The 57,671-nt window shown below is 49.0% G+C and carries 49 protein-coding genes and 2 tRNA genes (1 of these 51 only partly in view); 27 read left to right on the top strand and 24 right to left on the bottom strand.

Going from position 1 to position 57,671, the window contains the following annotated elements:
• Nucleotides 1-94 precede the first annotated feature (94 nt).
• Nucleotides 95-1,474: a tetratricopeptide repeat protein gene (locus MMG03_RS07130; RefSeq protein ID WP_101479185.1), complete on the top strand. Its 1,380-nt coding sequence runs from the start codon at nt 95-97 to the stop codon at nt 1,472-1,474.
• Nucleotides 1,474-2,727 (top strand): hypothetical protein, encoded by a 1,254-nt coding sequence (locus MMG03_RS07125; protein WP_249505969.1) that lies wholly within the window; start codon nt 1,474-1,476, stop codon nt 2,725-2,727. The genes MMG03_RS07130 and MMG03_RS07125 overlap by 1 nt, the downstream gene beginning before the upstream one ends.
• A gap of 125 nt (nt 2,728-2,852) precedes the next feature.
• On the opposite strand, the gene MMG03_RS07120 is transcribed toward MMG03_RS07125, so the two are convergent.
• Nucleotides 2,853-9,638 (bottom strand): VWA domain-containing protein, encoded by a 6,786-nt coding sequence (locus MMG03_RS07120; RefSeq protein WP_249505968.1) that lies wholly within the window; start codon nt 9,636-9,638, stop codon nt 2,853-2,855.
• 132 nt (nt 9,639-9,770) lie between these two features.
• On the opposite strand from MMG03_RS07120, the gene MMG03_RS07115 reads away from it, so the two are divergent.
• The 4 genes from MMG03_RS07115 (at nt 9,771) to ruvB (ending at nt 13,701) form a co-directional block, all read left to right on the top strand.
• Complete coding sequence (locus MMG03_RS07115; RefSeq protein WP_088658755.1) at nt 9,771-10,691, top strand: hypothetical protein; 921 nt, start codon at nt 9,771-9,773, stop codon at nt 10,689-10,691.
• 83 nt (nt 10,692-10,774) lie between these two features.
• Nucleotides 10,775-11,542, top strand: coding sequence for a lysoplasmalogenase family protein (locus MMG03_RS07110; protein ID WP_249505967.1), 768 nt, complete (start codon nt 10,775-10,777; stop codon nt 11,540-11,542).
• Between the two features lie 466 nt (nt 11,543-12,008).
• Nucleotides 12,009-12,626, top strand: a complete 618-nt coding sequence (ruvA, locus tag MMG03_RS07105) for a Holliday junction branch migration protein RuvA (RefSeq protein WP_073161062.1) — start codon at nt 12,009-12,011, stop codon at nt 12,624-12,626.
• Between the two features lie 4 nt (nt 12,627-12,630).
• Nucleotides 12,631-13,701, top strand: coding sequence for a Holliday junction branch migration DNA helicase RuvB (gene ruvB, locus MMG03_RS07100; protein WP_249505966.1), 1,071 nt, complete (start codon nt 12,631-12,633; stop codon nt 13,699-13,701).
• Nucleotides 13,702-13,746: 45 nt separating this feature from the next.
• Here ruvB and MMG03_RS07095 read toward each other — a convergent pair whose 3' ends face one another.
• Nucleotides 13,747-15,228 (bottom strand): BamA/TamA family outer membrane protein, encoded by a 1,482-nt coding sequence (locus MMG03_RS07095; RefSeq protein WP_249505965.1) that lies wholly within the window; start codon nt 15,226-15,228, stop codon nt 13,747-13,749.
• 138 nt (nt 15,229-15,366) lie between these two features.
• Between MMG03_RS07095 and MMG03_RS07090 the strand changes: the two genes are divergently transcribed.
• The 5 genes from MMG03_RS07090 to MMG03_RS07070 all read left to right on the top strand — a co-directional run bounded on the left by MMG03_RS07090 (nt 15,367) and on the right by MMG03_RS07070 (nt 23,097).
• Nucleotides 15,367-17,715 (top strand): MMPL family transporter, encoded by a 2,349-nt coding sequence (locus MMG03_RS07090; RefSeq protein ID WP_170932290.1) that lies wholly within the window; start codon nt 15,367-15,369, stop codon nt 17,713-17,715.
• Entirely contained in the window at nt 17,696-18,889 is a 1,194-nt protein-coding gene (locus tag MMG03_RS07085) for a pyridoxal phosphate-dependent aminotransferase (RefSeq protein WP_249505964.1), read from the top strand. The genes MMG03_RS07090 and MMG03_RS07085 overlap by 20 nt, the downstream gene beginning before the upstream one ends.
• A gap of 98 nt (nt 18,890-18,987) precedes the next feature.
• Nucleotides 18,988-21,036: an ATP-binding cassette domain-containing protein gene (locus MMG03_RS07080; RefSeq protein WP_249505963.1), complete on the top strand. Its 2,049-nt coding sequence runs from the start codon at nt 18,988-18,990 to the stop codon at nt 21,034-21,036.
• Nucleotides 21,033-22,538, top strand: a complete 1,506-nt coding sequence (locus tag MMG03_RS07075; protein WP_073161046.1) for a serine/threonine-protein kinase — start codon at nt 21,033-21,035, stop codon at nt 22,536-22,538. Before MMG03_RS07080 ends, MMG03_RS07075 begins: the two co-directional genes overlap by 4 nt.
• Before the next feature lie 148 nt (nt 22,539-22,686).
• On the top strand, nt 22,687-23,097 hold the full coding sequence (locus MMG03_RS07070) for a YraN family protein (RefSeq protein ID WP_073161043.1): 411 nt from the start codon (nt 22,687-22,689) through the stop codon (nt 23,095-23,097).
• 4 nt (nt 23,098-23,101) lie between these two features.
• Here MMG03_RS07070 and MMG03_RS07065 read toward each other — a convergent pair whose 3' ends face one another.
• Nucleotides 23,102-23,500 carry a hypothetical protein gene (locus MMG03_RS07065; protein WP_073161042.1) on the bottom strand — a complete coding sequence of 133 codons (399 nt, stop codon included), beginning with the start codon at nt 23,498-23,500 and terminating at the stop codon, nt 23,102-23,104.
• An 80-nt stretch (nt 23,501-23,580) separates the two neighbouring features.
• Here MMG03_RS07065 and MMG03_RS07060 point away from each other — a divergent pair, with 80 nt between their 5' ends.
• A complete protein-coding gene (locus MMG03_RS07060) occupies nt 23,581-24,180 on the top strand; it encodes an L-threonylcarbamoyladenylate synthase (RefSeq protein ID WP_073161039.1) in 600 nt (199 codons plus the stop codon).
• A 136-nt stretch (nt 24,181-24,316) separates the two neighbouring features.
• Here MMG03_RS07060 and MMG03_RS07055 read toward each other — a convergent pair whose 3' ends face one another.
• The 4 genes from MMG03_RS07055 to MMG03_RS07040 all read right to left on the bottom strand — a co-directional run bounded on the left by MMG03_RS07055 (nt 24,317) and on the right by MMG03_RS07040 (nt 26,479).
• Nucleotides 24,317-24,607, bottom strand: a complete 291-nt coding sequence (locus tag MMG03_RS07055) for a GIY-YIG nuclease family protein (protein WP_249505962.1) — start codon at nt 24,605-24,607, stop codon at nt 24,317-24,319.
• 190 nt (nt 24,608-24,797) lie between these two features.
• A complete protein-coding gene (locus tag MMG03_RS07050; protein WP_073161033.1) occupies nt 24,798-25,301 on the bottom strand; it encodes a 3-hydroxyacyl-ACP dehydratase FabZ family protein in 504 nt (167 codons plus the stop codon).
• Nucleotides 25,270-26,253, bottom strand: a complete 984-nt coding sequence (locus MMG03_RS07045; protein ID WP_249505961.1) for a UDP-3-O-acyl-N-acetylglucosamine deacetylase — start codon at nt 26,251-26,253, stop codon at nt 25,270-25,272. Before MMG03_RS07045 ends, MMG03_RS07050 begins: the two co-directional genes overlap by 32 nt.
• On the bottom strand, nt 26,228-26,479 hold the full coding sequence (locus MMG03_RS07040) for a hypothetical protein (protein ID WP_249505960.1): 252 nt from the start codon (nt 26,477-26,479) through the stop codon (nt 26,228-26,230). The genes MMG03_RS07045 and MMG03_RS07040 overlap by 26 nt, the downstream gene beginning before the upstream one ends.
• Between MMG03_RS07040 and MMG03_RS07035 the strand changes: the two genes are divergently transcribed.
• The gene (locus tag MMG03_RS07035) at nt 26,464-27,849 is read left to right on the top strand and encodes a TrpB-like pyridoxal phosphate-dependent enzyme (protein ID WP_249505959.1); all 1,386 of its coding nucleotides are present in this window, start codon (nt 26,464-26,466) and stop codon (nt 27,847-27,849) included. The two genes, MMG03_RS07040 and MMG03_RS07035, sit on opposite strands and share 16 nt — an antisense overlap.
• A 132-nt stretch (nt 27,850-27,981) precedes the next feature.
• On the top strand, nt 27,982-28,746 hold the full coding sequence (locus MMG03_RS07030; RefSeq protein ID WP_073161022.1) for a co-chaperone YbbN: 765 nt from the start codon (nt 27,982-27,984) through the stop codon (nt 28,744-28,746).
• On the opposite strand, the gene MMG03_RS07025 is transcribed toward MMG03_RS07030, so the two are convergent.
• The 11 genes from MMG03_RS07025 to MMG03_RS06975 all read right to left on the bottom strand — a co-directional run bounded on the left by MMG03_RS07025 (nt 28,725) and on the right by MMG03_RS06975 (nt 43,298).
• Nucleotides 28,725-30,929 (bottom strand): DUF6055 domain-containing protein, encoded by a 2,205-nt coding sequence (locus tag MMG03_RS07025; RefSeq protein WP_249505958.1) that lies wholly within the window; start codon nt 30,927-30,929, stop codon nt 28,725-28,727. The two genes, MMG03_RS07030 and MMG03_RS07025, sit on opposite strands and share 22 nt — an antisense overlap.
• Nucleotides 30,930-31,099: 170 nt before the next feature.
• Nucleotides 31,100-31,852: a flavodoxin family protein gene (locus MMG03_RS07020; RefSeq protein WP_249505957.1), complete on the bottom strand. Its 753-nt coding sequence runs from the start codon at nt 31,850-31,852 to the stop codon at nt 31,100-31,102.
• Nucleotides 31,853-31,911: 59 nt separating this feature from the next.
• Nucleotides 31,912-32,760 (bottom strand): patatin family protein, encoded by an 849-nt coding sequence (locus MMG03_RS07015; protein ID WP_073237233.1) that lies wholly within the window; start codon nt 32,758-32,760, stop codon nt 31,912-31,914.
• Nucleotides 32,757-33,488: a 1-acyl-sn-glycerol-3-phosphate acyltransferase gene (locus tag MMG03_RS07010; RefSeq protein ID WP_249505956.1), complete on the bottom strand. Its 732-nt coding sequence runs from the start codon at nt 33,486-33,488 to the stop codon at nt 32,757-32,759. Before MMG03_RS07010 ends, MMG03_RS07015 begins: the two co-directional genes overlap by 4 nt.
• Before the next feature lie 8 nt (nt 33,489-33,496).
• Nucleotides 33,497-33,949, bottom strand: coding sequence for a 3-hydroxyacyl-ACP dehydratase FabZ (gene fabZ / locus MMG03_RS07005; RefSeq protein WP_073161010.1), 453 nt, complete (start codon nt 33,947-33,949; stop codon nt 33,497-33,499).
• On the bottom strand, nt 33,946-34,677 hold the full coding sequence (locus MMG03_RS07000) for an SDR family NAD(P)-dependent oxidoreductase (RefSeq protein ID WP_073161008.1): 732 nt from the start codon (nt 34,675-34,677) through the stop codon (nt 33,946-33,948). Before MMG03_RS07000 ends, fabZ begins: the two co-directional genes overlap by 4 nt.
• 22 nt (nt 34,678-34,699) lie before the next feature.
• A complete protein-coding gene (locus MMG03_RS06995; protein WP_249505955.1) occupies nt 34,700-37,096 on the bottom strand; it encodes a beta-ketoacyl-[acyl-carrier-protein] synthase family protein in 2,397 nt (798 codons plus the stop codon).
• Between the two features lie 28 nt (nt 37,097-37,124).
• A complete protein-coding gene (locus MMG03_RS06990) occupies nt 37,125-37,367 on the bottom strand; it encodes an acyl carrier protein (RefSeq protein WP_073161004.1) in 243 nt (80 codons plus the stop codon).
• 136 nt (nt 37,368-37,503) lie between these two features.
• Entirely contained in the window at nt 37,504-38,400 is an 897-nt protein-coding gene (locus MMG03_RS06985) for a hypothetical protein (protein WP_073161002.1), read from the bottom strand.
• Between the two features lie 16 nt (nt 38,401-38,416).
• Nucleotides 38,417-41,848, bottom strand: a complete 3,432-nt coding sequence (locus MMG03_RS06980) for an MFS transporter (RefSeq protein WP_249505954.1) — start codon at nt 41,846-41,848, stop codon at nt 38,417-38,419.
• 70 nt (nt 41,849-41,918) lie between these two features.
• On the bottom strand, nt 41,919-43,298 hold the full coding sequence (locus tag MMG03_RS06975; RefSeq protein ID WP_249505953.1) for an aminopeptidase P family protein: 1,380 nt from the start codon (nt 43,296-43,298) through the stop codon (nt 41,919-41,921).
• 112 nt (nt 43,299-43,410) lie between these two features.
• Between MMG03_RS06975 and MMG03_RS06970 the strand changes: the two genes are divergently transcribed.
• The 6 genes from MMG03_RS06970 to MMG03_RS06945 all read left to right on the top strand — a co-directional run bounded on the left by MMG03_RS06970 (nt 43,411) and on the right by MMG03_RS06945 (nt 47,780).
• Nucleotides 43,411-43,716, top strand: a complete 306-nt coding sequence (locus MMG03_RS06970; RefSeq protein ID WP_073161095.1) for a hypothetical protein — start codon at nt 43,411-43,413, stop codon at nt 43,714-43,716.
• 16 nt (nt 43,717-43,732) lie between these two features.
• Nucleotides 43,733-44,707: a PhoH family protein gene (locus MMG03_RS06965; protein WP_073160996.1), complete on the top strand. Its 975-nt coding sequence runs from the start codon at nt 43,733-43,735 to the stop codon at nt 44,705-44,707.
• Nucleotides 44,708-44,723: 16 nt separating this feature from the next.
• The gene (locus MMG03_RS06960; RefSeq protein ID WP_249505952.1) at nt 44,724-47,009 is read left to right on the top strand and encodes an HD family phosphohydrolase; all 2,286 of its coding nucleotides are present in this window, start codon (nt 44,724-44,726) and stop codon (nt 47,007-47,009) included.
• A 376-nt stretch (nt 47,010-47,385) separates the two neighbouring features.
• A complete protein-coding gene (locus MMG03_RS06955; RefSeq protein WP_073237252.1) occupies nt 47,386-47,586 on the top strand; it encodes a hypothetical protein in 201 nt (66 codons plus the stop codon).
• A gap of 18 nt (nt 47,587-47,604) precedes the next feature.
• Nucleotides 47,605-47,679, top strand: a tRNA-Val gene (locus MMG03_RS06950).
• 25 nt (nt 47,680-47,704) lie between these two features.
• Nucleotides 47,705-47,780, top strand: a tRNA-Asp gene (locus tag MMG03_RS06945).
• Between the two features lie 255 nt (nt 47,781-48,035).
• On the opposite strand, the gene MMG03_RS06940 is transcribed toward MMG03_RS06945, so the two are convergent.
• Nucleotides 48,036-49,223 carry an RICIN domain-containing protein gene (locus tag MMG03_RS06940; RefSeq protein WP_249269344.1) on the bottom strand — a complete coding sequence of 396 codons (1,188 nt, stop codon included), beginning with the start codon at nt 49,221-49,223 and terminating at the stop codon, nt 48,036-48,038.
• Between the two features lie 147 nt (nt 49,224-49,370).
• On the opposite strand from MMG03_RS06940, the gene MMG03_RS06935 reads away from it, so the two are divergent.
• The 3 genes from MMG03_RS06935 (at nt 49,371) to MMG03_RS06925 (ending at nt 52,003) form a co-directional block, all read left to right on the top strand.
• Nucleotides 49,371-49,772 (top strand): DUF4398 domain-containing protein, encoded by a 402-nt coding sequence (locus MMG03_RS06935; protein ID WP_073160991.1) that lies wholly within the window; start codon nt 49,371-49,373, stop codon nt 49,770-49,772.
• Nucleotides 49,772-50,893 carry an OmpA family protein gene (locus MMG03_RS06930; RefSeq protein ID WP_249269345.1) on the top strand — a complete coding sequence of 374 codons (1,122 nt, stop codon included), beginning with the start codon at nt 49,772-49,774 and terminating at the stop codon, nt 50,891-50,893. Before MMG03_RS06935 ends, MMG03_RS06930 begins: the two co-directional genes overlap by 1 nt.
• Nucleotides 50,894-51,004: 111 nt before the next feature.
• On the top strand, nt 51,005-52,003 hold the full coding sequence (locus tag MMG03_RS06925; protein ID WP_088658766.1) for a class II fructose-bisphosphate aldolase: 999 nt from the start codon (nt 51,005-51,007) through the stop codon (nt 52,001-52,003).
• A 261-nt stretch (nt 52,004-52,264) separates the two neighbouring features.
• Here MMG03_RS06925 and MMG03_RS06920 read toward each other — a convergent pair whose 3' ends face one another.
• Nucleotides 52,265-52,528, bottom strand: a complete 264-nt coding sequence (locus tag MMG03_RS06920) for a hypothetical protein (RefSeq protein WP_176421852.1) — start codon at nt 52,526-52,528, stop codon at nt 52,265-52,267.
• Between the two features lie 163 nt (nt 52,529-52,691).
• On the opposite strand from MMG03_RS06920, the gene MMG03_RS06915 reads away from it, so the two are divergent.
• The 4 genes from MMG03_RS06915 (at nt 52,692) to MMG03_RS06900 (ending at nt 54,120) form a co-directional block, all read left to right on the top strand.
• Nucleotides 52,692-53,042 carry a DUF3990 domain-containing protein gene (locus MMG03_RS06915; RefSeq protein WP_088658767.1) on the top strand — a complete coding sequence of 117 codons (351 nt, stop codon included), beginning with the start codon at nt 52,692-52,694 and terminating at the stop codon, nt 53,040-53,042.
• Nucleotides 53,035-53,472 (top strand): hypothetical protein, encoded by a 438-nt coding sequence (locus tag MMG03_RS06910; protein ID WP_073160983.1) that lies wholly within the window; start codon nt 53,035-53,037, stop codon nt 53,470-53,472. The genes MMG03_RS06915 and MMG03_RS06910 overlap by 8 nt, the downstream gene beginning before the upstream one ends.
• Before the next feature lie 139 nt (nt 53,473-53,611).
• The gene (locus tag MMG03_RS06905; protein WP_101479202.1) at nt 53,612-53,809 is read left to right on the top strand and encodes a hypothetical protein; all 198 of its coding nucleotides are present in this window, start codon (nt 53,612-53,614) and stop codon (nt 53,807-53,809) included.
• On the top strand, nt 53,806-54,120 hold the full coding sequence (locus tag MMG03_RS06900; protein ID WP_112132236.1) for a zeta toxin family protein: 315 nt from the start codon (nt 53,806-53,808) through the stop codon (nt 54,118-54,120). Before MMG03_RS06905 ends, MMG03_RS06900 begins: the two co-directional genes overlap by 4 nt.
• A gap of 157 nt (nt 54,121-54,277) precedes the next feature.
• Here MMG03_RS06900 and MMG03_RS06895 read toward each other — a convergent pair whose 3' ends face one another.
• From MMG03_RS06895 to MMG03_RS16070, 4 genes are all read right to left on the bottom strand, one after another.
• Nucleotides 54,278-54,643 (bottom strand): hypothetical protein, encoded by a 366-nt coding sequence (locus MMG03_RS06895; RefSeq protein ID WP_139260292.1) that lies wholly within the window; start codon nt 54,641-54,643, stop codon nt 54,278-54,280.
• Between the two features lie 93 nt (nt 54,644-54,736).
• Entirely contained in the window at nt 54,737-56,080 is a 1,344-nt protein-coding gene (locus MMG03_RS16075; protein WP_112132237.1) for an RHS repeat-associated core domain-containing protein, read from the bottom strand.
• Nucleotides 56,081-56,387: 307 nt separating this feature from the next.
• Nucleotides 56,388-57,089 (bottom strand): hypothetical protein, encoded by a 702-nt coding sequence (locus tag MMG03_RS06885; RefSeq protein ID WP_112132238.1) that lies wholly within the window; start codon nt 57,087-57,089, stop codon nt 56,388-56,390.
• A protein-coding gene (locus MMG03_RS16070; protein WP_249505951.1) for an RHS repeat-associated core domain-containing protein crosses the window boundary here: on the bottom strand, nt 57,073-57,671 show its end. It continues 1,174 nt past the right edge of the window; only the last 599 of its 1,773 coding nucleotides appear in the window; the start codon falls outside the window, past its right edge; it ends in the stop codon at nt 57,073-57,075. Before MMG03_RS16070 ends, MMG03_RS06885 begins: the two co-directional genes overlap by 17 nt.

The raw sequence follows: 57,671 nt of genomic DNA, 5'->3' as shown, positions 1-57,671 counted from the left end.
AAGAAAAAAATACAAAAAACGAAGTGTAAAAAACTAATGAAGTATATTTATTGTAAGAATAATGTTATCTTTGTAGCAAAATTGGAAAACAAAGATGATTTCATTCAAAACTAAGAAATTCGTGCTTGCAGCAGCACTGGCAACCGCTTTGGGTGTGGCGGGTTGCAACTTGTTCAACCCTACTGAAGATGCGAACATCAAGTCTGGTGATGCCGATGCCATGACTTACGAAGGTTACATCAAGTTCAGAAACAACGAGTACACTCTGGCTGCCGATTATTTCAATCAGGCAATCGCTGCAGATTCAACTCACTCCGAGGCTTGGTATGGATTGGCCAAGGCCAAGTTGAACATGCAGGACTTGAATACCTTCGAACTTTTGAAGTACGTGAATATTAGCGGCGGAGCTGAACGACTGGCCTTGCTGGATATGGAACAGTCCGTGGTCGACAAGTACGAAGCCGGTATCGATACGGTGGTTACGCTGTTGAAGGAGTTTATCGCCCGCGACACCACAGGTCGATTGGATGGCAAGATTACCTACAGGACCATTTCTGAAAGCTATATGCTTTTGAACATGTTGCAGACATTGTTCGTGCTCCGCGATGCGACCAAACTGGTTGTCGGTTGCGGTATGGTGGATCCTAATACCGGAAAGTATAGCTGCGATGTGGGTGCTGTCCTCAATACCTTGAAAAGAAACAAGGATGGCGAGTCTACTGCCGCTCTGCACGAAGTCTTCAGCACATGCGAAAGTAATCCTGAAACCATGTCCTCTGTGGCTGGTCAGGCAATCCCCGTCTTTGACGAATGGCTGACCGATAATTCCCAGACTCAGGTGGCATCCACCATGTGTGGCGTCCTTGCCGACATTACCGAACCATCTGAAGATGCAGATGCAATCGATATGTCTGTCAACAGCATTATTGCAGTTACTGGCAAGAGCACAATCATGGATGACGATGGTGATGGCTGTTATGATGAAGAAATTATGGACGGCATGGACAACGATGGCGACGGTGAAGTTGATGAAGATTTGCGTGACGTAAATGCTGAATTTTCCCTTGACCTGGCAACGCAGACAAAGAATATTGCTGCCGGCAAAACACAGACCAAGGACCGTGTGGTCTATTCCTCTTTCGGCCCCAACGAAAAGTACATGAATGTGGATATTGACCGTGACGGCAAACTCTGCACCGAAGAGAATTGCGGTGAATGGGAATATATCTATCCCTCTTATGCAAAGCGTGAAAGCAATGGCCAGAATTATTTGTTGAAGTTTGCCAAGAAGATTAAGTTCAACCCCATGGGCTTGTCCCCCGAAGAATTCAAGGCCCTCAAGAAGAGAGTGGCTCAGGATTATTCTGGAAGGATCTACAATTTGAAGGCACGCCAGGATAGCGTGGGTGGATGCTGGGTGAACTATACCGAGGAACAGTTTAGAATTTGGGTTAATGAGTGGGAGAATTTTTAATGAATTTTTGTAAGTCCTTTTTGATGCTGGCGACTTCGCTTGCGGCATTGTCCTTTGCTGCCAAGGCGCCTACACACCATTCTCTGCGTGCTGAAGCTATGGGTAATGCCCATGTGGCTGTTGTAGATGATAAGGAAGCTATTTATTTTAACTACGCAGGCCTTTCTCAGATTGACAGACTGGGAAACTACAAGTTGCGTCCGGAGCAGGGGTACTACCCCCGTAACATAGGCGACATGCGTTTGAATCTTGGCGGAGCAGGCCCTTTCGAAACTTACTTCTCCACCTATAACGTAGCCAAGGATCTTCAGAAGATCTACAACGACGCCAATAATACGGCGAAACTTTTGGGCTTATCTTCTTCGAAGGTTCTCATGGACTCCCTGGCGGCTCATCCGGAACTGATCCACAAGATCAACAATTATGACCATAAGTCGCTGACCATGAAAATCAAGATGGATGCTGAAATGGCGTTCCATGGTTTTGGTGGTGCCATTTGGGTTGACGGTAATATTTCTCCCCATTTGGATGGCGGTCTGATTATCCCCTACCTGGCTGTGGATACGTTCTACGTGGATGGTGTGGCTCAGGCGGGAGTGGCATACGGTTTTACCGACAACCTGTCTGTGGGTGTCGGTGTAAAGGCTGCAAAGCGTCACAAGGTCGAAATGATGACCTTGGATATCATGAACTATGCAACCCTGCAGGATACTCTTGAAGATCGTTACCACGACGCTACCGACCATATTCTGGATTTCAGTTCCATTTCTATGGGTATGGATCTGGGTGTGCTGTATCAGTTGACTCGCGAAGTTCGTCTGGGTATGTCTCTTAGAGATGTCTACTTCAAGGATCTTGCTGGCGATAAGATCACTCCGAACCTTTCTGCCGGTTTTAACTATAGCCCCCGTTTCTTTAACAAGAATACCGCCTATGGCCGTAAATTCAATTTCGCCTGCGACTATGCCGACGCCTTTGGCAAGGGGAACAACTATAAGCCCCTTTCCCATGTGAATTTCGGTCTGGAAGTGGAACAGAATATCTTGGCCTGGCCCGGCTATAACAACGCCCTCCGTGCCTTGGCCTTGCGAGTTTCTGGTGGCTTCAAGGGTGGCTACCCTACTGCCGGTATTGCTGTAGAAGCACTTCGTTTCTTTACCTTGGAAATTGCCACCTGGGCTGAAGAACTTGGATATTACACCGGTCAAGATGAAGAACGTGTCTATATGGCTGAGTTAAGTATCGGTTTCTAATGTTAGACCGTTAAACAATTAAATCGCACATATAAAACGCAATAAAGAATCCCGCCAATTCACAGTGATGTGTGGCGGGGTTCCTTTTTTTTGAGGAGTATTCTAGGTCGAACTTTCGGGAATGCTTACCGTTTTACGCCGGTCTGCAGGATTCTGTATTCGGCATGTCCGTCTTCGAACTTGAAGTCGATTCGCCAGATATACACGCCTGTACCCACCTTGCGGCCATCGCTGGATCTCTGGTTCCACTTCAGGAATCCCACCTTGTAGTGGTTCTTGTCGTTACCGCGGATTTCCTGTTCCATTTCGCCCTTATGGCCAAAGTCCTTCTGGAAGGAGGTGACAATGTGAGAGAGCCCGTCGTAAATGGTGATGAAGGCGTGGAAGGGGGCTATGGTCTGGAACCTGACGCTAGAAATGGTGTCGGGCTGAACTTCCCACTGGTCGCCCTTTTCGGGGATCCACTTGGCCTTCTTGCCCAAACCGCTGATGGCGGGGTTGCCGGCCACTTCATACAGGTAGACACTGCCATCCTTACCCGTCACGTCGGTTCCGCCGCGGCCCATGGGGTTCTTGGAACGGTCTACGTAGTTCGCTGCGGGGTTGGTCCTGATGCAGTTGTCCACAGAAATGTTGTAATCCTTGAGAACGAAGGTCCAGACGGTTCCGGTGGAATCGATGGTGGGAGCCTCGGCGTTAATGGAATGGGTTGCTGTATCGCTGCAGCTCTTGCTGTAACGGAACAGCTTCTTCCAGGCGGCGCTGTCGCCAACGTTCTTGATGGGTTCAGAAAGGGTAATGACCAGAGTATCGGGCGGAAGCTTGTCGGATGCATCCAGATATTCAGAAATAGTCATTTCGCCAGGATGCTTTACCGCTTCAACAGGTACGGCGCCGATATGATCCTCGATAAACATCTTCTGCATGATATCGCCCTTGCTCTTGGTCAGCTGCAGGTAGGGCTTGGCAGAAGTGTCTATTGCGGTCTTTCCATATTCGAAAGGCTTTTCTAGCTTGACGTGAATCCACTTGTTGTCGCTTTCCAGGACAATTTCAGATTTTTTGACGCTACGCCATTCGTCGCCGGCCTTATTCCAGTAGAGGGTATCGATACTTTCAATCTTGGCGGTAATAGCCTTCTTATAGTGAATGCGGATAGAGTCGGCTTGTCCGTCCAGGTCGCTGTCGTACAGTTCTGCCAATTCAGCGCCGACGTAATCGGAGTTCACGATCAGGTAGTCGCGAGTCTTCAGGTTGGACTTGTCGGACTTTACTTCAGCCTGGATCTTGATGCGGTTGGATTCCCCGTCAAAATTCAGGACGGCATCCAGTACAGTATCCTTCTGGGCCTTCTTTTCGCTTACATAAGTAAAGTATGCATTCTTTACCTTGAATTCAGAAGTGTACTTGCCTGTTTCAACAGCCTTTACCTTCAAGGTGTCGCCGGTGTTGCTAAACAGGATTACGTCAAGAGTGTCAGCCTTGTCCAAGGTGGGGCTTTCCATATTGATGACCAGGCAGAACGGTGCTGTAGAAGAAGTGAGTACAGAATCCAGGTCTTCGTAGCACTTACTATCCATAAAGCGGTATTCAATACCTTCCATGGAACTGATTGCGGCGGAGTCGGCCACGGTGGTTCCGAACATGGGATCCTTGTAGGAAACCACGATGGTGTCGGCTGCGGTACAGGAAAGACGTCCGTCGTTGCGCTTGGCGTTGCGTTCATCCTTCTTCATGTCGTTAAGCAGCTTGTACTTGCCCGAAGAAGTCTCCACCATTTTCAGGTTTTCTTCCATGTCGCCGGAAACAAGGCAAGAAAGGTTCACCAGCACGGTATCCACTCCGCGGGAGAAGTCTTCTGTGGTGAGGGTCGCCGAGATGACTTCTGTTTCGCGGGCAATGGCCTCGTTCTTGTTAGAGACGTTTACCAGGGCGATAGAATCCTTGACTTCTCTGATGGTCTTTCCGTCCTTACAGGCGGGAACGGATGCATTCTTGAACTTATTCCAGCGTGCAGAAACTCCTTTATTGTCTAGGGCTCGGACATAGAATTCTACTTCGCTGTCCACAAAGTAGGATGTAGGAATTTCGGCAAACCAGAGGTTCTTATCGCCTCTATCCTGCATGAAGTTTTGGGTTTCGAACACGACGCCAATATCATTCTTGTAATACAGGATAACCTGATTAATACCATCGGTATCGGAAACCTGGAAATCAAAGATTCCCTTACCGTTGGTCGTATCGATACAGGCTTCGACAAGAGATGTAATTTTAGGTACGTTGTTCTTTACGGGAATGGTATAAGGTTCCTTAGCCGGATTCGGAACAGAGGGACTCTTGCCCACAAGTCCGTCGACATCGGTGGCCACCACATAGAAATCTATACCCGGAGCGACCACACTGCTTGCAGGTATGGTATAGCTCCATAGACTATCCTTAACCTGGGTCATGGCGTGAGACACCATAGGTGTATTCTTTAGGTCTGATGTCTTGGTATAGATGTAAACAGAACCAATATTCTTCTTGGATTTTACAATAACCTTAATGGTGATTGCCACTCCTTCAGATTGTTGATAACCAATCAGACGCTTGGTAGAATCGGTCAAGGTCACGACTGGGGGCAAGAAGCTTTCGTCCCAGTAGGCGGTATCGCGGCTAACCTTGTTCAGGAAGGTGCCCTTGATGACCACCTGGTGGGTATCTCCATCCAGAACGGCGTCGGGGCTGTTGTAGCAAAGCACATATCGAGCCTGCACGGCACTGCGGATGCTTGCATAGATGTCTGCCAATTGGTCGGCAGAGGGGGCCATGGTAAAGGAACCTCCAGTACTTTCGGCAAGAGTCTTTAGGGGTTCTTCAGAATCACATTCCACGGCGATGGAATAGATTGTTGTATTCATGCCATTGGCCTGAGCAACAACAGAACTAGTCTTTCTCTCGTCATCACTAGCGTCATAACCATCAGAGAAAACAATCACTGCAGTGGCATTAGTTTCGCCCACCAGCTGATCAAGGCCTTTGGAAATGCCATCGTTGATGTAGGTTCCGCCTCGAGCGCTCAAATTATTAACGGCATTAAGGAGGGCATCCCTGTCGGAAGTCATGGCCTGGTGTACACGAATAGTATTTTCAAAACCGACGATAGCCGTCCTGTCGTAAGGTCCCATCTCGTTAATGAATTGACGGATGGAATTTTTGGCGCTAGTCATTTTTGTAGAACCCATGGATCCACTTTCGTCTACCACAAGAACCACGGAAACGCCACCGATTTTTTCTACAGAGGAGATCTGAATGGGAACGGATTTTTTGTCTTGATGGAGGACAAAGTCCGTTGAATCCAGACCTGGAATAGCGCGACCGGAATTTTCGTCTACCACAGATACGGTTGCGCATACGCCCGGGTGGTTGTTCAGATCCAGACTATTGATGGTCAACTTGGGCTGAACTGTAAAGTCTAACGAATATGTAGCCTCTACGATACATTGAGCCGTAGTAGGCTTCATTCTAGTCCTAGAACTATTTTTATTGTCAATGGTAACAGACCCCTTTCTGGTTACCCAGGAATCAAAGGTATAACCGCCATAGGGAATGGCGTAAATCAGGGTATCCATTCCTGGAGCCAGAGCCACGTCACCGGCGGGATTTGTGTAACCCTTAGACGGAGAGTTTACAGTAAGCACATAGGGTGTTGCCACCAAGGCCGAGAACTCTGCATTGCTAAAGTTATTGGTGGTGCTGGATACGAACTTCCAGTACTGCGTTTCGCCCTTTTTGCCGGGCTGGAAACCCTTCTGGAAATTGGAAGTGATCGTGGAATAGCTAACGGAGTTGGAGAACGTGGAGTCGTTACCATAGAAGTACAACGTGCCGCTAATCGATTCGCTAAACACAAAACTGATCATACGCCAGGACGTATCGGGTGCAGTCCACTTAAAGTAAATGGACGATCCTGTGTAATCACTAAAGTAATTGTGCATGAAGGAGAACTTCTGTTCCTTGGTGGTCAAGGTTTCGATGGTTCCCTTCTTATAGGTTGCTTTTACCTTTGCAGAATCCTTTGTAGAAACTACGGTATTTTTGGCCAGGGTATCGGCAATGTTGGCGTTGCCCGAAAGCACTCGCCACTTGTTGAATCTGTATCCGCTGTCGGCCGATGCCGAAATGGGGTAAGCCACATTAAGCCAGGCAGAGGCATATCCGGTATCGGGAGTCACATGGCCGCGAATGTCGGAAAGAACGGTGATAGAGCCTTTATCTGCGGAGGAATAGCTAATCCAGAACGGTAAATTCCTTGCGTAAGATGAACTGTAGTTCTGGAATTTGTAATAGACAGTATCCCCTGCATTAACCGATATGGAATCCACGACGACGTTGGCCTTGTTCCTACTGGCGGTATAGGAAGAGAACGAACTGGAACTATATCGATACAGATATAGGGTGTTTTCGTAGTAGCTGGAGCTGACTTCTCTTGTTGCCGCAATAATGTAGATGCCGGTCTTGGGAGCCACAAAGCGGAATCGAACTTCACTGTTATAATTGTCGAGATAGTAGTGCTTGTCAACAGTGTAGGCAGTGGGAGTCTGGGTAATGTTGTAGATGATACCATCAACAAATACGGCACGGACATTGCAATCCCCCTTCAGGCGGGCGTAAGTCGTTGACAAGGTGGAATCAGAAATCGTGCAGGATCCAGAAACACGTTCCCAGTGAGAGAACTTGGATGTATTCCTACTGTAGGCCCTAAGCCGGATGGAATCCCCGCTCACATAGGTAGAGTCGTAGTTCCTTGAATTGGTTCCCACGTAGACATAACCGTATCCTGCGGTATCGCCACGCACCTTGACCGTCTTGAGAACCTTTACCTTGAAACTGTCATTTACTGTGATGGAATAGGGTGAGATAAGGAAATATAGACTATCTCCCACATTACTCATGTTGAACATAATTTTTGATGTTCCGGAATATGCGTAATCATAGTCTTTGTAGTTAGATCCGAATGTATTATAAGAGTATTTGTAGACGTAGGTGGTCTGATTTGTATTCGTCACCAGGGCGTAAGTTCCAGTATCCGGGGCTACGAATACGGTACGCACTCCGTATTTATAGGATTTGCTGCCGTACTTGAAATAGTCGAAGGTTGATTCCTTGCTGGAGATTGTATAGACCTTAGCGGAATCTACATGGAAATTGATCTTGATGGAATCCGATGAGGGAATGAACTTGGCTGTCATGGAAGTGGAATCCAGGAACTTACCGGAACCGTATTCCACATACCATCCGCCAAATCGAGTGTCCTGAGCGGTGTTTGCTGTAACAGTTAAGGTGTCGCCCAATGCAACTGTGTCTGGATAAGACTTGTTGGGAGATTGTATGAGGGCTGCCTTCTTGGCTACAATGTAAACGGAATCGCTGAAATAGCTAGAGTAGTTAGACGTAAGGGTATAAAAGAACTTGTCTCCTGCATTGACCTTTATGTACTGGGTAACGGGAGATGAGTAGGAGAATGAGTTACGCCTTTTGTAACTAGTTGCGGTGGAATCATTGCCGTAATCGTTGAAGTAGTGTGAATAACTCTTGGAGGTGGCTCTGATGGCATAGATTCCGGCAGATAGAGCTGTATAACGGAATCGTATACCATACTCCGGAGAACGGTCATAGAAATCGTTTATGAAGGTATAGCCCTTTTTCTGGGAGGTAATGTCGTAGTATTTGCCGGCAATACACTGCAGCTGGTATTTTGTATCGGTATTGATGGTGTCGCTAATGGTGTAAGCGGTACTGTCGTAAAGTTTTTTATCGCCAGTCAGCACTTTCCAGCCGTTGGGGCGGTAACCCACCTTGCTGTAACCCGTATAAGAAACAATTTGACCAGGCAAGGCTGTGTCCAGGGCCACAGCGGTAGAACAATTAGCCGATGCGCTGGTCAAGGAAATTGTATTTGTCTTGATGGTGGAATAACTGATAGAGAATGTCTTGTTGGAGTCGCGAGTGTTATAGGATCTGACACTATAAAACAGGGTGTCGCCTGCACTGACCAACATGGAATCGCTCATGTCATAACCGCTGTAGTCATACCAGGCGGTGGTCGCGAATGTGGAAGTGACATGGCGGTAGAAATAGAAACGATCGTTGTTTTTCGGAGAAACGGTAACGCGATAGCCGCCACTCTTGGGGGCTATGAGGTAAAAACGGACCCCGTTTGTCGCCGATCCGGAATAATAGTTGGCCGCAGGGCTATATTCTACTGGTGTGGTGGTAATCTTGTACATGACGGCATCTGTGAATTCGGCGGTCACTTTGCAATTCCCATTAACGGCGAGGGTTGTGGTTGCCTTGGTTGCGTCGCCGATGGTGCAAGTACCCGAAGAAACTTTCCACTTGCTGAACTTGTGGTCTTTATCGCCAGGAGCGTAGATTGAAACGGTGTCTCCAGCCAGGTAAACAGAATCGGAACTGGCTTTGTCGGCCTTGAGGTTTTCAAAAGTGACTTTGGCCCCGTCCTTGGCGACTACCTTACGGGTATCAGAATTATAGGAAGAGGTATAAGGTTCTATCCTGAAATAGAATTCCTCTCCAGCTGAAGTGGCTGTTATACCGAAATTTTCAGTATAGCCAGAGTACAGAACCTTATGCGCAGAATAAGAACTAAAAGAGTTATCGGACCCGTAGTAGTAAAGTTCATCTTTTCCGCTAACAGTAGAGAACTTAATGATGTAACTCCCTGCCTTGGGAGCTTTAAAGCAGAATCGGGTTCCGTTGGACGTTGATGAGTAATAGTCTTTTGTGTGATTAAAGCTTAATTCCGTTTCGGTAATGTTAAGTACAGTACCCGAGGCAAAAGCCATAGAGCAAACGAAACACAAAAAAGCCATTACGATGCGAAACGCACCAAAATCGCTCTTCAATTTCATGAAGAACCTCCTAAGAAATCATCCCAGTGACGTGAAATATAGAAAAAAAATTCTTTCTTCAGCGCAATTTTGTAAGAAAAAAAAGCTATCTTTGGCCGCGGTTGGATAAGGAAGTTAGGAGAAATGAAAGCTATGTCACGCATTTTTGCCAATTGCAGTAAGATTGCATTTCTAGTCGTTGCAATTTCCGTCGTCAGTTTCGCCATGGAAATTCGCCCGGGTTTCGGTTTTTTGACCCCCGCATCTGTCACGATCGAGAATAACGATGACGGTGTGAAGTCTGAAAGAAAACAGAAAACGCAATTTATGTATCAGGGCGACCTGGAATTTTTGTTCACTGCCCAGTACGCCCCCATTCGTTATGGTCTAGGTCTTGGCTATAAGAGCAAGCAGACTCGCGATGGAATCGATTTCACTCCGGCTACCCTCCCCCTTTGGCTGAACCTTACTTTCGGCTCTATTTACGACGAAAGTATTTTTGACCCCTATGTTGTAACCCGTCTAGGTTATGTTATGCCGTTGGATTTCGACGATCCCTGGTGGGAAATGCCTACTGATTTTATGGTATACATCGGTGCAGGCTGTGTATTCCCCTACCGTATCGCCCTGGAGGCGGGCTACGATTACACCTCCATTCTTAAGTCTTTCGAATGGAAGAAGCAAAAGTTTAGAATTTCTTCGGGGCGCATTGCGATTCGTCTCTCGGTTGGCTTTGAATTTAGTCATAGAAGAAACGAACGTCGTACGATTATCCGTAATGCCGATGATGAAGACGATGAATACGAAGTTGGTCCTGCCAACTCTGGCGATGGTTCTTCCTTTGAAGAGAGTCTTCAGGTTTTCGAAGACAGTCTGACTGTCGTAAATGCTCAAAAGAATGCCAAAATAGCTTCTGAGGAGCCGTCTGCTCTTGAAAAACAGTCGGAAAATGGCAAATCTGTTGAAATGTCTAGTGAAATTTCTGAATCGACTGGCAAAAAACGCAAGGCTAAGGTGAAAAATACCAAGCCCAAGAAGACTAGCTCTAAAAAGAGTGCCAAAAACAAGAAGTAATGGCGGGTAGACTATTTGCATTAAAGTAATGTTTACACGTTAAAAGCTTCTTTCGCAATAAATATTTTTTTATTATTTACGCCATGATTCTTCCAAAGCGTATCAAGGTCCTTCTGGGCGTTATTACAGTCCTTTTTGTATTCTATTTTATTAGAGACTGGTTTGTTTTTTACCAGTGCGGGGCTGTTGAACAATGCTTGGCAGATTCAAGCTATGTGCAGCACTATACCAAGTTCGCAACGACAGTGCTTGTCGCTATTTTAGCCATTGCTATTGGTAAGGATTGTCTAGGCAGGCGCGACCATCGTCTGTTGTTGACCGCCATGGGTGCGGCTTTTTTGGCCGATATCTGCTTTAAGCTTCTGCATAACGCTAAATCACTCGCTCAGTTCAGCGTGGAATTTATGCTCATGGGTGTCTGTTTCTTTATTGTGTTCCAGTCTATTCTCATTTATCGATTTACCCGTAAGAACGAGACTGACGATAGCATTCCGTGGATTATCCTGGTTCCTTTCGCCTCTGTGCTGGTCCTCTTTGACCTTCGTCTTCTGGGAGTGTTTGAAACCGGTCTGGTTCCCACTATCATTGTCTATGGAACATTCTTGACTTGCGCCCTTTTCGAAGGTCTTCGCGTGTCCAGGTACGGTTACTTCCCCCAAAAGAATGCCTCTCTTATTAGGCTTGGCATGATACTTTTCTACTTGGGCGATGTCTGCGTGGGATTTTCCTTGGCAACTGGAGACGACCATAGTACTCAGGAAGTCGTTGCTACCGTTGCCAATAACTTGGTTTGGTTCTTCTATGTTCCTGCGTTGCTCATGTTAGTATTGAGTGGAATCCGCAAAAAATAAAAAGCAAACCATGAAAATGAGAATGCCGGCCATAAAGGTCGGCTTTTTTTGATAAATCTCATGTCCTAAACATACTACGAAAACTTATTTTTTGCTGACGGTAATATTAACATTTCCTATTTTAGAGAAAAAGGTTTGTTATAAAGCGATCATTCAGTTTTTCTCGGGTTAGCGCAGCTTGGAGTGCTTTAACCCTGTTTATGCGCCTCTCCCTTGTTGAACAGGATGCATTCAGTCGTGTTAGCCACGAGGATTCTGACACAAGACTTTTCTCCGTCCGTTGCATAAAGGACTCCAATTAATAAACGGACTTCTATCCAGTTAGAATGTAAAGGAACCCGCTGGCAAAAGCTGGCGGGGTTCTTTTTTTATAAGACCTGCACTTTTGTGTACGAAACGACTTGACAGAGCCCGTACGGGAGTGTATATTTGTGCAGTAAGTTTTTTATACTGCACATTTGGAACTATGATCGAACAAGTCAAAGGTTGTCTTATAGAAAAGTCCCCCACTTTTATTGTGGTGGATGTAAATGGAATTGGCTATGGAATCAATGTTTCGGCCCACACGGCTGGAAAATTGCCTGAAGTTGGCGATGGTAACACCCTAGTGACCATCTATACAAACTTGGTCGTTCGTGAAGATTCCATGACGTTATTCGGTTTTGCCGACAAGACGGAAAAGGACACCTTCCTGATGTTGTTGGACGTCAATGGCGTTGGACCTAAGATGGCCCAGCGCATACTGAGTGGAGTCACGCCGGCGGATCTCCTGAATATGATCGCCAGCGATAACAAGTCCGCCCTGAGTAAAATCAAGGGGCTTGGCAAAAAGACCTGCGAACAGATGGTCCTTACCTTGAGAGACAAGGCAGGCACCATGCTTCAGGGCCTAGGCAACGTAGAAGGTAGCGGCGTTACTAGCATGGGCGCCCTTACCGGGGCTAAACTTGAAGCCGTTCTTGCGCTCCATACTCTCGGTGTCAAGGATCCTGCTGCCGAAAAGGCCGTTGTGAAGGCCGTCGAAGTTCTGGGCGATTCCGCCGATGCCGCTCAACTTATTCCCGAAGCTTTAAAGTATTTGTAATCCTATGGAAGATCAGCGTATTATTTCTCCGGAAAGACGTTCTGGTGACGAAGGCGATGCCGAAAACACCCTCCGTCCCCCATCACTTGCGGAATTTACCGGACAGAAATCCATTAAGGAAAGTCTTTCTATCGCCATTGAGGCGGCAAGGCATCGCGGAGACGCCCTGGACCATTGTCTATTTTCTGGTCCTCCGGGACTTGGTAAGACGACTTTGGCTGGGATTATCGCCAAGGAAATGGGCGTGAACATCCATATTACCAGCGGACCGGTTCTTGAAAAAGCCAGTGACTTGGCAGGTCTTTTGACTAGTCTGCAGGAAAACGATATTCTCTTTATCGATGAAATCCATCGTCTGAACCGCGTTGTAGAAGAATACCTCTACCCCGCCATGGAAGATTTCAGGTTGGACATCATGCTGGATTCCGGCCCTGCGGCCCGCAGCGTAAACCTCCCCCTGAAGCATTTTACCCTGGTGGGCGCGACCACCCGCAGCGGCCTTCTGACTGGCCCCTTGCGTGATAGATTTGGTCTTCAGTATCGCCTGGAATTGTATGATGAAGAAGATATCATGCTGATCTTGATGCGTAGCGCAAAAATTTTGGATATTGAATTGGATGAAGATGCCGCCAGATTGCTAGGTGGTCGTTGCCGCGGAACACCCCGTATCGCCAACCGCGTGTTAAGGCGTTGCCGCGATGTGGCTCAGGTTCGTGGAACTGGAGTTATCGACTTGAATTCTGCCCAGAAAACTTTGGATATGCTGGGAATCGACGGCGAAGGCCTAGATGGCATGGACCGTAAAATTCTTACGATGCTTATAGACAATTTCGGTGGAGGTCCAGTGGGCCTTGGAACTATCGGGGCTGCTATTGGCGAAGAACCCGATACCATTGAAGAAGTGTATGAGCCCTACCTCATTAGAAAGGGCCTGCTTTCCCGTACTCCTAGAGGGCGCATGGCCACCCACAACGCGTACGAGATGCTGCACAGGCAGATTCCACCCAGAGCTGTATCGCAGTTCCAGGGGCAGACGCAGGCGGGCTTCAATTTGCAAGAAGAAATGCCTCTTTAGTTTCGGCTCGAGTTGTTGCCGTTCCTTTTGCTGCAGCTTCGGTTGTTATCGGAATTCCGGTGCGATGGTTATAATCATATTGACGCCGTGCAGTCCGTGGAATCCCAGCTGCACACGGCACAGGAACATGTTGGGCTGACGAACTCGGATGCCAAAGCCCCATGAGTTGTAGTAATGGTCGAAACTCCACTTGTCGATTTTATCGGCGATAAGTGCGTATTCGTTGAACACGACTCCATCAACAAAGCGGTCTACCGGCCAGCGATATTCTGCGCTCAAGGACATGATATGATGGGATGCCCATGTATCCCCATATCCACGCAGCGGAGTTCTTGCATTCAATGTGGGGAATGCGTTAAAGGGTGCGCCGCCTTTTTCCATTTCCCATAAATCAATTAGCCTATACTGTAAGGCGATAACCCTTCTCTCAAAAAGGGTTTGCATCATGTTTTCGGGACGCCATACACGAATGGCTTCATCCCAGGAAAAGTCGGTATAGAACTTACGGTTCTGTCGGGCTTCTGTTGCGCTTAGAATATAGTTGGGGCTGCTGCCTAGCAAGAAATAATGCTGGAGCAAGAACTCCGTGCGGATGTAATCGTGCTTTCTTTTGGAACCATTAATGATATCTTCGTCATAATAGTCCTTGGCTTCATCGCCCAGTTCCTTGACACTTACGCCGTCGTACTTGCTGACAATGTTATAGGAACCTGAAAAACTGACGCGGGAACCTCGGGATGGGGCGTATGGGTAATCCAGGTCGTCGTAGATGATGGATGCACCAATGGGAAATTCCATATGGTCTTGATATAGTCCGCGGTCTTCGATGGAAAACTTCTTGCTAAATAACAGGGAGTCTTCGATATCGGGAACATCGGCCTTGATGAAGTTTTGGGTTGTCCAGATTTCAGCATTCCAGTTGCGGTTGTCAGAAAGCGGTGCGCCAAGTCGCCAGGTAATACTAAAGCTGGAATCCGGCTGTAGATAGCTAGCCTTTGTTTCGGGAACAATAAAATGTCTGTCTCGGTTCCAGTTGATACTGTAACGAACGCCGGCGAAAAGCGGAGTCCCAAGGATAGACTGCTTGGTGTATCGTGTATCGAAGGCCAAGTCGCCGTTGGCAAAAAATTCCCCTTGCAGCACTAGATAATCTCGATCCAGGAATACGCTACGGTGTCGATAGACAACGCCCAGTTCGGTACTTGCGCCCGGTTTTAAGTTGAAACTAGGGTAAATGAATATGTTCTTGCGTTCGCCGAAGGTGATTAAATCCACCGACCTTTCGATGACTCCGTTCTTGACCGCGTAATCGATGGGGGTCGCAATCGGGTAGATGAGGACGTTCAGTACTGGCTGGATGATGTAGTCCAGGGGCCATTTCCACAGGTTAGACCACTTGAACGAATCTTCTTCTTCGACGTTCTCTGTTTCGGGATTTTCGGAAGTTGAATTTTGAAGTGCAGGATCATTGGATTCCTTGGTTTGTGCAAAAGGGCTTGCAGCCATCAGCAGCAAACAAAACGCCATCGTAGCGATCTTCCTACATAAACCCAACTTCATACCCCCCCAATTTATAATTATATTGTTGTCATGTTTTCTGCGTTCGCAAAAATAGTTAAGAGATTAGGGCAAAATTATAGGGCGAATATCATCGTATCGTTGGTATTGGCCGCACTTTGCATCTATCCCATTAACCATTTGCGTTGGGAACTCCAGTTGCAGGATTCTCTGAAGGGAAATGAGGTACAACTAGATTATCAGGATATTGAAAATTCTTTTGGTGGATTAGGCAGCCTCACTATTGTCTTACAATCAAAAGACAGTTTGACGAATTTCAACCTGGCCCGTAATTTCGCCAGGGATTTCTCCAAGGACCCTCTGGTTCACTTTATCGAGTTTGCCGCCGACGAAAACTTTTTCAAGAAGAACCGCCTCCTGTATGCCAATGAAGACGAAGTTGCCGCTGTAGTCAACATGGTTGACAGTGTCAAAAACGCCCATTTCCGTAAAAGCAATCCCTTTCTAGTCGACCTTACTGAATCTGCAGATAGTGCAGGTGCAACTGCAGAAAAGGCTGATGGACTGGTAAAGCAGATCGAAGAAAAATACTTTAGGGAACTCCAACAGTCCCATGCCAACAATGATGGGACAATCCGTGTCATTGACATCTACCCCACCCATTCCCTGACCGACCTGCAGTCAAATCGCAATCTTTACAACCGAGCCAAAGCTTATCTTGACTCTGCAGCAAGCTCACGAAACATTGAAGTCTACTATACCGGAAAGATTTACAAGTCAATCAAGACCGGTAAGAAACTTCTGCCCGAGGCAAAATTCGCGGGGGGAATGGCTGTCATCATCCTCCTGGTGCTGTCCATGCTCCATTTCTATAGACGGCCCCAGTTGATCCTGATTTCTGGTTTGCCTATTGCACTTCCCACCATATTCATGTTCGGGATTGCCTACCTGTTTTTTGGAAGAATCAATCTGTTTACGTTAAACCTGGCCTTGATTTTGCCGGGCCACGCCATGCAAATACAGACGCACCTCCTGACCCGATTCTTCCAGGAACGTGACCAAAACTTAAGCCCCACCCTCAGTACCGAAAGTGCTATCCTGGGTATTATGCCTCCGGTTGCGGCCTCTTCGCTAATCATGGCTGCCCTGTTCCTTTCGCTGTTGCTGATTCCTCTGCCGGGTTTGCGGGAATTGGCAATCCTTGGAGCCATCGGAGTCTTGATGAACCTCTATATCTGCCCCCTTCTGGGTGTATCGCTGTTGCGCTTTGCCCAGCAGAAGAAGATGTTCAACATTGCCGAAATTTCCCGACACATTCCTCGACGTCTCAAGCTGTTCCCCAATAAGGTGAACTGGGCCATCATTGTATGCATCAGCATCCTCAGTAGCGCAGGCCTTTTGTACAGCGGCAACAACCTGGCCTTCCTTTACGATTTCAGGCAGACCGAAATGCAGTTGGATGAGCAGAAGGTGAACGCCTTGATCGAAGAGACCGGATTCTCCACCTTCGATCCAGTCATTGTGATGTTGCCGGACTCCTCATACAGTAGCAGCATCCAGGAAGACTTCAAACACCTGAAGGATCGTGGACAGATTCCCGACTTGGGAAGAATTTACACCCAGTACCAGTTCATGCCCAAGATGAGCAAGAACAAGAAAAATATGCTGGAACACCTGAAGGCGGAGCTGACTCCTCAGATTTTGTCTCGCTTGGCCACAGACGACAGTGTTTCTATCGTGGAGATGCTCTCTAACTATGAGAATGACATCCAGGAATTCAAACTTTCTGAAGATATCCGCCGCAAGTTCTCGGGCAAGGACGGTCAGTCCGGAGTATTTGCCTTTATCATCCCCTCTTCCGATCCTGACAATGGCCTGGCCTGCCGCCACATTAATGCTCAGCTCCAGAAGTTTGACGGCATCCAGGACAACAAATTCAAGGTCTGCGGAACCCCCATCCTTAGAGCAAACGTATTGGACCTGGTGCTCCAGAATGTCGACAAGTCCATTGTGCTTGGGATCATCATGCTTTGGTTCATTCTGCTGCTGTACTACAATAAATTGAGCCGAGCCTTCTTTACGGTACTCCCTTCCATGTTCTCTATGAGCTGGTTGACCATTCTTGTTCACGGTTGGGGAATCCATATTTCGTTCTACAGTTCCCTGGTATTCGTGCTGCTGATTGGGGTCAGTGTTGATGGCTCCTTGCAGCTCTGGTCATCCTATTACGAAAAGCAGAATGGAACCGCCTGGACCGTTCTGCGCGCAAAGCTTTCTTCAATCCTTACGGCACAGGGGGCCGGTTTTATCGGCTCTTTCGCCATGTTGCTTTCGTCCCACCCGGGTATTCGCAGCATGGGCATTATCAGTGCCATCGGATTGATTTGCATATTCATTTCACAGTTAACCATTTACCCCCTTATCGCAAGTACGTTGGATACTTACCGCGTCATCAAGAAATCAAGGCTCAGAAAAAATGAAACCTCTATCCACTAGAACTTTGAATATTGCCGCCAGTTTGACGGTCGCTATCGATACTTTGGCCAAGCAGATGATTGCTGATGGCAAGGACGTTGTCAGTTTGGGTGCCGGTGAACCGGACTTCCCTACACCGGAGCCTATCCGTGTTGCTGCTTGCAAGGCTATTGACGAGGGCAAGACCCGCTACACCGCACCTGTGGGCATTATGGAAGTCCGCAAGGCCGTGGCCAAGAAACTGAAAGATGAAAACGGTCTGGACTACAAGCCGGAACAGATCATCATGACTAGCGGTGCAAAGCATGCCGTGTTCAACTCCTTGGCTGCACTTGTGAATCCGGGTGACGAAGTGATCGTTCCCGCTCCTTACTGGGTCACTTACCCCGAACTGGTAAAGTGGCTTGGTGGTGTGCCCGTAATTGTACAAGCTACCAAGGAAGCCAAGTTCAAGATTACCGCAGAACAGCTCCGCGCCGCCATTACAGACAAGACCAAGGCAGTCCTCCTGAATAACCCCTGCAACCCCACCGGAGCCGTGTACACCAAGGAAGAACTGGGTGATCTGGCCAAGGTAATCGTGGAAAAGGACATCTACTGCATTTCTGACGAAGTGTATGAATACTTCGTCTACGATACCGAATTTACAAGCGCCGCCGCCTTCCCCGGCATGGCTGAACGTACCATCGTCATTAACGGTTTCTCCAAGTCCCATTGCATGACCGGTTGGCGTATCGGTTACAACGCAGCCCCCGCCGACATCGCAAAGATCATCGGCAAAATCCAGGGACAGGCAACACACCACCCCAGCAACGTAGCGCAGTACGCCGCATTGGGCGCTCTTGAAATGGACAAGTCTAACGTAGAAGCCATGCAGGCTGCATTCCTGAAGCGTCGCAACTACATGCTGAAGCGTACCGCAGAAATCCTGCCGGTTCCCGCTCACGCACCGGAGGGCGCATTCTATCTGTTCGCTCCCGTGACCTGTTTCTACGGCAAGAAGACTCCCGAGGGTAAGGTCATTGGCGGTTCCGTTGAACTTTGCGAATACTTGCTGCAGTCTCAGGGCCTTGCCATTGTGCCGGGTGCCGCATTCGGTGACGATACCTGTGTTCGTTTCTCTTACGCAGCCAGTGACGAAACTTTGGAAAAGGCATGCGACCGCTTTATCGCCGGCCTGAAGGCTCTGGTTTAATTATGAATTACGAATTATGAATTATGAGATTCATCAAGATGGTTTTAGTACTATTTTAAAGTTTTGTAATTCATAATTCCTACCTTATAATTAGTTATATGAAGTCCTTCCAGATCGTCACTCCTTCAGCCGACAAGCCCTTTACTATCGGCCGTAAGTCGGATAATTGCCTGGTGCTAGATAACCTGATGGTGTCTAGACAGCATGCGGTATTGGAGTGCGTTTCTGGCCAATGGACTTTGCGGAACCTGACCGAGAACAGCGTAACGCAGCTGAATGGTGCCGACGTTTCTGCACCGCGTCCCATTAAGGATGGCGATGTCATTCTTATCGGAACGCAGAAGTTGCAGGCCACCTTGAAGGATCGCCATCTGTCGTTACTGGTGATGGATGCCTTCAACAATTCTGAAACGGAACTGCCTGAAGGTATTTCCGTCGAGACGTCTGCGAGCGCCGCCCTGATCAACTTTACACAGAAGATGGTCTCCCCCCAGGGGAAAGTCCTTCGCTCCATACCCCTGAACGAAGGTGAAATTCTCAAGATTCCCGGTTATGAGCTGGAACTTTCGGAAGGCCGTGTCGCCTGCTTTAACGCCCCTCAGGGTTTTAGCGTCACCGCCCGCCAGCTGGATATTTTTGCAGGTAAAAAGCAGATTGTCCGCGACTTGAATTTCACGCTGCCCGCCGGCGAAATCATGGCTATTATCGGTCGTTCAGGCCAGGGAAAATCCACCCTCCTGCGACTGCTACAGGGCATTCACAGCTGTGGCGAAAAATCACAGGTCCGCATCGGAGACCTGGATTACCGCAATGCAGAAATCCGCAAGCATATTGCATTCTTGGAGCAGGATCCGGAACTGCGCCGCGACCTGACAGTCCGCGAAACACTTCTGGATGGCGGACGCACCAGCATGAACCGCCATGAATTCAAGGCTAATGCCCAAAAACGCATGGAGCAGTTCTGTCAGCTTTTCGGTCTGACCGAACGCATGGACAATCTGGTAAAGACTCTGAGCGGAGGCGAACTCCGTCGTGTGGCCCTGGCCCGCGAACTCATGGGCAACCCGGGCCTTATCGTTCTCGATGAACCTCTTTCCGGATTGGATCCTTACAACGCCAAGATCCTCTGCACCCATCTGCAACAGCTTTCGTTCCTGGGGCACACGGTGATTCTTACCACCCATAGCTATGAAGCTTTGGACATCGCCAACAAGGTGCTGGTATTACATCACGGGGAACAAGGTTTTTACGGCACCCCCGCCGATGCCTTCCGCTATTTCAACACCAGGGATCCCGAAGAAATTCTTTCGGACCTGAACGACGAATCCGCCACCAACTGGAAGAACTCCTGGGAACGTAAGGCCCAGGATAATCAGGACGATTCTAACGGCGACGAGAGCGCCCATCCAAACATTTATTTCGTAAAGAATGAACTTGCCCCTGTGCTGTTCTACAAGATAGGTCTTACCGCAAAACAATGGTTCCGCGACCTGGGAAAGACCCTCACCTTGATTATTCAACCCCTGGTTATCGGTGGACTTTTCTCCCTGATTTTTTCGGAGCTGACTTCTCTTTGGATTGTAGCCTTCGCCGTCATCCTTTCGGCAAACTGGTTAGCCCTTTCCTTGTCGATCCGCGAAATTGTTCAGGAACGTCAGATTCTCCAGGGCGAGTTCCGTAAGGGCGTAAAGGTCCTGCCCACCCTGCTTTCAAAGGCCACCCTCCCCACCTTGGTGGCCTGGATTCAGACGCTTATCGTATACGCCTTCGTCAATTTCAGGATCGCTTCCCACGTTCCCGTGACAGCACTTTTGCTTACTACGGCAGCCATGGTCCTGCCAGCCGTCATGGTGGGCTTAATGGTGAGCGCCTTCTCCAGGAATTCCGGACAGGCAAACGCTACCCTCCCCTTGCTTATTATTCCCCAGGTAGCACTTGCCGGTGCGCTGGTTCCCCTAGATCAGATGCAGGCTCTTGGCCGCGCCCTGTCTACCGTAATCTGGTCCCGCTACAACCAAAATAGCCTTTTGAACCTACTTTTAGAGCGTCAAGACCCCGTTGTAAACATTGTTGCCGCCATCGCCATCGCCGTAGGTTTTTATATTGTGATGGCAATTAAACTTTTTAGATCCAAGAACGCAAAATGATCGCACCGCAGAAGCCAGAAGTATTTCCTCGTCCTTTTAACGCAAACTATGACCTCATTGGAACCTTGGGTAAAGGGGGCATGGGCAACGTCTACAAGGCCATGGACAAAAGGCTTAACCGCGAAGTAGCCTTCAAGATCTTGGACGCCTCCTCCGATGAAGAGGCCATCAAGCGTTTCTACATGGAAGCTCAGGCCATGAAAGAACTGGACCACCAGAACGTGGTTCATGTGTTCGACTTTGGTCAGCAGAACAACCAGCTGTTCATTTCCATGACTTATGTGGAAGGCACCAACCTTTCGGACATCCTCCACAACAAGGAACAGCTCTCCTTCGAGGCCATCGAAGTCATTATCCGCCAGATTGCCCGCGGCCTGCTCTACGCCCATAACAAGGGTATCGTTCACCGCGACATCAAGCCCTCCAACATCATGCTGACCCGCGACAACCGCGTGTACATCATGGATTTCGGCATCTCCTACATCCAGGAAATGGAAAAGGAACGCCTGACCCGCACCGGCATGACCATGGGTACCCCGGAATACATGAGCCCCGAACAGTGCCACGGTGACAGCGTCACCCTGCAGACCGATATCTACAGCATGGGCGTCATTCTTTATGAGATGACCTGCGGTCGCCTCCCCTTCGAAGGTGAAAAGCCCATCGAAATCGCCCTGAAGCACGTTCAGCAGCAGCCCCCTCCGCCGGAACAGTTCCGCAAGGATATGCCTGCAGGCCTCTCCAAGCTGATCCTCAAGTGCCTCAAGAAAAAGCTGAACGAACGCTTCCACGACATGCAGGAATTCCTGGATGCCTGTGACCAGGTGTTCACCACCGAACGCGATCGCCAGACTGGACGCATGGGAAACCAGACTCTGCTCCACAAGCACACCCAGTCCATCGCCGACATGGCCAACAAGATTTCGCCCAAGGCCCGCCTCTTGCAAAAGAAGCTCACCGCCCTGGCCGTGTTCATCTTCCCGCTGATCATCATGCTGCTGATCCTGCTGATGCTCACCCACAAGCCCGAAAGCACCCTCCGCGAACTGGAGTGGAACGACGCCATGGGCAACTACGAAACTAAGGCACTGGAAATCGACCAGAAGAAGGGATATCCGCTGGACAACCTTAAGGACAATGACCTGAAGACCGCCTGGCTGGCCCCCGTCCCCCAGAAGCCCCAGAATCCCGTTCTGACCCTTTACTTTGAAACCAACGCCGTGGTCACCCATTTCGGTATCGCCGTTGGCTACCAGAAGTCCGTGGACGACGCCTTCGGTGACCGCTTCCGCATTTTCAAGAAGCCCCGCACCCTGACCCTCGAAACCAAGGACGGTTTCAAGCAGAAGGTAAAGCTGGAAAACATCAAGGGTATGCAGTACCCCACCATCCAGGCCATGGAAACCACCGAACTGAAGATTTACCTGGACAACGTCCACGAAGGTGAAAACGCAGACTTCGCTGTTTCTGAAATCCGCCTGCTGGGAATGGAACTGCCCTAAGAGGCAAAGCCTCTACCGCCCGGGCAACGGGCAAAAATCGTCGACCTGAACACGAAACGTGTACAGGACATGCATTGACTATATGAAAGAGGGGTCGCGCAATTTCATTGCGCGGTTCGTTAAACTTTTAATAAAAAGAAGGTTATGCATGAACAAGACCGTACATTCTGACACACGCAAAAAAGGCAACGCCATCGAAGACCAGGCAGCCGCATTCCTGACCCGTAACGGTTATCAGGTGGTGGCCCGCAACTATGCCTACCGCGGAGGGGAACTGGACATTGTGGCAAAACAAGGCGAAACAATCGTCTTTGTAGAAGTCAAGTCCGTCTGGAATAATCAGCAGGGGAATCCCGCCGCCCGCGTGAATCGCCTAAAGCAGAAAAAGATCTGGCACACCGCCTGCCACTTTCTCCACTCTCACCCCCAGATTGCCCCCAGGGGTTTTGACCAGCCTTGTCGTTTTGATGTACTGAGTGCCAGGGTCTACCAGTCTCCCCTGCAATTTTCACACATTCAGAACGCCTTCGAAGGAACCCAGGTGGTTCCCCAATGTTAGCGCATTAAAGTTCGATGATCCATTCTCTGGAATCCGGTGTCTTGGAATAGACCGTCTTGCTAGACTTGGAACGTTCATCTATAACGGTAATTTCCATACCGATCAGGTGATTCTGGGTATCCCAATCCTTATGAACCACCGCCCTCTGGACAATTTCGTTGTTGATGGTCCATACCACGTTACAGTTCTCGATGGCTCCGATAGAAACCTCATAGTCACCGCCTTCCAGGTCATTGGCCATCAAGGTGCAGCGGGAATCAACAGCCACGTCCACCATATCTTCGGGATTTTCGCGCTGGATACTCCCCTTCAGAAGTACGTAGGAATAGAAGTCATCCCCCGCAGAAAAACATCCGGAAAGGAGGGCGGAAACAACCAGGAGAACAATCATAGAATAACGCATAGTGCAAAGATAGTCAACATGGACTATCCTTAAATAAATTTTTTTGAGCCAATTCAAGCTTTTTTGTGTAAATTCAGCACATGCGATTTGAAGTACATCCACAAAATCCTCAGGCCCGCATTGTTAAGCTGGCCGCCGCCGCCCTGGAAGACGACGGTCTTGTTCTGTACCCTACAGAATCCGGTTATGCTATCGGCTGTAACGCAGAATCCCCCAAGGCCATCCACAAACTTTATGCCTTGAAAAAGCCCATGAAGAAGTTCTTTATGGCCCTGATCATTCCCGATATCCGTGCCGCCACCGACTACGCCCGCATCGACAATTTCGCCTTCAACATCATGAAGCCCCGCGTACCCGGCCCCTTCACCTTTATTCTGCCCGCCGACCATCACATCGCCCGCCGCCTAGACGTAAAGCGCCCCGAAATCGGCGTGAGAATGCCCACCCACCCCTTCTTCAAGGAACTGTTCCAGCATTTCGACAAGCCCATCCTCAGCACCGCCGCCAAGCTCAGCGACGAAGACATCTACGAGCCCGACGAACTCTGGAAAACCTTCGAGCATTCCGTAGACATGATGGTGGACTGCGGCCCTATCGAAATCTGCCCCACCAACATCATCAGCCTGGTCAAACACGGCGAAGTGGAAATCATCCGCGGCGAGCTGGACCCGGAGATGTAGACTTCACGTCAACCATCGTCATCCCGAGCCTTCAATTATCGTCATTCTGAGAGCCGCAGGCTCGAAGAATCCATAACGAACCTTAAACGCATTTCGTCATTCTGAGAGCCACAGGCTCGAAGAATCCACGACGAACCTAGAACAAATCAAAATACAAGTCCCTCCATGTTGGATTCATGCTTTCCAGCAATTCTATCTTGCGCACCCTTCTCCACCCTTTCAACACTTTTTCCCGTTCTATAGCAAAGCGGATATCATTATACACTTCGAAATATCCAAGCTTATCAACTCCATATTTCTGCGTAAAACCAGGAATTGCCTTGCTTTTGTGTTCGGAAACTCTGCGTTTCAGATCATTAGTAACACCAATATATAGTGTCCCATTTCGTTGACTAAAAAATATATATGTGTAGCCATGTTTCTCCATAAAAACGAAGATACCAAAAAAGGACTGTCATTTGATGACAATCCTCTTTTTTACTTATGTACTGGATCCTTCAGGGCTACGCCCTTCAGGATGACGTAACGCCGTTAACGAACCAGCATTCCCGCGACACACTTTGACCACTTAGCACTTTAGTGCTTAGTGGGCATGATCCCCCTTGCGGGGAGAGCCACTAAACCATAGCTGCAGAAAATTCTGCTTCGGTCACCAGGTCTTCGCCGATGAACACCTGACCGGCATACTTGAAGATGCCGCGACGAGCCATGCGGAGGTCAGTGAGACGGACCTTCAGGATGATATCGGTAGGAGGAATCACAGCCTTGCGGAAGCGGCAGTTTTCCACACCCATGAAGGCGGGGCGCTTGCCAACAGTCTTATCTTCCATTGCGATCATGGTCAGGAGAGTTGCTGCCTGAGCCATGGATTCAATCTGGATCACGCCGGGCATCACCGGATTGCCGGGGAAATGGCCCTTGAAGAAGTCCTGTTCGCCAGTCACATGCATACGGCCCACCAGAGAAGGGGGATTTTCTGCAGTGCCATCACCCATGTTCAATTCCAGGATTTCGTCAACGAAAGCAAAGGGGAACTTCTGGGGAAGAACTTCGTGGCAAACATCTTCGCCGTAGAGAACGCCTTCTTTATCAGATTTTTTCAAAGAGTCCAGCAGAGACATAAGGTATTAACTTCTCCATGATTTGTCGGTGAGAAACGTGCCCACCGTTGGTGATTTCAATCCGCACCTTGGGGAGTGCAGGACAAATGAATGTTATATCGCCAATTAAATCTAGTATTTTATGCATGGCAGGTTCATTGGCGACACGGAAATTTTCGTTGCAGGGGCATCCTGCGGAGGCTTTTGCGTCTAAAAGAAGTCCGCAGCTTTCATCTACGCCTTTTAATAGACCGTTGGACCGCGCAGCGTCAAGTTCTAACTGAGAAATAAACGTGCGGGCCATAAAAATCTGAAACAGGTTCTCTGGAGAATAAAGGCTAACCGATGCGGCCGACTGCAAGTTGCAGGTGTCACCGCGGGCCACACTGCGGTCCAGAACGTACTCCACCTCGAAAGTTTCTGCAGGCATGATACGTACATGGCCATAGGTTCGCGGATTATCACCCGACGTTTTCAAATCCCAGTTAGCGTTTACCGGGGCATCGTAAAAAACAAGTTCTTCAGGCTCCCCCGCAGCTCGGCGCAGGCCATAGAAAAACGGTGCAGCAGAACCATCCATCAAGGGAAGTTCTGCAACCTTCGCGGCGGACTTGCCGTCTGCTCCACAATTCACATCGGCTCCGCTCACGATATTCACGTTAAAGCGGCGGTGGGGCCACATCAGAAAAACAGGAGCCAGATGTTCCGGGCTGGCCATAGCACCGCAGTTCAAACCGACAGCATGGGCACGAGCCTCGTCGTCGTAGGTGTAGATGGCTGTACGGGCAGCTTCAAACTTCAAGTCAGAAAAAATCTTGCAAAGATCCGTGCGGTAGACTTCCTTACCATCTACGCTCCAGACCACTCGGGGCTTGTGTGTAGGATCCCTTTCCAGAACGTCCACCGTCACCATGGCGTTCTTGTAGCTCAGCGACGGAGACTTAAATTCATAATGCTGTGAATTGGTCGTCATAACTTTGGGCAAAGATAGTATAACTTTCCATACCTTGTGATTTGCCTTTTGTCAGTAGCATCTTTAGTGCGGTTTTCGCATTTTCAACGACGTTTTTACAAGGTTTGCGTTTTACATCCGTCTTTTTTTGTGTAAATTTAAGGCGAACTTTTTTTGATTTTTCAAAAACGGGCTTTGCCCGACCAAACTTTACAAACCAAAAGGAATAATATGCGTAATTGCTCATCTCTTAAGATTGATGGTCCTTGCAAGATCTACCTCGAAGAATCCGAACTTCCGAAGCAGTGGTACAACGTCCGTGCCGACATGAAGAAGAAGCCGGCACCGCTCCTGAACCCGGGTACCGGTAAGCCCATGACTGCCGCCGAACTGGAAGGCGTGTTCTGCTCCGAACTGGTCAAGCAGGAACTGGACAACGATACCGCATATATCGACATTCCTCAGGACATCCAGACTTTCTACAAGATGTACCGCCCGTCTCCGCTGGTCCGCGCCTACTTCCTGGAACAGGCCCTCGGCACTCCGGCTCACATCTACTATAAGTTCGAAGGTAACAACACCAGCGGCAGCCACAAGCTGAACTCCGCTATCGCCCAGGCCTACTACGCCAAGCAGCAGGGCCTTAAGGGCGTGACCACCGAAACTGGTGCAGGCCAGTGGGGTACCGCTCTTTCCATGGCTTCCGCCTTCTTCGGCATTGACTGCCAGGTTTACATGGTGAAGTGCTCCTACGAACAGAAGCCTTTCCGTCGCGAAGTGATGCGCACCTACGGCGCTTCTGTCACTCCGTCTCCTTCCATGAACACCAACGTTGGCCGCAAGATCAACGAAGAATTCCCGGGCACCACTGGTTCTCTGGGTTGCGCTATTTCTGAAGCTGTTGAAGCAGCCGTTACTCAGGAAGGCTACCGCTATGTTCTTGGTTCCGTGCTGAACCAGGTTCTCTTGCACCAGTCCGTTATCGGTCTCGAAGCCCACGCCGCTCTCAAGAAGCTTGGCGTGAAGCCGGACCTGATCATCGGTTGTGCAGGTGGTGGTTCTAACCTTGGCGGTCTTATCTCTCCGTTCATGGGCGAAAAGCTCCGTGGCGAAGCCGACTACGATATTCTGGCTATCGAACCTGCAAGCTGCCCCAGCCTTACCCGCGGTAAGTACGCTTACGACTTCTGCGATACTGGTAAGGTTTGCCCGCTGGCCAAGATGTACACTCTGGGCTCCAGCTTCATTCCGTCTGCAAACCACGCTGGTGGTCTGCGTTACCACGGCATGAGCTCTGTCCTTTCTGAACTCTACGATCAGGGCCTGATGCGCGCTGCTTCCGTAGAACAGACAAAGGTGTTCGAAGCTGCTAAGCTCTTCGCTCAGACCGAAGGTATCCTGCCGGCTCCGGAATCCAGCCACGCTATCCGCGCTACTATCGACGAAGCTCTCAAGTGCAAGGAAACTGGCGAACAGAAGAACATCCTCTTCGGCCTCACCGGTACTGGCTACTTCGACATGGTGGCTTACCAGAAGTTCAACGACGGCGAAATGAATGACTACATCCCCACCGATGCAGACATCGCAGCAAGCCTCGCCAAGCTCCCGCAGGTCTAATAGCGGAAAGCAGAAAGGTTAAAGCGTAAAGAAATTTCTTTAATCTTTGTCCTTTAAACTTCAACCTAAATCTCGTGGGTTCCCTACGAGATTTTTTCTATTTTATCGTTTATAAAAAAGGAAGGCCTTACAATGAACTTTAAGAAAATTTTAGCACTTTCAGTTGCATTGATTTTTTCTGCAGCCCAGGCTGAAGATGTCATCAAGATCGTCCGTGTGGATGACAATAATTTCGAAAAGGAAATTCTCCATACCGACAAACCTACCATCCTGGATGTATTCTCTTCCAGCTGCCCGCCTTGTTTGATCATGATTCCGACCCTCATCGATATCGCAAAGAAGTATCCCGATGTTAAGGTGGCTTCCGTGGGCTTTGATGAACCTAACGTTCAAAAGATCAAGAATACCTTGCCTATCCAGGCCTTCCCCACTTTCTTCTTGATTAAGGATGGCCGAGTCATCAACCGTATCCAGGGTGCCGCCAGCGAAGCGGATTTGCTCGCAGCTCTTCAGTATACTCCTAAGGCCCAGCCCGCAGCAAAGCCAGCCAAGGCAAAGAAAAAGACCGGCACCCAGAAGTTGAGCTGCTCCGCCAACGGCCAGTTTGGAGGCCTTCAGAACCATGTGACGATGACCCTTGTAATTACCGATGACCATATCGATAACGTCGACCTGGTTACCGACGTTTTTGTTCCGCCTGAAATGGACAGCCGTCGTGATCATATAAAGCAAATGTTTATTCAAAGCGGTAAGGGTACTGTAGAAGAAACGATTACCGGCTTTAGACTCCACACTGCAAATGAAAGCCCCTTTATCAAGGCAATGAATATGCAGCGCAAGTCCAGCTATGCCGAAATGAAGGCTGGCCTGGAACTTCAGGGCTTCAAGTGTAAGTAATTAAATTTGCGCCCTTTTAACTTACGGCCCATGGCATCGAACTTGCCTTGGGTCTTTTTTATTATTGTCGGGCGCACGCGATTGGCAATTCCTGTGGGATCCTTATTTTCGACAAGTTCCTTATCTTCGTCAATGGTGTACCACTTTGAAATTTCGGGGAGTTGGGTAGCATCTTCGGGAGCCTGGGTACGACCTGCTCCATAAACGGGATCGCTGAGCATACCGTCATCCACCATTCCGTAGAATACGCCAGAAGTCAGTTCCTTGGTAAAGTTGTTTTCAAGGTCTCCACGGAGTTGTGCGGTTCCGCTTAGCTTCTTGCTTGCCACCGCCCACATGACGCCATAAACTTGGGCATCATCTGCGATGGTAGAATTCACGATAATAGAAAGTGCGCCCACCTTAGCGTTGCCAGAAACGCTACCGCTAACTAGCCAAGCGTCGTCCGTCAATCTAGCGTTATCGCTGATGGTTCCCGAAGTCACCAGGGCGCGTCTAGAAACAACCGCATTTCCGCTGATGGTCCCGCCGTTAACAACAGCGTAATCTTCAATGCGGGCTTCTCCGCTAACGGTTCCCCCGTTGACAACTGCATCGGGGCCTACGTAGGCGGTAGCAGCCACCTTTGCCTTGGAGCTTACCCAGCCTCCGCCATTGGAATGCCTTGTATAGTTAGCGGTACTTGTCGGCGTCCAAGCCCCATCCTCATAACCTTCCGGTTTGCCGTTTTCAACACGGACCATGTAGGGGTATCTGTAGATGGTGTAGTAAAACTGGTCCCAGGTAACGGTGTAAAGGTCCTTGGGAGTAGCTGTCACCGCAAGCCAAAGGGCCTTGTCGTTTGCCTTGGTCTCGATGCTCAGATTGAACGCCGTTCCCGATTTCATTTCACTGTAACGGGGCGTTCCGTCGGAGCCTTCGGCCACCAGTCCCACAGTCCAGCTGGAGCCAGGGGCGGGCATAATTTCAGGTGACAGGTTGCAGAGATTTTTTTGCACCCACTTGTTCTGGGCATCGGACCATTCCCACACAGTTTCGGTTCCCAGGCAACCAAATTCAGACAACGGTTTAGAAGCCTGCACAATGCCGCGGAACTTGACGGTTACCTTTCCTGCGGAGTCGGGATAGATTCGCACCAGGTTGTAGCCGAAACGTTGCGGAGCCCAGTAACTGGGTACTTGATAGAAACTATCCACTTCATCCAACATGGTAACACGGCTGTGTCTGCGGTAGATGTCGCCGGAGCCTGTGGTGCGGCGGGTGGCGAATTCGTAGTCTCCCCAGGTCTTTTGGTACAGCGCCTTTTTTGCCCCGGCATATTCCAGGGTGGCGTTCTTCATGGCGAACTTGCCGAACTGGGCAGTCAAATCTTCGTAAGTCCAGTCGTAGGCGCCAATCATGGCGCTAAAGGGCGTCTGGGAGGAGTAGCCAATTTCGCCATCGTCAATCTTATCCATCCACATGCGGTTCACCATCTGCACGCCTTTCCAGCCTCCGCCAAATTCCTCTTTCAGATGTTCCATGAACTGCCAGTTGCAATAGCGGTCGCGGGAACTTCCATAATACAAGTACGGAAAGTTGATCAGTGCCTCGGAACAGTAGTGGGCGTCAGTGGGGTTCACCTGATGGGCCATCCAGTTGGCGTGGGATTCGCAGATCCAGCCGGCGGTGGCGTTGGAACCCATCCATCCGGCAACGCTCTGCAGGCCGTGGGCGTATTCGTGTGCCAGGCCCCACAGGTCCTTGAAGGCTCCAGAACCTAGCCAGAGACCCGGGGAACATTCGTCCTTCCCTGCCCCGTTCTTCACGCAGGCTTCCGTGTTGCCGCCGCCGTAAAGGGCCGCCATCTTGGAATCCTCGAAAAGGTAGGCCACACTCTTCAGTTTTTCATTGGCGTTGCTGGGCTGGGGGTACATCCACTTTGCGGAATCGTGGTAAACCGAGAAAATGTGCTCCAGAGTGTTCAAGGCGTTCTGCGCAGTGGAATTATCCAAGGTGGCATTGTTGGCGGAGCCATCGTCGTGAGTCGCCTTCTTGCAGATTTCAAAATGGTCTGAGCTTGCCAAAAGTGTGTGACCCGCCGATGCACAAACCGGTTTCCAGGTAACGGCCGAGAAGGCGGTCCCCACTCCAACGAAACTTATAAGGCTAGCGGTTACCGCCAGCGATTTAAATCCAATCATAAACACTCCTTAATAACCAATCATCCCTAATTGGCCTACTTTGGAATATAAATTCTTAACTAAAAAAAGGGCCTGGACCTCGGGGCGACAAGCGCTAATTGTGTTTAAATCCGTGTAAAAAATCCCGCCTTTTAAAGCGGGACATAAACGATTCATAAAGCGGAATTTTTCTAGAAGTTGTCGTCGCGATCGAACATGTGGGTCACAAACTGCACCACCAGTTCCTTGTAGACTTCTTCACTGAACATGGGCTTTTGCAGCAAGTCGATGGTTTCCTTGGAAAGGGCACCAGTCTTTGCCAGTTCCAGACCGCCCTTCTTGTACTTGGCTCGAAGCATGTTCAGGCGACGTTCGCCGCCACGATGGTGCAGTGCGCGCATCTGAGGGCAAGCCACCAGGGTGTAACCATCAGCACCCAGAATGATGTTGAACTGTTTGATGATGGGTTCATAAACAACATCCAGATCGCACCAGGCACAGCTCGAAAGCAAGATGATCTTCTGGCCGGGCTTCTGGTTCTGCAGACCGTGCATGGGCCTGTCCAGGGCGCCGGGCTCGTTGAGTCGCTGGCCCATATACGGGTGGACCATGCCTACGATGCGGTCCATCAGGCACTTCATCTGGCCGGGTACCCCAAACAGGTAAAGGGGGAAACTCCAGATGACGATGTCAGCCTCTTCCAACTTCTTGCGGATCATGGGAACATCATCGTCCTTCATAAAGCAGCTGCCATCGGGGCGGCCCCAGCAACTGAGGCAACCGCGGCAGGGCTTGATGTTCATGCGGTCGATGTAGATGTATTCACTTTCAAATTCGCCACCTTCCAGAATACCTTCCACAAAGGCATTGGTGGGGATAAGGGTTCCGCTCCGTTCATTCTTGGGGCTAGCCACCATTACAAGCACTTTCTTCTTATCGGACACTTTTCTATTCCTAATGTTTATGAGGTAGCGAATTTAAAACTTCTAACTTTTTTGCACAATCAGATTTGTAAAAATGCTTTCAGCTCATCCATGCGGCGCTTGGCGTATTCAACACCATGGTCGTAAGATTCGTTCATCTTTCCCATGTCGCAATCAAACTGGTCGCACAAGTCGATTTCGGGGCGAATCAGGAATAGCTTGCCCTGCTTTTCAAGCTTTTCCATTTCCAGGAACATCCTGTCGTAACGCTTCAGGCGAACCATCAGGGCGCGGAACAAGTCGGGATACTTGCGCTTATACATCGGGTTCAGCACAGCACGATACTTGCGGAAATCCGTTACCGCCTCGCCAGGGTAATGGGTCGAAAGGGCCACCACCTTGTCGCAACCTTTTTCGAAGGCTCGTTCAAAAGGAACCGGCACCGTAATGCATCCGTCGGCGTAATGCTTATCGCCAATGGGCGCCATGGGGAAAAGCATAGGCAAGGCACAGCTGGCACTGATCAAATCCAGCAAGCGCTTCTTGTCGTTCTTTTCGGACATGAATTCTGCACGGCCGGTTTCGCAGCAAGTCAAGCCAATTTCGCACTCGATTTTCGAATTGGAATAGGCTTCGAAATCCAGAGGCATCTTGCCGTCGGCGGCATCGTAATTCAAGGCATAGTATTCCTTGTGGATGCCAATATATTTGTTAGCCCACTTATGACCATTCTGCAGACGGGTAGGCAGCATGATAAAGCGCAGACGGCCCTGCTGGCGGGTGATGTAGTTTAAAGCGGCGTGGGCGCCGGCCGAAACTCCAGCCACGTAAGAAAAGCAATCTATGCCTTCGTCCATCCAGGTGTCAAGCACACCGGCGCTGAACATAGTCTGACGGGAACCGCCTTCTAGAACAAGACCGAACTTCACTTTGACACCTCTGCATTTTTAGCCGCATTTTCTACTGTCACTTCTTCAGGCGTTTCTTCGGGGGGCGGCAGGATTTCGTTTACGTTCCTACCCTGAGCCTGCTGCTTCAGCTTCCAGACCTTCTGACGGAAGTATTCGCTGCGTTCCGCCAGGTGCTGGGAAGAAGGAATTCCCTTCACACGTTCAATCTTTTCTTCTCCGCCAAAGACCAGCGCAGTGCGATGCCCACGCTTATAAGTACCGTCATGACCGACGCACACAACAGGCACGCCTGTGCTGCGGGCCAGGAATGCAAAGCCCGACTTGAATTCGTTCATCAAGCCATCTTCGCGGCACTTGCCTTCGGGGAAAATAATGACGGACTTACCGGCTTCCAGGTTTTTCTTGGCGATCAAGGCCCATTCTGTGTCCAGATTGTAGCGGTCACAGGGAATCACATGGACGCGGGTCAAAATCCAGTGGAAGCACTTCATCTCGAACCAGTCCTTGGCCACCACGATGTTCCTGTTCTTGAAAATCAGTGAAAGGAGCATGATCGGGTCGCAAGGAGAACAATGGTTCGCGATAATGATTCGCGGTTCCTTGAACTTATAAGATTGAACCGAAGGATCGGTAAAAGTAACCTTGGGGCGGAATACAATAAAGAAGTATGCTCGAACCGAGTAGATGACCGTCCATACAGCAAGCTGCATAAACGGTTCCGCCAACAACTTTAGGATGTGTTTCAATTCCAGACCTACTTACCCAAGGAGTCCTTGGGAATGGTGGTAAAGGTAAGACTGCCCTTGGCGTGAAGATTTCCGTTTACCTTGACCACACAGTCAAAGCCAACAATAATGCCACCACCCTTGGTCTTGTTCACGGCAATTTCAAGCTGGTCGCCGGGAATCACAGGCTTCACGAACTTGAAACCGTCAATCTTCAGCAACACATACAGCTTGTCATCCAGATCTTCGGGCTTTTTTTCAATCACCAGGGAGCAGAGCTGAGCGCAGGATTCCACAATAAGCACACCCGGCATAATGGGGGTGCCCGGGAAATGACCCATGAAGTAGGGTTCATTGACGCTAACGTTCTTGATGCCCACAGCAGATTCGTTGGGAACCAGTTCCGTCACCTTCTCGATCATCTGGAAAGGCGGACGCTGGGCAATCTTTTCGCTAATTTCAAAAATATTCATGGAACTCATAGAGAGAGACCTCCATCCAGCACAAATACCTGGCCGGTTACATAGGAGAACTGGTCAGAAGCAAGAGCCGAAACCATGTTGGCCACGTCTTCGGGGGTACCAAAACGCTTCAGGGGGATATTCTTGAGGTAACCTTCGCGGGTTTCTTCGGGAATGGCCTCGATCATGTCGGTAGCGATAAAGCCCGGAGCAATGGCATTCACGCGAATGCCCCAGCCACCCAGTTCCTTGGCAAGAGTCTGGGTCATGGAGTTTACTGCACCCTTGGTGGCACTATAGACGCTCTGGCCGGGCAAGGCGAACTTGGAGCTGACCGAAGACATATTGATGATGACGCCAGACTTCTGCTTGAACATCTTGAGTCCCACAGTCTGAGCGCAGTAAAGGTAGCCCTTCACGTTCAGGTCGAAGCACTTGTCCAGGGTTTCCTGGCTGATTTCAAGCAGGTACTGATCGCGGACGATACCGGCATTGTTCACAAGCACATCGATGCGGCCATAAGCCTTAAACACATCACGGACCATGGCCTTTACCTGGGCCAGATCGGCAACGTTAGCCTTATACACCATGCCGTCGCCACCTTCGGCCTTGATCAAGTCAAGGGTTTCAGCAGCAGCTTCGTCGGAACTGGAGTAGTTCACCACAACGGTGAAACCATCGCGGGCCAAGCGCAGGGCGCAAGCCTTACCGATACCTTTCGATGCACCTGTAACAATCGCAACCTTCATCAATATCTCCTTCTCAAGTAAATTACTTACCGAATACTACGGCGCTATAGGAGCCGCCTGTAGCAAAGGCAACCACCAAAATCTTCTTAAGACCAGCTGCGTCAACGTTCTTCCTGGAAACGGATCCGTCCTTGGCCACGAAGTAGGCATTGTCGCTTTCCATTTCGCCAGAAAGCAGCAGGGCGGCTTCGGCGGCAGCCAAAGTGGCAGAAGCGGCACGGCCTTCGCCAACGCGTTCCTTCACTTCGAACAGGGGAAGAGTTTCCAGCTTATCGCCAAATACGCGGGCCAGGGATTCCTTTTCAATGTCATCCACTGTCTTGAAACCGTCGGCAAAACCGCAAACGGCGTCAATGTCAGCCACAGCGAGGCCAGCATCCTTAAGGGCATCGTTAATGGCGTTGTCCAAAGCTTCGCCAGAACCGGCAACCTTACCGAACTTCACGTTCTTACGGCCATTGCCGTAACCCAGGGCGTAGCAGTAAACCTTGGCGTCGCGAGCCTTGGCATATTCCTCAGTTTCCATCATAATAGAAACGGAACCGTCGCCAACCACGAAACCTTCTGCGTTGTCGAAGGGAGCCACAACCTTATCGGCGGCCACATTCAACTTCTGGGCAAATTCAGTAATAATGGGCAGGTTTTCGTCGGAACCGGTAGCCATCATGGCGCTTTCCTGACCGTCATAAATAACGCCCATGGAGTATCCGATGCTATCGAGACCGGAAACGGGACCTGTGGTAATGGTCACGCCGTAGCCCTTGATGCCGGAGCAGATGGAAAGGTAACCACCTGCGGCATTGTAAACGGTATGGGGGAACTTGAAAGCACTGCCGTTGGCATTGCCCTGTTCCGCAATCAATTCTTCAAAATCATAAGTTGCACCCAGGCCACCTTCGCTGGTACCTACGATAATGCCCACGTCCTTGGCATTGTCATCGGTAACGGTGAAGTTTGCGTCCTGGAGAGCGCGCATGCCGGAAACGGTCTGGAGTTGACCCAGATTATCCAACTTGCGGTAGAATGCCATCTTGATTCCCAATTCCTTGTAGTCATCGTTGGTGATGGTGGAATGGACAGAGGCACTTTCGGGCTTGGCATCGTTCTTGACAGCATCCAGGTAAGCCTGCTTGGAATTACCCAGGGGGCTTACGATACCGATACCGGTAACGGCAATCTTCTTGCCCTTTGCCGGCTGCTTTACTACATCGCCAGCCATCTTACTAAAGACAATGCTTGCGTTGGTGCCACCGAATGCCACGTTATTGCTCATAACGCAGTTCAGTTCCTTGGACTTGGGGGTGTTTTGCACAAAGTCCATCTGACCGACCTTGGCCTTGAGGGCTTCAGAATCTTCGGCAGTATAATGGAGTGTGGGAAGAACGGTATTTGTGGTAAGAGCCTTAATGCTAAAGACGGCTTCGATAGCACCTGCGGCACCCAGGCAATGACCAGTCATCACCTTGGTAGAACTTACACTAATAGTGGGATTTTCTTCGGCAAAGAACTTGCCAAAGGCGTTGATTTCGGCATTATCATTCTTGCCGGTACCAGTACCATGGGCATTCAGATAGCCAATGTCAGACTTCTTGATACCAGAATTCTTGACAGCGCGATTCATGGCTTCGGTCAGGCACAGGCCATCTTCACGGGGGGCGGTAATGTGATGGGCATCACTTGTCACGCCTGAACCCAGCACTTCGCAATACTGCTTGGCACCGCGCTTCTGGGCATGTTCGTAAGATTCCACAACTACGATGCCGGCGCCTTCACCCAGAGTAATACCATTACAATGGTTAAAGGGAGAGCAACCGTTTTCGTCAAGTGCGTGGAGCGAAAGGAAGCCGGAATAAGGCACTGCGGCAAAGGAATCTGCACCACCTGCGATCACCACGTCGGCACGACCGGCACGAATCAAGTCGCAAGCCAGGGCGATAGAGATGGTACCTGCAGCACATGCATTTGCCACGTTGGTCACGATGCCGCCAGCTCCACAAGTTTCAGCAACCTGGGATGCGATGGAAGCGATGGGCATCTTGGGAATATCAGCAGCCGGGCGGCCATTCTGGTGGTAATGTTCCACGCTAATGACACCACCCACGCAGCTACCGATAATCACGGCGACACGCTGGTCGTCGCCAAAATTTCCGAGATTGGCATCTTTTAGAGCTTCATTTGCCGCCTTAATGCAAAGTTTGGAGGCGCGATCCTTTTCTTCGGGAGCATCAATTGCATCCAGGGAGTCGCAATTCACTTCTGCGGCAAGATCTGCATAGCAGTTCTTGGTATCTACAGAGGTGGTCTTATGAATACCCGAAACAGAATTTAGGGCATTTTTCCAAGTTTCTTCAACATTGTTACCGATGGCACAAATAACGCCAAGACCGGTAACGACACAGCGGCAGTCATTAGAAGTCATAAAAGATAAATCCGAAAATCAGATTGAATTACTTGTGGGATTCAATAAAGTCAGCAATGGTATCGATGCTCTGGAAGGGTTCCTTACCCACGCCAGTCATAGAAACACCAAAGGTGCTGTCAACGAAGGAGATGATTTCCAGGGAGTCGACGGAATCCAGGCCGATTTCTTCACCGAAAAGCGGGGTGTCATAGTTCAGAACGTCACCATCCACACCCAGATCAGACATAAAGAATGCCTTCAACTTGCTCTTAACTTCTTCATTAGCCATGCTAATCCTCTCTTTTTTTATGGTTTAATTTTTTTTGGCACAAAGATACAAAAATCTTTCTTCAAAAAATCCCCAAAAAGGCTGCGAGGTGCATGAATGGGCCATTTTGGCGTATGAATGAAGAAAAAAATGAATTTTAGCGTGATTTTCGTCCTAAATTTTTGAAATCCGGAGTCAATTTTACACAATTTGTGTCCTTGGGAACCCCTCGATAAAGGGATAATTCCACGTTAAAAACACCTTTTGTGCTGGCCGCAACCTGCCAACGGCTCCCTGCCGGACATTCTCCCAGGGGTATTTTAGATACGGCACTAAAACGGGTTGCAGTTACCTTCATGTCAAATGCGTCTGTAGACAGGGAATCTGTCATTTTTAAGGCAGCCGGACCTCCAATAGTCTTATTCTTGCCAAAATAGGCTTTCTGGGCATCGATATAGGCCAGGGCTTTCAGCTGCATATCTTCCAGATTTCCCTCAACGGAATTGGAGATAACTCGCTGATGACAGGTAGAAATTCCCAAACAGAGTATAATAAGTGTTATAATGATGGCAACAGGAAACGCTAACTTTTTTAAGGGAACGTTGCCGATGGTTTCGAGAACTTGTCGCGGGTTAACCCTTTCTCCTTCGTCGTCACCTTCCCCATTTTCCCATTTTAGCAACTTGAGGGCCACCAGAATGTGGACAAATTGCCTCGGCAAGGCAAGACCGATTAAGGCAATTGCCAACAGGGCGATTGATAAGGCTAACAAAATGGCCAGGGCCGTATCTGCTGCAGGCAAAATATCCTGAACTTCTTTCAGAAGACCTAAAAGCTGTTTGTCTTCTGCAAAGTTGTTAGAGGCGAATCGCCCTGTAAAATTATTATAGCGTGCAAGACCCAAAGTCACTGCATCATTCGCCATAACAAGAACCGCTGCAAGAACCCGCTGAATAAACAGCATCAACATGCCGGCAAAGGCGATTACGGCGGCCACCAACCGCCCCGTTCTTACAGCGGTCAACCCGTAGTTTATCTCTTTCTTTTCACTCATTTGTCCTCATTTTACCCTATTTAGCTTCCACCAGTTCCTTGGCCAGTTTCTTGGCTGTAGTAAAGTCGGCCTTACCTGTACCAAGCTTAGGAACCTTTTCTACCTGGAATGCTACGGACGGTAACATAATCGGCGGGAAGTTGTTGCTGGCACGAAGCTCCGCAAGCACAGTTTTCGGTTCCTTTTCGCCCTGGTAAAGCAAAACGATCTTTTCGCCCTTGGCTGCATCGGGAACTGTGGTAATCAAATAATCGCAACCTTCAAGGACCGGAGTGTCCTGAATCTTCTTTTCGACGGCTCCGAGGCTGATCATTTCGCCTCCCAGCTTGGCAAAACGGCTATAACGGTCAACGATAGTCAAGAAACCTTCCTGATCCAGGTAGCCCTTGTCCCCTGTGCGGTAATAACGAATTCCGTCAAGGTTGACAATAGCGGCCTTAGTGCGGTCCGGATCCTTCAAGTACCCCTTCATGACCTGGCAACCACCTATCAAGATCATACCGGCTTCCCCGGTAGGCAACGGTTCGTTGGTCTCGGGATCAACAATCAGGAACTGGGTTCCGGGCAGAGCAGGACCCACGGTGCCAGGCTTGTTATTGAGCTGCATGGTGGTATAGTCATTCAGCAAGGTGTTTTCCGTATTCACGGAGGCCACCGGAGCGGTTTCGGTACAGCCGTAACCTTCAAAGATTTCCTTGCCGAACTTCAGGCGGAATGCGGTTGCCAATTCCGGACGCAGGGCTTCTGCACCGGCAATAATCAGACGCACGGACTTGAATACCAGCGGGTGCACGTAACGGCTAACAGTAAAGGCGCGCAAGAAGGTGGGGGTCGCCACCAGGAACGAAACGTGGAATTCGCAGCAGACGCGAGCCATGGTCTTTACGTCGGTGGGGTCCGCCACGGTCACAATGGGGCAACCTTCCACCAGGTTCAGAATCGTGGTCACCGTCAGGCCGAAGCTGTGGAACAGGGGCAGTTCCGAAAGCATCACGTCACCGCGGCTCACATTCAAAATACAGGCCAGCTGCTGGATGTTACCCATCAGATTGCGCTGGGTCAGTTCGATGCCCTTAGGCGTACCTTCGGAACCGGAACTGAACACGATCACCGCATTGTCGTTCATGGAACGATGCTTGCAGAAAATCAGACGGATTAGCCAGCTGGGCATTACCACGCAAAGCAGTACAAGGGCGGCAATTTTAGGCTTGGGCAGCATCTTCATCAGGTCTTCGGCATAGAACAGTCGAACCTTGTCGCTTGCAATCTGGCTATAGTCGTTTCCCCTACCCTTCAGTTTCTGAATGAACTGTCTACTGGTTATGACCGTAGATACATCAGCCTTTTCACAGCAGAACTTTACGTTTTCTACAGAGGAGGTGTAGTTCAGGTTCACGTTGGTCTTGCCCATGACCCACAGGGCCAGGTTTACAATGACTCCAGCCGGACTAGGCGGAAGCATGATACCCACGTTCTGCTCGTTCTTATTCAACAGCTTCCACAGTAGTCCGCGGAACGCCATGACGGCGCCCATCAGCTTGTAGCCAGAAAAGTGGCCTCCGTCCGGGTTATAGATGGCAGGTCCGTTCTTCACATAGCGCTTGCAGGTACGAATCCAGGAGGCGGCAATGGGACGCAAGAAATTCACGGAATAGCGCCAGGCTTCAATAGAAATCTTACGGACGATGGCGCGGACTTCGTTAGGAGGTGTGGTGGCCGGAATCTTTTCGCCGAAGGCTACCGTCACGGAACGATCGGCAGAAGCGCCATACATGTTAGAGGAACTATAACTGTAGTTACTCCCCCACAGACCCTGAATATAGAACGGGATAATTTCGGCGTCAGTATCGTCAATGGCAGAAGAGTAATCGATATGGAAGGGGTCCACATGAGGTGACTTGGACACTTCGCCCGTGGGGAAAATGACCACAGCCTTACCAGCCAGCAGGGCCTCGTGAATGCGATCCATGGCAGGCTTGGGATTATTGTTGTCGATGCGGATATTGCCCAGACGCTTCAGAATAGAACGCAGGTACCACTTGTCGAAATGGTCCTTGTTGCTGGCGATACACAGCGGACGGGGGCTAGCCATCTGGAGCATGGCCCAGTCAATAAAGCTATGGTGATTACCCACCAGCAATACCGGACCTTCGTTGGGAATATTCTGCACACCCAGCACGCGAATCTTGTAACGGTTAAACACCAGGCGCAACACCGTGCGGATCATGGCCTGAGGCAAGTTGGAAATGGACCAGAGGAACACGCATGCAGAAATGACTGCAATTCCGAGGAAGTAGTACTGGGGCAGGATATCGGTATAACGGACCAGGTAAGAGAAAACAAACAGGAATCCAATCAAAACAATGGACTGGATCATATTGGAAAGGGCTAGAACGGAGCCCGAATTGTTGGGACGAGTGTTATACTGTAGAAGTGCGTTGACCGGCACCAGGAACAAGCCGCCAAAAAGTCCCGTCAAGGAATAAAGGACCACCAGGGCGAAGGGGTTCACCATGAACGGGACCAGGAACATGCAGATGGACACGCCAAACATACCGAGGGGAATGAATCCGGTTTCAATAAAATCCCTGGACTTGGCGGCAGCCACAATGGAACCCACCACAAGACCCACCACGGCAAATGCCAGGTAATCCTGCATCATGTTCAGGATCTGAGAGCCGGAAGCGTCCTGGAAAACCAGCACGAACACCTGGGCCAGAGCCCAGAACATAGAAAGGGCGATGATGGAACCACGGAGGGAGGGAACACGCCAGCCCAGACTCAAGTGCTTACGGACCTTGGCGATGTTCACATTGGGATTTTCATACTTTACCCTAGGCACCATAAAGCTGGCAATCGTACCAAGTACGCTAACCCCCGTCAAGATCCAGGGAATCACCACGGAATGGGACAAAATGCGGTGAACGGCCTCGTAAGAAACCAGGGAATCCAGGTTAATCAAGTTCACACCGACAATGGCAAGCCAGGAGGCGAATATCATGCCGCCCAAGCTGAAAATCTGCAGGAAGGCATTGGCGAAACTCAGATTACGAACGCCAAACATTTCCTTGAGGATGCCGTACTTTGCCGCACTATGAATGGCAAAACCACTGCTAAGGCCAATAGAAAGCCAGAACGCCACACGAGGGATGCCGCAAGTCACCAACACCGCCTGGGCAATGACAAAGCAAGTCATCAATAACGAGGACCATGCCAACACCTTATTCTTGGAGAACCTGTTGGTAAAGAATCCCGCAAAAAAGACCATCAAGATGTAAGGGGCGATAAAGAAAACCTGCAGCATAAAGGCCTGCCAGGTCTGTCCGCTTCCATCAGCCGTAAAGGAACCCGAAAGAATTTTCTGGGCGTAAATAAACACACCTGTCTGAACAAAAACTGTTGCAAGGATCGATAAGAAATATCGAACAGAACCTTTAACTTTCCACATTTTCCTATGCCTCAAATAAAAAAGAGCCGAAAATAGATTCGGCTCCTAAATCTAAAAAATTTGATATTCCCTATTTAATGAGGGATTCCAAATCCTTTACAGTTTTGGGGATATTTTCAGAAAGGTTACGGAAGCCCTTTTCTGTAATCAGCAGGTCGTCTTCGATGCGTATACCGATCTTCTCGTGGAACTTCTTTCCTCCGATATTTGCCCAAAATTCGCCATAAAGGCCAGGTTCGCAAGAAATCAGCATCCCCGGTTCCAGCACCACTTCCAGGGAACGGGTACCCGGTTCACCTTCATGGATCTGTTCGCCGATAAAATGGCTTACCCCATGGGGGCGGCGGTCATAAAGCAACTTGAACTTGCCCTTTGCGCCTTTCACAAGACGTTCATCCAGAGCATCCATGATGAAATCCCAGGGAATATTTCCGATTTCCTTGAGGCTTACGCCGGGGCGTACCGACTTCTGGTATTCCGTCTGGGCGTCCAGTACGATTTCGTACAACATTTTCTGCAACGGGTTGAACTTGCCGTTAACAGGAAGGGTGCGACTCAAGTCACTATGCAGGGAATTGTAGCGGATTCCGAAATCCAGGAGCACCAGGTCGCCATCCTGCAGCGGTTCATCCTTCTTGACATAGTGGAGGCAGCAGGCATTTGCGCCACCGGCCACAATGGTCGGGAAAGCCAAATCACCGTCGCTACGTTTTTGCATCTCATAGTCCAGCAAAAGGCCCAGCTGACGTTCATTCTTCAGGCTAGACATCTGGCCCAGCACTGCGCGGAATGCCTGGTCAGTAATGTTCTGGGCCACGCAGGCATCAGAAATGCGTTCCTTTTCCAGAGGCAGTCTCAGTTTCCAGTGAAGGCTAGCGGCACTCTTCAGCTTAAATCCCTTCAAACCCTCGCTGGCCAGGGCCTTCTTCATCTCCTTTCGGAACTGGTCGTTATGGTCATCGGGCCACTTTTCAAAATAGAACGCATAGGCGAAACCGGGATTGGGTTTCTTGCGGGCTCGCTCCACCACCGTATCCCAAAGTTCATCCAGGGGGCGAACGTCCTTGAAACCGGTCACCTTCTGCACATCGCGGTCCCCTTCCACATAGCCGAGACGTTTGCCGTTCCAGAATTCCTTGAAAGGATCTTTTTCAGGTACGAACAGGATTTCGGCCTCGTCCCTGGGGTCAAGCAGCAGATAGCACCCGGCCTGGTTGATTCCGGTCAAGTAAAGGAAGGCGGGTTCCTGGATCATCTTGTTCCAGGTTTGCACAAAGGCTTCTTCGCCTCCCGGTTCCATGGGCATTCCGGCGATAACGCAGAAGGAATCCAGTTCCCTGAGCATGGTCTCCCGGCGTTTTTTGTAAAGGTTTCTGGAATTGTAGTCCTTAGAGGATATAAAAACTTGGGAATAAGGGTCGCAAACAGATTTTTTTTCGTTTAAAGACATTCTGAGCCTCAAAATCATTCATTTTTGCCACAAAATTTACGTTTTTCACATTCTTTTCGCCACAAAATATTATACATTTAGGCCATCACAGACCAAAATGGAGCCTGAACAAATGAAATTTTTTAAGAATTGGAAGTTGATTGTTGCAGCTATGACTGTTGCCATGTTTACCGCTTGCGCTGGTTCTAACGGTGGCAGCGACGATGAATACGAAGATGATTCCGATTCCCCGGCTGCAGTCCAGGGCGGCAGCAAGAAGAAGGCCGCTCCCAAGGAAGTAATCGACGAAAACAAGCTGAAGAAGACCGAACAGGAAGCTACCGCTCTCACCGAAGAGAACCACAAGCTCCGTAAGGAAATCTTCGAAGCCAAGAACAAGCTGGGTATGTCTACTGCCGACGACTCCGCCGCCGAATAATTGGCAAGAACATTGAATGAGCGAAATCAAGCGCTATTCCCTATCTGATGACCTGAAACGTACGATTTCAGGCGAGAATGAAGCGGTTTTCCGATTACTGGAGAGCCGTTTTTCTGTTGAGATACAGACCCGCCTGCCGGGGCTGACTATTATCGCCAAGGATCTGGATGAACACGGCAAGCCTGTACAGGGCGACATTGCCGGTGTTTTTGCCGTACTGGACCAGCTGAAGATGGCTGCCCGAAATGGCGGTGCAATCGGAGCTAGACAGGTGGAACGTCTTCTGGGACCCGTCGAACTGGGCGAACCTATGGACAATTCCATCCCCAGCACCCCCGTCTTCCGAAATCGCTTCGGTGTTTCCGTGTTTGCAAAGACCCAGGCTCAGGCCGAACTGGTGAAGGCGGTCGAACATAACGACGTCATTTTCGCCAAGGGGCCCGCTGGTACCGGCAAGACTTTCCTGGCTGTCACTCTGGCAGTGGCAAGCCTTGAACGCCATGAAGCCGAGCGCATCTGCCTGGTGCGCCCCGCCGTAGAAGCAGGTGAATCCTTGGGCTTTTTACCTGGCGACCTTAAAGAAAAGATTGCCCCGTATCTGCGCCCCATTCACGATAGTCTGGCCGAACTGCTCCCCGCAGAAAAGCTTCGCCGTTACGAAGAAACAGGCGCTATTGAAGTGGCTCCCCTCGCCTACATGCGCGGTCGAACCCTCAAGCGAGCCTTCATCATTCTTGATGAAGCCCAGAATACCACTCCCGAACAAATGAAGATGTTCCTGACCCGTCTGGGCCCTCACAGTAAGGCGATTATTACTGGCGATGCCACCCAGGTCGACTTGGCCAAGGGGCAAAAGTCAGGGTTGGTTCACGCTATGGATATTCTCAAGGGAATCCGGGGAATCGCTCAGGTTGACTTTACCGCCACCGACGTCCTTCGCCATCACCTTGTAAAAGACATCCTCCTCGCCTATCAGCAAAAAGAACGCTAAAAGGACTTTATAGAACATGACGAAAAAGCAGCTGAAAATTCACCTTATTATCGGTTGGGTTCTCGTTGTAGCCGCCGCAATTTTCCTCTTCCCCGACAAGAACATCGCCCTCCAGGCAGAACGTCCCCGTCTGGGTCAGGTTAGCCCCCGCACCATTGTGGCACCTATCAATTTCGAAGTGCCTAAGTCCCAGCAGGAAATTGAATCCGAAAAGGCTCGTGCAGCAGACAAAGTAAACGCCATTTTCGAGTTCAACAACGACGAAACCAACCGCGTGTACGAAGACCTGAAGGTGTTCCTGCACAAGTTGGCTCAGTACGGTTCCCTCCAGGCCCAGATTTCCCAGGCCAGTTCTTCCGAGGGTGGCGATTCCACCGTGCAGGTCAAGGTGGTTCAGGCATCCCGTGTCTATGAAATCGTAAAGCAGAGAATTTCCACTTCTGCCATCAAGCCCTTGAGCCAGAACGCCAAGGCCCGCGATTCCTTGCTTTCTGTGTTCAATCAGATTCTGCAGAAGGGTATTTCCAACACTTTGTTGGCAAGCTCCGAAACAGCAGCCCAGCTCTATAAGGACAATTACAATCTGCAGGATCTCAAGAGCATTATCTACAGCAAGCCCAACATCACCTTGCTCAAGAATAATGAAACATCCACCGTAGAAGTGGCGAACATTCAGCCTCTCCGCCGCCGCATCGACGAAGCGTTCGCCCAGCTGCAAATGAGTTTCCCCAATGAACAGGGGCTCCTTAGCGCCTTCTATGAAACGTTGTTTGTTTTCATGATGCCCAACGTTTTCTATCTAGAAAAAGAAACTATGGCCAGCCGCGAAGAAGCTCGCAACAAGGTGACCCTCATTAAGGGTATGGTTCCCCGCGGCATGGAAATCGTGACTCAGGGCGCTCCCATTACCAAGGAAATTCTTGAAAAGATTGACGCACTTCAGCTGGCTCAACAGAAGGAAGAAAATTCCAAGACCTTTACCGCTATTTACGGTAACGCCTTGGTGTTTGTCATCATCATCACCATGTTCTTCCTGTTCTTCCTGAATATTCCCTCCCGCACCATGTTCAAGGACGCCCGCCAGCTTTGGAGTTTCACCTCGCTGGTCCTTCTGCAGCTGGTCGCTTTCTGGATTGTCCACAATCTTTCTGGAACGTTGAACCGGTCTGAATTGACTATCTTGCCCGAAAATTTTGACTTCATGTGGTTGTACCCGTTTGCATTGTCTCCTGTTATGGCGACCGTGCTTTTTGACCGCCGTCTGGGATTTGCCTTCAGCGCATTCTCGGCTCTTATTTTTGGTGTGCTGAACGGTTATGACCTTGCTGCTGCCATTTGCGCCTTCAGCGTGACCTTTGGCGCTACCTACCCTCTTGCTAGAATGCGCTATCGCGTTCAGTTTGTGTGGGGTATCCTTTCTGGCGTTATTGCCATGGCTGCAGCAATCTGCGTCATCTTCCTCCTGCGTAACCGTCTTTCCTTTGAAGCCTTCTACCAGAACATGATTGTCGGCGGCATGAACGTGATCATCTGTTCTTCCTTGGCCTCGGTGCTTTTGATCCATTTGATTGAACGAGTCTTTGGTATTACGACGGTTTTGACGCTTATGGAAATGTCTGACTTTAATCGTCCCGCATTAAAGCGCATCTCTGAAATCGCACCGGGTACGTTCCACCACAGCATTCAGGTTTCTAACCTGGCCGAAAAGGTTGCCGATAGTATCGGCGCAAATTCTCTGTTGGTCCGCGTCATGGCTCTTTACCACGATATCGGAAAAACCATGCGCCCTGAATACTTTACCGAAAATCAGAAGCAAGGTGTGAATCCCCATAACAACATTGACCCGGCTCAATCTGTTAAGATTATCGTGGAGCATGTGGAACAGGGTGCTAGCCTTGCCAAGGAATACAATATTCCTGACTTGGTGGCTGCCGGTATTCGCGAACACCACGGATCCTCTGAAATCAAGTTCTTCTACCACAAGGCGAAGGAACTGGCTGCAGAAAGTGGAGCGCAGGTCGACATCAAGGATTACAGCTACAAGGGTCCCAAGCCCCAGAGCAAGGAAACCGCAATCCTTATGCTGGCAGACATCATCGAAGCAACCAGCCGATCTATGACTGATACCTCCCCCGAAGCTCTGACCGCCATGATTCATAACACCATCGAAGGTCGATTCATGGAAGGTCAGTTCAACGAATGTAACTTGTCTGTGAAGGAACTGTTCAAGCTGGAACAGGCTTTCCTCACCAGCCTCGACGGAACATACCACACCCGAGTCAAGTATCCGGGACAGAAGTAGCGGATAGGTTAAAGCGTATAGTTTAAAGGTTAAAGGATAAGGGAGTCGTGGGCGATTAGCTGACGGCTCTTTTTTAGTGAACAGTGGATAGTGAACAGTGGATAGTGAAGAGCGGGTGTCATCCCGAGCGAAACGAAGTGGAGTCGAGGGATCTTGTGATGTAGATTTGATTTATGAGATACGAGCTGTGAGTAATGAGCTGTGAGCTAAAGTAAGGCGCCTTCGGTGCGATTATCTAGCTCAAAGGAGTCGAAGCTCCGTCCTCATACCTCGTACCTCACTCCTAAAAAATTTCACTTTTTTTCTCTTTCTCCCTTGACAAATATTTTTGCTTTTGTATATTTGGCTTCGTAATCGTGAAACGGTAGGAAACACAATGACAAAAAAGAATCTTGTTCTTATTGCTCTTGGAGTTATCTTGCTGGCAGTCGGTTTCATCTGCCTCGCTACTGGCCCTGCAGAAAACCCGATTTCCCTTACGGTTGCACCTCTTATTCTCTGTCTCGCCTACTTGGTGATTATCCCTCTGGGAATTCTCTTGAAAGGCAAGAAAGAAGATAAGAACGACGTTCAGTAATTCTGAACACACCCATTCGGGCGATTAGCTCAGCTGGTTCAGAGCGTCTGCCTTACAAGCAGAATGTCAGCGGTTCGAATCCGTTATCGCCCACTACCAATAAAACGGAAACGTTTTTGGGGTGGTAGCTCAATTTTGGTTAGAGCACCGGCCTGTCACGCCGGAGGTTGCGAGTTCAAGCCTCGTCTATCCCGCGAAAAAGACCTTCTCTTTCGAGAAGGTCTTTTCGTTTGTTGAACGTAGTGAAACAAACCAAGCCTCCCCGCTCAACGTCATGCTGAACCATGTCATGCTGAACTTGTTTCAGCATCTCAACATCTCAGCATCTCAACACCCCACCTGTATCCCCCTCAGTCCCGCCTCACGAAAAAAGCCTCCCGCAGGAGGCCCTTCGCTTGATCATTTGCGTCATCATCGCACTTGATCTTCAGCGTCCAAAGATTTTACTATCAGAATACTATACGGAACTTTTCCTGTTTGCGGTTCTTCTTTACAGACCTACCCATCACATCAAAAGATCTTGAAGGTAGCATTACGTTCAGCGGTTTGGCAACCACCCGTCCTGCGGACTGTCCGATAGACTCCACGTTAGACGAATCCTTTTCAGACGGATCCACAACCGTAGTATCTGTCGTCGAAGTATCCGCAACCAGGGTGTCACCGCCTGTAGAACCTTCTTCCACCTGGTCAAGCACCCAGACGCCAGATTCAATACTGCGGCTACGTTCGTCCTGGACAACGTTCTTTTCGGACGGCAACAGGTAAAGCTTGCTCTTGTAATTTTGCAGGTAATAGGCGTTAGAATTGCCTACCGGCGCAGACTCCAGCACATAACGCTGATGGGCACCGGCATTCCAGGAATAGGTACTCAGAACGACGCCTGCCGCGGTGGATTCATTAGGCACGTCAATGACGCGGTCGCCAAATTCAAAACGGTAGGTAACGGGGCTGTCCCCGATGCTCCAGATTTTCGCCACCGTTCCAGCGGCGGAGCAGTCCATCATCTCAAGGCCATTGCTTGCCGTAATGCCCATGCACTTATCGTCGGACATATACCTTACGCGGGCCTCCATGAAGAACTTCTCCTTAAAGATGTCCTGGTACATGGCTTCTACAATCTGGCAATGGATAATCAAATCCTCTTCGGAGTGAAGTTCTGAATCGTAATTCAGACCGTATGGCCAGAAATGCTGGGAATCGCCCTTGAGAACGGCGGTGGGATCCCCCGTCAGTTCCTTCAGCTTGGCCTGTGCGGTTTCGCCCTGAAAGACGCCGTCCTTAAGCATGGCGGTGTACTCGCTGGTGGTGCCCATACCCATGGTGTGACCCATTTCGTGCATGGCCGTGCGCACCTTCATGTAGGAACGGTTCGATCCGAAGCGCATGGTGCCGTTATAGCTGGCGTCGGCGGTTTGCACACCCGTGTTATAATAGACCTCGATGTGCTTGGTCATATGGGTGTACTTGTTGTACATGTACACCGCGGAATCCATGGCGGCAGCAATATGCTCGTAGGCATCCAATTCATCGTCAGACGGATTCGCCACCTTGTTCAGGTGATAATCCACCTTGGCGAAAGCCCCGGACGACAAGAAAAAAAGGCCCGAAACAAAGGCCGAAACAAAAATTCGATTCATAACAACTCCGCCACCATACACCACCCCAAAATCTACTTTCATGCATATATTATCGCAAGTAAAAAACTTTTTTTTGTGATATACTGCGCACATAAACCGCATATTTTATAATTTAAAGACAAAATTTCAAATATAGGAGTGAGCCTAATGAAGGCTAAAGTTATAGTATGCAGCCTAAGCCTGGCTGCTTTCGCCGCACTCACAGGATGTGCAGGAAACCATGGTCCACTGAACAATTCCATAGGTAAGACCGAGGCCACGATGGCTGTGGCCCGCGAAAACAGCGTCAACCCCACCGCCACTGCAAGCGCCACCGCCAAGATTGATTCCGCCAGGGTTCTAAAAGAAGCCGGCGAAGATGAGCAGGCTCAGGTTCTTCTTGAACAGAGTGAACTTGAATTGCTGTTGGCAATTGCTACTAGCGAACGCGATGCCGCCAAGGCCGAAGACCAGAAGGTTGAAGCCGATTTGCGAGCCGACGTAGAACGTAAGCTCCTCTACCAGAGCATTCTCGACAAGGAAACCAATAAGGAAGGAGCAGCCAAGTAATGAACAAGAAAATTTTAGCACTGGGTATTCTGGCTGCATCCATGGGTTTTGCCGCCGAAGCTGATGTCGCAAGTCAGCCCTCCCCCACCGCTTCCGAAGTTTGTGAAGCCGCCCTCCAGGACACCAAGGCTTCTGCACCGGCAAACGCTATTTCTGCAAAGCTTACCCTCGCCCACGCCTACGGCACCCTCAACGAATTGAAGGCTGTAGAAATTGACGACCTGAATTCCGAACAGATTCCCCCATTGGCCGCTAAGTGCCAAAAGTACGCCGAAATCGCCAAGATGCAGGCCGAAACCCAGACCTTGCGCAACCATATCGCAGAAAACTGGCAGAAACGCGCCGCCACAAACCGCTCCATCGAAGCCATCCAGGAACAGATCGCCAACGCCCGCAGCGGCAAGATGTCTAGCCTGGCCGCCGACCTCGAAGCGGAAAAGGCCCGCCTAGCCCAGTCTAACGAAGATGCCAAGCGTCAGCAGGAACGTCTCCAGGCAGAAATGCAGCAGAACCAGGAAAAGTTCCAGGCAGAAGCTGCAGCCCAGGAAGCCGCCCTGAAGGCCGCCAGCGAACGTGAAGCGGAACTGCAGAAGCAGCAGGCCGAACTCCAGAAGAAGCTGGCCGAAGAACAGGCCGCCCTGGAAGCCGAAAAGAAGGCTCTTGCCGAAGAACGTGCCAAGGCTGAAGCCCGCCAGCAGGATGCCATGAACAAGCTGAACGAACTCCAGTCCAAGCTGATCCAGGTATCCAAGGACGCCCGCGGCATTATCCTTTCTATGTCCGACATCCTGTTTGACGTGAACAAGGCCACCCTCAAGTCCGATTTGAAGACCAGCCTGGCCAAGGTCGCCGGTATTCTCTCCGTATACCAGCAGTTTAACGTGTCTATCGAAGGTAACACCGACAATACCGGTTCCGAAGAGCATAACATGAAGCTCTCTCAGCAGCGTGCCGACAACGTGATGAACTTCCTGGTCGAACAGGGTATCGAAGCCGGCCGTCTGACCGCCAAGGGCCTGGGCATGAGCATGCCTATCGCCGACAATTCCACCAAGGAAGGCCGCCAGAAGAATCGCCGCGTTGACCTGGTTATCCAGGACAAGGCCCTGCAGGCTCAATAAATCACATATTTTGGCGGGAAACGTTTCCAAAATGGCTCAAATTTTCTAAATTCTCGCCTGTAATCTTAAACCGGCGGCGCAAGTCGCCATTACAAAAACAAGAGGTAAAAAATGGCAGTTTCTTATAAGGAACTCGGCTTGGTTAACACCAAGGAAATGTTTGCTAAGGCTGTTGCTGGTGGCTATGCTATCCCGGCTTTCAACTTCAACACCATGGAACAGATGCAGGCTATCGTTCAGGCTTCCGTCAAGCAGAAGTCTCCGGTCATCATGCAGGTTTCTAAGGGTGCTCGTAACTATGCAAACGGCACCATCCTCCGCTACATGGCTCAGGGTGCTGTTGAATACGCCAAGGAACTCGGCTGCGCAAATCCGCAGATCGTTCTCCACCTCGACCACGGTGACTCCTTCGAACTGTGCAAGGACTGCATCGACAACGGTTTCTCTTCCGTTATGATCGACGGTTCTCACCTCCCGTACGAAGAAAACATCGCCCTCACCAAGCAGGTTGTTGAATACGCTCACGCTCACGACGTTACCGTCGAAGCTGAACTCGGTGTTCTCGCCGGTGTTGAAGACGAAGTTTCTGCTGAACACTCCACCTACACCAAGCCGGAAGAAGTGATCGACTTCGCAACCCGTACTGGTTGCGACTCCCTCGCTATCTCCATCGGTACTTCTCACGGTGCTTACAAGTTCAAGCCGGAACAGTGCACTCGCAACGCTGATGGCATCCTGGTTCCGCCTCCCCTGGCATTCGACGTTCTCGAAGCCATCGAAAAGAAGCTCCCGGGCTTCCCCATCGTTCTCCACGGTTCTTCTTCCGTTCCTCAGGACGAAGTTAAGACCATCAACGAAAACGGCGGTAAGCTCCCCGATGCAGTTGGTATTCCGGAAGAACAGCTCCGCAAGGCTTCCAAGTCTGCAGTTTGCAAGATCAACATCGACTCCGACAGCCGTCTCGCTATGACTGCTGCAGTTCGCAAGTACTTCAACGAACACCCGGATCACTTCGACCCGCGTCAGTACCTGAAGCCGGCTCGCGAAAACATGCAGAAGATGTACGAACACAAGATCGTTGACGTTCTTGGTTCTAACGACAAGCTTTAATAGTTAGCGAGCACCGCTCGCTTAGCTAAAAAGTTGAAAAGGTCACTTGGTTTCTAACCAAGTGGCCTTTTTTCACAAAGAGACCGCTCGAGCAAATCCGCGGGTTTATAAAACCTCCGGTAGCTCTCGCTCTCAAAAAGGCGCTCGGTTCCACCGAGTGCCTTTTTTTCACAAACTGTGCCGTGGGACACGATTTTCACCACGAATAATAGAATCAGCATAACTTAATGGCGGTTCAAAGCAAGCTCGTCCAAACGAGCCCTAAACTTTATGATGGATAAACAGATTGCATTCTGCATATAAGTTTATAGACAACTGCGCATGGCCACCACGGTGGTTCTTGAGATACCATTCGAATTTAGGATTGAATATGCTCCAGTCGGTCGGCTTTCCATTTTCGTCGAGAGTCGTCGATGGCACTACTGGTGCCGAGGCGTCCTCGGGCATGTAGCGGCCCAGGCCCTGCGGCATGTTGACGCCTCCAGCGTCCATATCGCCTATACTGCAAACTCGTGTGCTTTCCATCCTGAACTCCACCGGCATTCCTCTCCAATCATAGGAAATTTTCATGCGTTTGTGAATAGTGCGTTCAAAAATTCACTAAACACCTATCTTTTGAACGATTTTATGTCATGAAATAAGATCTGACTGACGAATTTTTACAAAAAATTTTATCTATATTGGGGTTATGCAGATTTTCCATGGAAGTACACAAATTGTTGAGCATCCAGAAGTAAGAGTCTCAAAGTACAACAAAGACTTTTATTTCGGTTTTTACTGCACTTCCATCGAACAACAGGCGATCCGATGGGCGACTCGATTTGGTGAAGGCTTTGTGAACGTCTATGATTATAAAGAAGACCCTTCTCTAAATATTCTAAGATTTGAAAAGATGACCGACGAATGGTTGGACTTTATCGTCGCCTGCAGACAAGGCGTCAAACACGATTACGACGTTACAACACACCAGATTTGCTTTAGCACCCAGAACGCAATTAGTTCATTGACCTTTGTAACAGCGAGGGAAGTTCATGATTAAGAATACAGCTTTATTCTATACATGCAGCCTCATTGAGTACATTGGACGAATAACGAAGAACGAGCGATCTCGTGTTGTTGAACTACTCGGAAAAGATGTCGACCGAATTTACAATTATCAAGATGTATTTCACTGCGAACCCATCGAAAAAGTGGCCGACGACTTTATTGTCAGGAACAACATACCATTGGGATCATTTGACAATATAGCCAGCTGCAAATACACTGTGCCCGACTATTGGGACATCGGGGATGTCTTCGCACGTCTTGTAGAAGACAACTTTGCTCAAAAAGACTCCATTTCTGGAATCAAAGAAATTTTCAGGTCCTGGCTTGCGGCAAAGATTTCAAACTACAATTCCGACTTGTTTTACCAATCTCGAGAATATATCGACGCGTGCTACAAGAACGGAGAAATTTTGGCTGCATAATCACCTGCCGGAACCGTCGTACGCGACTTACTTTCCATCCTGAACTCCACCGGCATTCCTCTCCAATCATAGGAAATTTTCAGGGGTTTGGACAAAACGACGTATTAACTCATCACATTTTTTTCATATATTTACAGACATGGCAGATGAAGAACTGAAAAAATACAGGCTATCATCCATGGAGGAGCCTTCCGACGAAATGCTGGAAGCCCTTATGGAAAAGGTCGGTGCAGCAGCACGTGAATCCTCCCGCAAGGCAGAAGAGGCTATGGATCGTATGCGTGCAGAAGTCGCTTCAAATATCGCCCGGAAAAAATTACGTCTTGGTTTGCTATGAGCGAAAAGAAACCGACACTATGCATTGTTGCCGGTCCAAACGGTTCCGGAAAGACTACTACGACCATTCAGTTGCTGGAAAATGAATGGGCAGCCGATAGCGTCTATATCAACCCGGACAACATCGCCCAAGAAATATTCGGAAACTGGAATTCCCCCGAAGCAGTGCTAAAAGCAGCTCAGCATTCTACCGAACTTCGCTACAAATGCCTTGAAGAAAAGAAAAACTTCGTCTTTGAGACCGTTTTTTCCTCAGACGAGAAGCTTGAATTCATACGCAAGGCAAAAGGCGCAGGATTCTTCATACCTTAAAAATTCTACAAACGGAAAACGCCATACGGAATAAACCGTATGGCGTTATGGTTAAATTGAAAACTTCACCGAGAAAAATTGCCCTTCGTGGAAAATTTTATGGGGATTGGAGCGGCTATTGACTTACCCTCTTATTAAATCTCGCCATAGTCCAGAACTAATGATTCATTTTTGCTGACGATACAATTTTTTCACATGTAGCTAAGTCTGAAAAATCAGGATAACATGAAAATTCAACAATATACGGATAATCTTTTCCATCAAATTTTCGCTTTGCTTGTAAAACAAAAATGGAATTTTTCAACTGTCTTTCATTATAACTTTCGACAGTATCAATCCGATTATTTGTCTTTAGGTTGTCCGTCAATGCAGACATTTCATACTTAAGACTATTCATTGTTCGCCAACCAGAATAGAAAAACATCATTTTTTCATTGTTCGAATTTTTAATATGGTAGATTTTCCCCATGTCCCAGTGCTCTACGGAATCAACTTTATATGAAGCAGGAATGCTAATGCTCATATATGAAGTTTTAAACACTACACACTCTTCGTTTCGTTCACAAGACATTAAAAGAAAAATAAAAAGTAAAAAAATCAAATGTTTTCTCATAGGCTAATTCTCCTTAATTGTATTGGCTTTGTAACCATTTTCAGGACGGATAGTTCCTGCTTTCCACATTTCTTCAACTTGACTTTCTGTCAACGAAAATCCACCATCACCCATTAAATTTCCTTCATACCCTTTATAAGGTAAACCGTCTTCCATATATTTTGCACGATATTTTTCATCCAAGCCAAGTAAATGTCCGAATTCATGGGCTATACCATGCCTATCCTTAATATTGATACTGGCTTCCCCTGGCAAAGCTCCAAGATGAGCACAAGACCCTCCACCATAGGAACTGCACATTTCGCCTCGTCCAACAGTAAGCGTAATATTGTTATTTACATTCTTGTGAATATTAGGATTGTATTTAACGACATCTACTGTTAAATTATATTTCCCAATTTTATGGTTGAATGCGTCAGCAACAACTTGTTGAATCGCTTCATGCAATCTATTGTCGTTAAGCTTACCTTCGTAAGTAACAGGAACAATGGCATGAACATTATTTCCATTCTTTTCAATTATAGCAGCATTCCCATCCGGATCAACAGCCCCAATCGGATTCATCCCATTCCCCACATACAGATACGGACTGCTAAACTGACGGGCAGGATCCACGCTTGTCCACATTCCAATCATCGGGTCAAGATATCTTGCGCCGAAGTAGTTCAGCTGGGTTTCGTCATCACGTTCCTTGCCGGTGAAATTCTCTGTGACTTTTTCGGCAGGGACTGCCAAATCTACTTGTTCACCGAATGCGCGATAGTCGTAGGCTGCCTTCACTTCACCGAGGTCTGCAATGTCTGTGTTTGAGGAACCCTGGGTGCCGTACACCAGCATGGTGGAGCCCAGATGATTTTTGAGGTACCATTCGAACTTTGTGCTGGGGATATACCCCGCGCCAAACCCAATGTCCGAATTTGCAGCATCTTCCACGCCGTAGCGGCCCAGGCCCTGGGGCATGTTCACCACGACCTTTGTTTCGCTGGGAGTGCCGTTGTGGAAACTTTCGCGGACCTCGGTGCCGATGCCGGTGTAGTGGGTTACAAGTTCGCGTTCCCAGTCGGCAGCATACACGCCGTCGGAGGAGTTTGCGTCAGCGGACTTGTCGGAAATGCACGCCTTGTGTTCCCGCGTCTTTGAAACGCGCCTGCCGGAACCGTCGTATGCCATCAGCAGCCTTACGCTGTCCCTGCTACAACCACGCGTAGGTTGATGCACTTCGTCAGCCATTGTTTCCATCCTAAATTCCACAGGCATACCTCTCCAATCATAGGAAATTTTGAGGTTCTTGGATTTGTCCTCGATGAGATTACCCTCGGAATCGTAGACGAAGTTATCGGTTACCACTTATTAGCTTTGCTTTTTTCAAGTTACGGTTTGGCATCACTGTTTTATTTATTTTAGAGAAATACAATTTTACTTGGTCAATTCCGGTCTTATTTTTTTTACACGGATGTCGTAATTTTTTTTTATAAGCTTCTACACCCATTAGATTTTTCTTTAATGAAGGGATAGAATCTATTGGAATAAAAATATTACGATCTTCTCTGTAAAGATTTATGGACTTGTTGATTTTTTAATAGAGGTTTTTTGAGTTCTTATTAAATCACGTTATAGTTTTGTATCGTGCAATTATCAAATTAACCACAGAAACTCACCATTCTTCAAGTTGGATGGCGTTGGGATATTGACTTCCACGAGGGCTGTTCACTAACTCTTCAAGAGTTAAATCACCCATGCCGTCACCAAAAACTAACGTTTTCCCGTGTACAATAATCGTGTCGCTTTTTACTTTATATTTCTTTAAGGTCTTATCCAAATATAAACGTTTTAGTGTTTTACATCCAAAAATACCCTTCGGAATCTCTGAAAAACGGTTTTGACGCAAATCTATTGATTCAATATAACAATCTTGCGGAATTGAAAAATCTTGCAATTTATTATTGGACAAATCAATATGCTTTATTTTTTTCTGAAAGAGCCATTGCGGAACATTTTTTATTTCATTTGAATTGAGCAGCAATGAGTCCACCCAGACGTTCTTTATTTTTTCAGGAACTGAATCCAGATAGTTTCTAAGAGTTTCGCATCCATGTGAAACTTCAAAACAGGAGTTTTTAAAGTATTGCAGCGAATTTTTGCGATGTTTGCCATGATGCGAATACCTTAATTTATTTTCTGCGACACATAACTGACCCAAATCCAAAACAATCTGAGAATCGGGAATACTCACGGTATTTAAATTTTTCAGCATCATTCCTGAATAATCAACATATTTGACGAAACTTTTTTGTTCTGAATTTTCGCATCCTACAACGATTATTAAAACAAACAGAATACTAATAATCTTTCCCATAAGCTCTATACTCAAATTCTTTACCAAGTTCTACTGAACCGCCATTAAAACCTTTTTTCTGATATTTTTCATCAGGATAAGGTTTTTGTCCATCATTTATTGATCCATACAAACCATTCAAATAGTGTGCGGTTTCATGGAATATGGTGCTACGAATACGCATCTGCCAATCAGAATCTTTTGTGTTTAACGCACGGTCAGTTAAGTAGATTTCTCTATCATCACCAGGATAGTAGTACCCATTTGCAGTTTCACTTCTAGGATTATCCTCGTATTGAACATACATATTTTCAAGAATACCCTTTAGCAGTTTGGGTGTCAAACCTTCAAATTTGTCGTATGTTTCGATGAAAGTTGAAATTTCTTTCTCAGTTGGTTTAAAATTGTTAATATAATTGTATGCATCTTGGGATACTGATTGAATGTCGTCTGATGCCTCTGCCATTCCTGTTGGATCGACTAAATTGATAGGATTTCCTCTTAAATAAATATACGGGCTATGGTATTCTCTCATTGGATCCACGCTTGTCCACAATCCCAGCATTGGATCCAGGTATCTTGCGCCGAAGTAGTTCAGCTCGG

Origin of the sequence: Fibrobacter sp. HC4 (assembly GCF_023373925.1) — a bacterium.
GTDB lineage: Bacteria > Fibrobacterota > Fibrobacteria > Fibrobacterales > Fibrobacteraceae > Fibrobacter.
This window is presented reverse-complemented; position numbering and strand designations above follow the sequence as displayed.

What these genes read in the sequence shown, in the direction of transcription:
- MMG03_RS06980 (WP_249505954.1), bottom strand. Translation starts at nt 41,848, where the DNA reads ATGTGGAAAGTTAAAGGTTCTGTTCGATATTTCTTATCGATCCTTGCA.
- MMG03_RS07065 (WP_073161042.1), bottom strand. Translation starts at nt 23,500, where the DNA reads ATGCGTTATTCTATGATTGTTCTCCTGGTTGTTTCCGCCCTCCTTTCC.
- MMG03_RS07095 (WP_249505965.1), bottom strand. Translation starts at nt 15,228, where the DNA reads ATGGCGTTTTGTTTGCTGCTGATGGCTGCAAGCCCTTTTGCACAAACC.
- MMG03_RS07025 (WP_249505958.1), bottom strand. Translation starts at nt 30,929, where the DNA reads ATGATTGGATTTAAATCGCTGGCGGTAACCGCTAGCCTTATAAGTTTC.
- MMG03_RS06905 (WP_101479202.1), top strand. Translation starts at nt 53,612, where the DNA reads ATGGCAGATGAAGAACTGAAAAAATACAGGCTATCATCCATGGAGGAG.
- MMG03_RS06975 (WP_249505953.1), bottom strand. Translation starts at nt 43,298, where the DNA reads ATGTCTTTAAACGAAAAAAAATCTGTTTGCGACCCTTATTCCCAAGTT.
- MMG03_RS07070 (WP_073161043.1), top strand. Translation starts at nt 22,687, where the DNA reads ATGAACAAGACCGTACATTCTGACACACGCAAAAAAGGCAACGCCATC.
- MMG03_RS07040 (WP_249505960.1), bottom strand. Translation starts at nt 26,479, where the DNA reads ATGAGCAATTACGCATATTATTCCTTTTGGTTTGTAAAGTTTGGTCGG.
- MMG03_RS07115 (WP_088658755.1), top strand. Translation starts at nt 9,771, where the DNA reads ATGTCACGCATTTTTGCCAATTGCAGTAAGATTGCATTTCTAGTCGTT.
- MMG03_RS06930 (WP_249269345.1), top strand. Translation starts at nt 49,772, where the DNA reads ATGAACAAGAAAATTTTAGCACTGGGTATTCTGGCTGCATCCATGGGT.
- MMG03_RS06985 (WP_073161002.1), bottom strand. Translation starts at nt 38,400, where the DNA reads ATGAGTGAAAAGAAAGAGATAAACTACGGGTTGACCGCTGTAAGAACG.
- MMG03_RS06925 (WP_088658766.1), top strand. Translation starts at nt 51,005, where the DNA reads ATGGCAGTTTCTTATAAGGAACTCGGCTTGGTTAACACCAAGGAAATG.
- MMG03_RS06995 (WP_249505955.1), bottom strand. Translation starts at nt 37,096, where the DNA reads ATGACTTCTAATGACTGCCGCTGTGTCGTTACCGGTCTTGGCGTTATT.
- MMG03_RS07110 (WP_249505967.1), top strand. Translation starts at nt 10,775, where the DNA reads ATGATTCTTCCAAAGCGTATCAAGGTCCTTCTGGGCGTTATTACAGTC.
- MMG03_RS07125 (WP_249505969.1), top strand. Translation starts at nt 1,474, where the DNA reads ATGAATTTTTGTAAGTCCTTTTTGATGCTGGCGACTTCGCTTGCGGCA.
- MMG03_RS07120 (WP_249505968.1), bottom strand. Translation starts at nt 9,638, where the DNA reads ATGAAATTGAAGAGCGATTTTGGTGCGTTTCGCATCGTAATGGCTTTT.
- MMG03_RS07085 (WP_249505964.1), top strand. Translation starts at nt 17,696, where the DNA reads ATGAAACCTCTATCCACTAGAACTTTGAATATTGCCGCCAGTTTGACG.
- MMG03_RS06900 (WP_112132236.1), top strand. Translation starts at nt 53,806, where the DNA reads ATGAGCGAAAAGAAACCGACACTATGCATTGTTGCCGGTCCAAACGGT.
- MMG03_RS06960 (WP_249505952.1), top strand. Translation starts at nt 44,724, where the DNA reads ATGACGAAAAAGCAGCTGAAAATTCACCTTATTATCGGTTGGGTTCTC.
- MMG03_RS07045 (WP_249505961.1), bottom strand. Translation starts at nt 26,253, where the DNA reads ATGACGACCAATTCACAGCATTATGAATTTAAGTCTCCGTCGCTGAGC.
- MMG03_RS06990 (WP_073161004.1), bottom strand. Translation starts at nt 37,367, where the DNA reads ATGGCTAATGAAGAAGTTAAGAGCAAGTTGAAGGCATTCTTTATGTCT.
- MMG03_RS06885 (WP_112132238.1), bottom strand. Translation starts at nt 57,089, where the DNA reads ATGGGAAAGATTATTAGTATTCTGTTTGTTTTAATAATCGTTGTAGGA.
- MMG03_RS07075 (WP_073161046.1), top strand. Translation starts at nt 21,033, where the DNA reads ATGATCGCACCGCAGAAGCCAGAAGTATTTCCTCGTCCTTTTAACGCA.
- MMG03_RS06965 (WP_073160996.1), top strand. Translation starts at nt 43,733, where the DNA reads ATGAGCGAAATCAAGCGCTATTCCCTATCTGATGACCTGAAACGTACG.
- MMG03_RS06955 (WP_073237252.1), top strand. Translation starts at nt 47,386, where the DNA reads ATGACAAAAAAGAATCTTGTTCTTATTGCTCTTGGAGTTATCTTGCTG.
- MMG03_RS07030 (WP_073161022.1), top strand. Translation starts at nt 27,982, where the DNA reads ATGAACTTTAAGAAAATTTTAGCACTTTCAGTTGCATTGATTTTTTCT.
- MMG03_RS07000 (WP_073161008.1), bottom strand. Translation starts at nt 34,677, where the DNA reads ATGAAGGTTGCGATTGTTACAGGTGCATCGAAAGGTATCGGTAAGGCT.
- MMG03_RS07050 (WP_073161033.1), bottom strand. Translation starts at nt 25,301, where the DNA reads ATGTCTCTGCTGGACTCTTTGAAAAAATCTGATAAAGAAGGCGTTCTC.
- MMG03_RS06940 (WP_249269344.1), bottom strand. Translation starts at nt 49,223, where the DNA reads ATGAATCGAATTTTTGTTTCGGCCTTTGTTTCGGGCCTTTTTTTCTTG.
- MMG03_RS06915 (WP_088658767.1), top strand. Translation starts at nt 52,692, where the DNA reads ATGCAGATTTTCCATGGAAGTACACAAATTGTTGAGCATCCAGAAGTA.
- MMG03_RS07060 (WP_073161039.1), top strand. Translation starts at nt 23,581, where the DNA reads ATGCGATTTGAAGTACATCCACAAAATCCTCAGGCCCGCATTGTTAAG.
- MMG03_RS06970 (WP_073161095.1), top strand. Translation starts at nt 43,411, where the DNA reads ATGAAATTTTTTAAGAATTGGAAGTTGATTGTTGCAGCTATGACTGTT.
- MMG03_RS06910 (WP_073160983.1), top strand. Translation starts at nt 53,035, where the DNA reads ATGATTAAGAATACAGCTTTATTCTATACATGCAGCCTCATTGAGTAC.
- MMG03_RS06935 (WP_073160991.1), top strand. Translation starts at nt 49,371, where the DNA reads ATGAAGGCTAAAGTTATAGTATGCAGCCTAAGCCTGGCTGCTTTCGCC.
- ruvA (WP_073161062.1), top strand. Translation starts at nt 12,009, where the DNA reads ATGATCGAACAAGTCAAAGGTTGTCTTATAGAAAAGTCCCCCACTTTT.
- MMG03_RS06920 (WP_176421852.1), bottom strand. Translation starts at nt 52,528, where the DNA reads ATGGAAAGCACACGAGTTTGCAGTATAGGCGATATGGACGCTGGAGGC.
- fabZ (WP_073161010.1), bottom strand. Translation starts at nt 33,949, where the DNA reads ATGAGTTCCATGAATATTTTTGAAATTAGCGAAAAGATTGCCCAGCGT.
- MMG03_RS06895 (WP_139260292.1), bottom strand. Translation starts at nt 54,643, where the DNA reads ATGAGCATTAGCATTCCTGCTTCATATAAAGTTGATTCCGTAGAGCAC.
- MMG03_RS07035 (WP_249505959.1), top strand. Translation starts at nt 26,464, where the DNA reads ATGCGTAATTGCTCATCTCTTAAGATTGATGGTCCTTGCAAGATCTAC.
- MMG03_RS07055 (WP_249505962.1), bottom strand. Translation starts at nt 24,607, where the DNA reads ATGGAGAAACATGGCTACACATATATATTTTTTAGTCAACGAAATGGG.
- MMG03_RS07130 (WP_101479185.1), top strand. Translation starts at nt 95, where the DNA reads ATGATTTCATTCAAAACTAAGAAATTCGTGCTTGCAGCAGCACTGGCA.
- MMG03_RS07080 (WP_249505963.1), top strand. Translation starts at nt 18,988, where the DNA reads ATGAAGTCCTTCCAGATCGTCACTCCTTCAGCCGACAAGCCCTTTACT.
- ruvB (WP_249505966.1), top strand. Translation starts at nt 12,631, where the DNA reads ATGGAAGATCAGCGTATTATTTCTCCGGAAAGACGTTCTGGTGACGAA.